The organism is Roseibium aggregatum, from assembly GCF_017309185.1.
Taxonomy (GTDB): domain Bacteria; phylum Pseudomonadota; class Alphaproteobacteria; order Rhizobiales; family Stappiaceae; genus Roseibium; species Roseibium aggregatum_B.
This window is the reverse complement of record NZ_JAEKJZ010000009.1, coordinates 1-55,735: the sequence shown is the minus strand read 5'-3', so window position 1 is coordinate 55,735 and position 55,735 is coordinate 1. Positions and strand designations below refer to the sequence as shown.

Here is a 55,735-nt window from a genome sequence, read left to right as displayed (position 1 = left end):
GTGAATATGGGCGAAGCCGCAGACAAGGGTCGTGCCGTAACGGGCCTTGAATTCGTCGAAGCGCGACCCGTCCACGACACGGGCGATGACTTCGCGGATGTCGTAAGGGGTCTTCAGGTCGGCCGGCACGACGCCGAGGATCTCGTCCGGGTCGTAGAGCGGCTCCTCCGGGCTTTGCAGGGCGACGTCCGGCGTCTTGATGCGGTTCAGGCTGGCGATGGAGCGGCGGGCAAGGGCCAGCGCATGGGCGTCGTCCCGGGCGAGATGATCGGCGACGCCGGAAAGCCGCGTGTGCACGTCGCCGCCGCCGAGGTCTTCCGCGGTGACTTCCTCGCCGGTTGCCGCCTTGACCAGCGGCGGGCCGGCCAGAAAGATCGTGCCCTGGTTCTTGACGATGATGGTCTCGTCCGACATGGCCGGTACGTAAGCACCGCCCGCGGTGCACGATCCCATCACCACGGCGATCTGGGCGATGCCCCTGGCCGACATGTTGGCCTGGTTGAAGAAGATCCGGCCGAAATGGTCCCGGTCCGGAAAGACCTCGTCCTGATTGGGCAGGTTGGCGCCGCCGGAGTCGACCAGATAGATGCAGGGCAGGTTGTTCTGTTCCGCGATCTCCTGGGCGCGCAGGTGTTTCTTCACCGACATCGGATAATAGGTGCCGCCCTTCACCGTCGCATCGTTGGCGAGGATCATAACCTCCTGGCCTTCGACCCGGCCGATCCCGGCGATCATGCCGGCAGAAGGCGCTGCGCCCTCGTAAAGGCCGTGGGCGGCGAGCATGCCGACCTCCAGAAACGGAGAGCCCGGATCGAGCAGGCGCGACACCCGTTCGCGCGGCAGGATCTTGCCCCTGGAGACGTGCCGCTGGCGGGCGGATTCACCGCCTCCGTCCAGGGCGGTCTGCGCCGCGCCCCTTACTGAGTCCATGGCGGCTTCGTGGGCTGCCTTGTTTGTGGCGAACTGAGCGCTCTTCGGCGACAGGCTCGATTTCAGGATGCTCATGTCATCCGGTCTCCCTTTGGGATTGAGTATCGACCGGCGCGACAGCCTTGCGCACCATGGTCAGGTAAAGCGTTTCGATCTCGTCCCCGGTCAGGCGGCCACCTTCGCGGTACCAGGTGGGAAGGCCGGTCAGCATGGCGATGATCGCCCGGGTCGCGACCCGGGGGTTGTCGACGGCATAGCGTCCCGCGGTCGACCCTTCCTCGAGGATGCTTGTCAGGATGGCTTCATAGCGGTTGCGCTGGGCCTCGACGGCCGCGAAATTCTCCGGGTCCAGATTGCGCAGTTCCATATAGGCGATGAAGACTTCGTCTGCGCGTTGCAGGTGATAGCGGATGTGAAACCGCACGAAGCGCTCCAGCGGATCCATAGCGCTCGGGAAACCGGCGTTCTCCCAGGCCGCCAGCAGAGCCGCCATATGGGAGAGCATCAGGTCCTTCAGGATGTCCTGTTTGGTGGGGAAGTGGTTGTAGAGCGCGCCGGGCTGAACGCCGACGGCGGACGCGATCTCGCGCATGGAGACAGCGGCATAGCCTGCCTCCGCAAAGAGTTTGAGCGCTGCCTTGCGGACCCTTTCGGCGGTTTCCCGGCCTTTGGTCCGGCTTTGCGCCGGTGTGGCGTCAAGTGCCATCGTGTCCTCCCGACACAAGAAATAAATGAACGTTCATTCATTTACAAGCGGTTTTGTCACGAAATCCGTCCTGACCTGAATTTGGCCTCTTGAACTGGACGGACTGTCAAAAAAGTTACATGGATAGGCTGTTCACAGTCATCGTCATGGACGTTGCGTCTCACGAATTTTCAAAAGGACCGTTTGATGACCGAAGAAAGCGCGAAGACCTGGGTTGAGGCGGAATGGGCGGACAGCCTCGACGAAGAGCTGGAAATGGAGATCGACGACAATCTGATCGCCAAGGACCTGGCCTTCATATCGGACAAAAAACACAAGTCATCGATCGACCGGAACACTTACTTCCACGAATTGTTGCGCCTGCAGTCCGAGCTGGTGAAGCTGCAGGACTGGGTCCAACACACCGGCGAGAAGATCGTCGTGGTCTTCGAAGGCCGCGATGCCGCCGGCAAGGGCGGCGTCATCAAGCGCATCACCCAGCGTCTCAACCCGCGTGTCTGCCGCGTGGTCGCTCTGCCGGCTCCGACAGAGCGCGAAAAGACCCAGTGGTACTTCCAACGCTATGTGCCGCATCTGCCGGCCGCCGGAGAGATCGTGCTGTTCGACCGGTCCTGGTACAACCGCTCCGGTGTCGAGCGGGTCATGGGGTTCGCGTCAGACGACCAGGTCGAGCAGTTCTTCAACGACGTGCCGGAGTTCGAGCGCATGATCGTGCGCTCCGGTGTCAGGCTGATCAAATACTGGTTCTCCATCACCGACGAGGAGCAGCAGCTCCGCTTCCTGATGCGCATTCACGATCCGCTGAAACAGTGGAAACTGTCGCCGATGGACCTGGAGTCCCGGGTGCGCTGGGAAAACTACACCAAGGCCAAGGAAGATACCTTCGAGCGCACCAATATTCCCGAGGCGCCGTGGTTCATCGTGGAAGGGAACGACAAGAAGCAGGCGCGCCTGAACTGCATCAGCCATCTCCTGTCGATGTTGCCTTACGAGGAAATCCCGCACGATCCGATCGAACTGCCGGAACGCCGCTACAATTCCGACTACGAGCGCAAGGTTCTGCCCGAGCATCTCTACGTGCCGCAGAAATACTGATCGTCCCAGGAATGCCTGATCGGCAAGACATGACCCCGGCCATCCGGCCGGGGTTTTTTGCTTCACCGCAAGGAACGGAATCTGCGGAGCTCAAGGCCGGTCCTGCGAGTTGCCGATGTTGTTGCGGTTCAGCGCCGTGGCGGCGGAGGCTATCTTGACGATCAACGTTCTGAGCCACTTGCTGGCAACGTCGTTCTGAAGACGGCGGTGCCAACTCAGATAGACCGAAAAGCCGGGGATCTGAATCGGCAGAGGTCCGGTGCGCACGCGTTCGGAACCGCCGATGACGAGCCAGTCGGGCACGACGGCGATCATGTCGGTCGCGACGACGATCGGTAGGATGAGCAGAAAGTTGGGAACGTAGGTTCCAATCGACCGGGAGCGGTTTTCGAGCCGGAGAATTTCGTCCACGCGGTCCAGCGGGCCGCTGCCCTCGACGATTGCGACGACATGTTTGCACGCACAGAACTGATCGAGTGTGAGCGTCTCGCCGATGACCGGATGCCCCCTTCGCCAGACAGCGGTAAAGTTTTCGTCCATCAGTTTCCGGGCCGGAAAGTCCTGTGGGGTGTTGTCACCGCTGCTGATCGCGAAGTCGATGTCTCCGCGCTCCATTCTGTCGGCCAGTTGTCCCACGGCGAGGGGAACCGCCTCCAGCGTGACGCCCGGTGCGTGACTGGCCAGATAGGGCGCGAGCGTCGGCATAAGAACCGCATGTGACAGGTCGGTTCCGGCAATCCTGAAGTGCCTCTTGTCCGTTTCCGGGTTGAAGGCGGCCGCCGACGATACGACCGCCCGCAGATCCTCCAGCGCGGTCCTGAGAGGCAGATGCAGGTCCTGTGCCCGGAGTGTTGGCGTCATGCCATGGGCATTTCCGACCAGAAGCTCGTCGCCGAACAATTCGCGCAAACGGGCGAGTTGCGCCGACATCGCGGGTTGGCTGATGCCCAGTCTTTTTGCGGCGCCGGTGACGCTGCGTTCGGTGAGCAGGACGTCGAGGGATGCCAGCAAACCGAGATCTCGTCCGCTTAAATCCATTCAGGTTATTCTAGCTATAGTTTTCATCGATTTGAGTTTTCCTCGAAATCGTTCATCTGTCCAGTGGGAGGTTGCGCATGGAGATCTGAAATGAAACGCATTGCCATCGCCCTGGCCTTTGCCGTCGCACCTTTCGCGGCACAGGCGGACAGTGTCCATCTTCAAAAACCGCTCAGCGGCGCGACGCTCGTCGGTACGCAAGCGGATATGTCGGTCCACTACAGTCTGACCGAGGACAACGCATTTGAAGTCACCGCCGTCTACGTGGGCAAGGACGCTCCCGAGCAGCCGCATAAACTGGTCATGGCTCTTCAAGAGGGCGACGCGGTCAGTTTCTCTTTGCCTGGTTACCGTGGTGAGATTTTCACGTTCGAGCGTGATGGCAACCGCCTCGAAGTGAGCAACGGCGCCGCGACCTGGAAAACCGGCGACAAGTCTTCGAGCTGAGTTGGAAGCGGGGGCGGGTCCGAAATCCACGCCCTCCTGTCTCGTTCAACCACGCGAGACCCGGTGGATCCGCTGTTCAGTTTCCCAGGACGAATACGAAATTCGAGAACTGGTAGAGATTCGACAGGGGATCTCTCGGGTCCCGTTGCGCCCATCCATCGGGAAGCAGCTGATAGACGTCGTAGTCCGGAAGCTTTTCGGCGAAGTCGTTCAGCGTCTTGCTGCGGAACATCTGGTGCCAGTTGAATTCCATCTGAACGAACTTCGGTCTGATCTCGGAAAACACCTGCCGGCCCCCTTCGAACACCTCGGTTTCGAAACCTTCCGTGTCGATCTTTATCAGGTCGATGTCCGTGATCCGGTTGGCGCTGCAGTAGGAATCCAGCGTGACGACCTCAGCAGTCGCCTGTTCCTCGTTGCCGACGTAACTCACCTTCTTTACCTCCTCGGAGAAGGAGGCGAGGACGGAGGCGGACGCGTCGAAGTGGAGCGTGAGTTCGCCATTCACGTTGCCAATGCCCTTGTTCTCGCAGAAAACCCTCTCCCGGTAAGCGAAGGTGTTTTGTACCAGCTCCCTGTGAGACGAAGCCAGCGGCTCGAACGCGATGACTTGAGTCGAGGTGGACTGCAGCAGGTCAAGACTGTACCGGCCGACATTCGCGCCGATATCCAGGCAGAGCTTCGGCGCTGACGGGGCCAGGATTTCCCGGATGAAAAACGTCTCGCCGCTCTCGACATTGTTGTAACCGCGCGCCGACAGGGCGGCGTTCAGCAGGTAGTCGTTCAATTCGGCCAGATCCGGCTTGTGCCGGTTTTCGATATACCAGTCCAGAAATGTATCCGTTATTTCGGATATGGGTGTTTCCTCTTTCATTTTCCCTGTCCCCTTCAGCGAAAACAGCCGGACCGGTCCCGTGCCCGGAAAGATCGTAAACCTCTTTGAACGTGAGGCGAACTTCGATTTTTCCGAGGTTCTGATCAGTATGCGGATGGGCTCGATCGTGACGAAACCCGAGACCGCGCCGGAAGTCTGTCGTGCCACAAGGTGACGGGTTCGAGCGCTTGTCTTTCCCTATCGCTCTTGCGGCAGGTCTGTTTTTCGTGCCATCTGAGGAGCGCACCTCAATGATGGAAGGGTTGGCCGGATGACTGGGAAAGAAGTTCGCTGGGGGATTGTCTCGACCGCGAAGATCGGGCTCGAAAAGGTCATTCCGGGCATTCAGCGCTCGAAGACCGGCGTCGCCGCAGCGATTGCCTCAAGAGGGCAGGACAAGGCCGAAGCGGCCGCGGCCTCGCTCGGCATCGAAAAGGCTTACGGGTCCTATGAGGATCTGCTCGCCGATCCGGAGATCGACGCGATTTACAATCCGCTGCCGAACCACCTGCATGTGCCGGTGACGATCCAGGCGGTTGAGGCCGGCAAGCATGTGCTTTGCGAAAAGCCCATCGCGCTGAGCGCGGGGGAAGCGGAGCAACTGCTCGCGCTGCCGAAGGGCCGGCTTGTCGCGGAGGGCTTCATGGTGCGTGCTCATCCGCAATGGATCCGCGCCCGCGAGATCGTGCGCTCGGGCGCGCTCGGCGAGTTGAAGGCGATCCAGTGCTTCTTCAGCTATTTCAACGACGATCCTGAAAACATCCGCAACATGGCCGGCATCGGCGGTGGCGCGCTCTACGACATCGGCTGTTACACCATGCTGTCGGGCCGCTATTTCTTCGACGCCGAGCCGGAACGTGTGGTGTCCCTGATCGACAAGGATCCTTCTTTCGGCACCGACCGGATGACCAGCGCGATCCTGGATTTCGGTCAGGGCCGGCATTTGAATTTCGTCGTTTCCACCCAGTTGACGCCCTACCAGCGGTTCAACCTCGTCGGCACGAAACAGCGGCTGGAAATCGTCATTCCGGTCAACGCGCCGCAAGGCGAGGCGGTCGAGATCCGCACCGACGACGGTTCGGTGCTGGGCGACGGGGCGATACAGACCGAAACGATTGCGCCCTGCGACCAGTACGCCGAGCTGATCGACGTCTTCGGTCGGGCGGTGACGGGCGAAGCACCTTTGCCCTACGGCGCGGAGGATGCGGTCCAGAACATGAAAATTCTCGACGCGCTGTTCGCCTCGGCGGAAAAGGGCGGCTGGGCGGCGGTCGGCTAACCTCTCAAGGTTCGATTGCCGGTTTTGTTCAAAGAGGGTTGAATCCGTAGCCGGCTGCCCGCTTTTCCAGACGGCAAAGTCCGGTCGCGTTGATGTGGGTCGCGGCGAAAGGGATTTCGTCGGCCGTGAGCCACTCAAAAAGGCGTTTGCGTGTTTCCACCGCCTGCTCCGGGTCCCTGTCGAGCGCATAGGTCACGTCGGGATTGGAAAATTGCAGGGTGTCGGAAACGACCACATCGCCTAGAAGCAGGATTTCCCCGTCGCCGTCGCTCAGGTGGGCGATCTGATGGCCGGGCGTATGGCCTGGCGCGGGCAGGAGCCTGACGCCACCGCCGAGATCGGCCTCGCCCGAGTGCCGCACAATCTGGTCTGTCAACGGTCTCGCAAGCGACTGGATCAGGGCGATCATCGGTTTCCGGTCGTCCGGAGCGGCGGCCAGGAGAGCTTCGTCGGTCCAGAAAGCCCATTCCTTTTCCTGGACGTGGATCCTCGCCTTTGGAAAGAGGCTTCGGTTCTGGGATGCCAGTCCGCCGATATGGTCGGCATGCATATGGGTGACGACGACATCTGTGATGCCGTCGCGGCGTGCGGCAAGTCTGCTGTCCCGCCAGTCGAGCGCGCCGCTTGCCGGGAAACGGTCCTTCAGGCTGGTTCCGGACCCGGCATCGATCAGGATCTTTCGCGTACCCGTCTCGACAAGCCAGGTATTGGCGCCGAAACGGGTGTGCGGTGTGACCTTCTCCTTCTCAGACGCATCGGCATTCGGAAAATACGTGCCGGGGATGAGCAAATGTCCGTCGGAGAGGCAGGTCAGGGTTAGGCCGCCAAGCCTGTAAACGGGAGAGTGCGTCGCTGTTTCAAGCATTCGGAAGCTCCTTGCGTGGTCCGGATGCGTGTAAATTAGCGAGGTCTTTAGGGATGCATGAGTGGCGGATTTGACAAATTATATGCTAAATAAGCCAGGTGATGGAAATGCTTCGCCTTGCCATTCTTGCCTATCCCGGCGCGATGCAATCGGCCGTGCTCGGCCTGCAGGACGTTCTGGGCTTTGCGGCTCAGGCATGCGGTGCCGTGCTCGAAGTGGATGTCCTGACGGATTTTTCGGCCAGGCACGCTGCGTATGACGCGGTCATTCTGCCGCCGTCTTCCGACGAAGTCCGTGTGGATGCCGTGCCGGATCTGCCCGGCTTCCTGAAAGAGCGGCATGCCGCCGGGTCCGTGATCTGCTCGGCCTGCACGGGCCTGACCTTCGTCTGCGCCGCCGGACTGACGGGAGGCCGGGCGGTCACGAGCCACTGGGGGCTGGAGCAGCGGCTGAAGGCGGCCTATCCGGAGGTCGATCTGGATACCGGACAGCTTCTCATTGAATATACGGATCTGATCACGGCGGGCGGGCTGATGGCCTGGGTCGATCTGGCGCTCGCCCTGATCGAGCGCTTCCTGGGCTATTCGGTCGCCGCCGATACGGCGCGTCATTTCATCGTCGAGTTCCGCAGGCGGGACCAGCGCCGGTTCCGTCGTTTCCTGCCGGACTTGCGTCACGGCGATAAAGCCGTTCTGAAGGCGCAGCACTTTCTGGAAAGCGGTTTCGCCGACGCGGTCACGGTGGAGGACATGGCGGTGGCGAGCGGTTTACCGGGCCGGAGTTTCCTGCGCCGGTTCAAGGCCGGGTCCGGGCTGACGCCTAAAGCCTATCTTCAGGAACTGAGAATTGAACGTGCCCGCGACTTGCTGATCGAAACCGAGAAGGGCGTGGCGGAAATCTGCTACGCGGTCGGCTACAACGACCCGCCGTCCTTCGTTCGCCTGTTCACACGGCTCTCGGGCCTCACTCCGGGGGCGTTTCGTGTGCAGTACCGGCACAAGGAACCCGACGTGGCCTCTTAAGACGCACGGGTCACCGGATCGCCCTATCCCTTCTGCGCCGCGTCGATGGCCTCCGCCATGAGTTCCAGGCCCCGATCGATTTCGTCGTCTGTAACGGTGAGCGGCGGTGCGATGCGGAAGACGGCGCCCATCGCGGGCAGCTTGACGATGTTCATGCTGAGGTCGCGTTTCATGGCTTCCGCGCCGATGCGGTCGCCGGTTTCCAGGTCGGGTTCCCGGCCGGCCCGGTCCTTGACGATGTCGATGCCCAGCAGCAGGCCGCGTCCACGGACGTCGCCGACGCATTCGAAACGCTGCTGCAGTGTTTCGAGGCCGCTCTTGAGGCGGGCGCCGGCGGTTCGGGCCCGCTCGATCAGTCCGCTTTTTTCGACAACATCCATGACGGTCACGCCGACGGCGGCGGGCAAAGGGTCGGACACATGGGTGGTCAGGAAGACAAAGCCGAGCTCATGGGCCTTTTCCTCGATTGCGCGGCTGGTCAGGACGGCAGCCAGAGGCAGGCCGGCGCCAAGGGTCTTCGACAGGGTCAGGATATCCGGTGTCACACCGTCGCGCTGGAACGCGAACATGTGGCCCGTGCGGCCGATGCCGGTCTGCGCCTCATCCAGGATCAGGAGCATACCGCGTTCGTCGCATTTCTTGCGCAGCGCGGCGAGGTAGCCCTCCGGCAGTTCGATAATGCCGCCGGAGGAGAGGATCGGTTCGGCAATGAACGCAGCGAGGTTTCCGGTGGACTGGCTGTCGATCAGCGCGAAGGCGTCATCCAGCTCCGTCCGCCAGTCGAGACTGCCGTCGGCGTGGGTGAAACGCGGGCGGTAGGCGTTCGGGGCGGGGATCGCGAAGGAGCCGACATTGGCGGGGCCGTAGCCGCGCCGGGCGTTGCTGTAGGTGGCCGAGGCGGCGGCCCCGGTCATGCCGTGCCAGCTTCTGGAAAATGCAACGATTTCGTGCCGCCCGGTGACCAGCTTGGCGAGACGGATGGCGGCCTCGTTCGATTCCGCGCCTGTCGACAGCAGGAGGACCTTCTCCAGGCCGGGCACAAGCGAGCCGAGACGGCTGCACAGGTCGACAACCGGGCGGGACAGCATGCCGCTGAACAGGTGATCGAGCCGCCCGATCTGCTCGCGGATCGTCCTGACGATTTCCGGATGAGAGTGACCCAGAAGCGCGCTCATCTGGCCGGAGGTGAAATCGAGGATCGGCTGGCCCTGCGTGTCGTAGACATAACTGCCCTCGGCCCGTTCGATCACGCGCCGTTCGAATTTCGGCCCGTAGCGCATGACGTGGTCCGAGACATCGGACCAGAAGGTGTCGTCTTCGGCGCCTGTCGCGGGAGAGAGTGTGTCGGCCATCTTTCAGGTTTCCTGATTTCGCTCGCGCGGACCTCCGGCGGCTTGCTGTTCCTGGAAAGTTAGCAAGGGGATTGTGTTCAGCCAAATTCATAATATAGAAATCCGTTATAAGTTGGGTTGATATCTGCCATGCACGTCCTGGACATTCTTCTCCTGCGCAGTTTCGTCGCCGTGTCGCGGACCGGTTCCGTCAGTGTCGCCGCGCGGCAGGTTGGCAGGACGCAGTCCGCGGTCAGCATGCAGATGCGGCGGCTGGAGGCGATCGCGGGCCAGCCGCTCTTGCGCCGGACGGGCACCGGCGTTGAACTGACGGCCGCAGGAGACCGTCTTCTGATCCACGCCGAGCGCATCCTGAACGCCCATGACGACGCACTGTCCCTGCTGCCGGGATCGGGATTGCGGGGGGCGATCACCTTCGGCTGCCCGGAAGACTATCTGACGGCCTTTTTTCCCGGTCTTCTCCAGGGGTTCGGCGAGCGCCATGCCGATGTCGAGATCGAAGTGGTGTGCGCCCCGACCGTCGAGCTAAAGCCTCTTCTTCAGCGCAGGCGGCTCGATCTGGCGCTCGTGTCGCTGCCGGGCGAGGAGACGGGCGAGCATGTCATCCGGCGGGAAAGCTTCGTCTGGGTCGGGAGCGAGGCCGAACCGGGCATCCTGAACCGCGAGGTGATCCCTCTCGCGCTTTCGGCGCCGGATACGCTGGACCATCTGGCGGCCCGCACGGCCATGGATCAGGCCGGGCGGGCCTACCGGATCGCGTTCGCAAGCAACAGTCTGGCCGGGCTTCTTGCCGTGACGCGTTCCGGCCAGGCCATCAGCGTTGTCACGCGCTCCGCCGTTCCACCGGACCTTTTTGAGCTGGAGGACCCGCTTCCGGCCTTGCCCGAGATCGGGATCAGTCTGGCTTACGCCTCCAACCGCCCCTCCGCGATCGTGCGGGCCTTTGGCGATTTCGTGGAAAACCATCTGAGGAATATATCCGACTGACCACGCCAATGCGTTTATTAATTTGATTTGCAATTCAAATTAATTTGCTTTACGGATCGTCCATGAACGATCTTCCCGTCACGCCCAGATTCCGCTTCGGCATGTGTTTTTCCCAGTTGGCGCGCCGCTGGCGGCAGGTCATCGACCGGCACCTTGCGGCGGCCGGTCTTACCGACGCGACCTGGGTGCCGCTGGTCCATCTGCAGGAAACCGGTGGTGGCCTGACGCAGAAAGATCTGGCGGCGCGCATGGGCATCGATACGTCTAGCCTGGTCCGGCTGCTCGATATCCTGTGCCGGCAGAACCTGGTTGAGCGGCGGGTCGACGAAAAGGACGCGCGGGCGCGGCTGGTCTTTCTGACCCCGTCCGGGGCGGAGCGGGTGAGGGAGATCCGGCGGGAACTCTACCGGGCGGAGGAGGACCTCCTGGCGGACCTGTCTGACGCGGACGTGGAAGACGTCCTGACCAGTTTTGAAAAAATCGATGCGCGGCTCAGGGAGGCGCAGGCGCGGCAATCAAAAGAGGCGACATGACGCGCAAATCGGATACCTGCCCAAATGAGGCCACTGCGGAACTGGCGCTTCGCCGCCGCGATGCGGCGGTTCTTTTTCTTCATCGGCACCGGTTTCTGGAAAGTCTTTCGCTTTCGGCGCAGCCGTTCCTGCGCAACTCTCTGCTGGCCGGGTTTCAGGCCGCGCTAGCGGGAGCAATCGTTCTCCCGATTGTGTATTACCTGACGCCCTGGCCGCATCTGGCAGGGTTCGCTGCTCTTGGCTCGCTGGTCACCCTGTTCGGGCGGTTCGCTCCGGAAGCGGCTCAACGTCGGCGCATCGTGCTCTATAGTGCCGTTGCGCAGGTCCTGGGTGTCTTCGTCATGTCGGCGACCGGATGGCTCGGTCTGCCGTCTGTGCCGCAGCTTCTGCTCCTTGCCCTGGCGAGCGGCGTGTTCTTTTTCATCTCGCTCGCAGGCCGGTTCGGCCCTCCCGGGGCCTTGATCTTCATCTTTGCGGCAGGAGCCGCGATGGGCCCCCTGGACAGCTTCCACACTGTTCTGGAACGGGTGGCGGCAACCGCGGCGGGGGCGGCGCTGGCATGGGCCGTCTGTGCGCTCACGGAGCGGTTCCGCCATACGGGCGATCCCGAATTGCCTCTTCCGGTGGAGCCTCACCAGCCGGTGCGGGCACGTCTTTCGGCGGCGGCAAGGATTGTCCTGGGGGCGGCGCTGGCCGCCTTCGCGGTTCAGACGGCGGGTGCGGGGCATCCGACCTGGGCGGTCATGGGGGCGGTCGTCGTTCTGCAGGGCGCCAATTTGCAGATCAGCATGACCCGGGCCTTGCAGCGTATGGTCGGGTCATTGGTCGGTTCGGCGCTTGTCTGGTTCGTGCTGGCGCAGGAACCGTCCTTCGCGACGGTGATCCTGCTGGTCGCCTTTTTCCAGATTGCCACGGAATTCGTCATCGGGGCGAACTACGGCCTGGGACAGATCTTCGTGACACCGATGGCGCTGTTGATGACCTATCTGGCTGCCAACGGCGCCCATGGCGCGTCAATGGCACCGGAGCGGGTGTTCGACACGATCGTCGGTTCCCTGATCGGCATTGGTCTGGCGGTGGTGTTCTCTTCGCGCGACGACCGGCTTCACCTTGCCCGCCACCACGCGTCTCGTGCGCGGGCCTGACGCGCCGGGCGCGTTTTCAGGCAGTCAGCTTCGCCTTGGTCTTGGGACCGGCGATGCCGTCGGCGGTCAGGAAATTCTGCTTTTGGAACTCGAAGACGCGCGCGCCGGTCTTCTGTCCGAAAATGCCGTCTTCCACCAGTTTGGCTGCTTGTGACTGTCCCTTGTGGTTCAAGACGGATTGCAGCGCCGTCACCTCCTGCCCGCGCGCGCCCGTCCGGAGCATCTGCTTGCTGGCCTTCAGCTGCGCGATATATTTCTTCAGCCACTCGATCAGATAATCCTCGCTCAGCGGGAACAGGATCGGCCGGAATTCGGCTTCGCGGCTCTTGAAGCTCCGGGCCATGTTCAGCCCCTTGATGATTTCGTCGCGATCGTAACCCTGATGGAAAAACTGGAGGTGCTTCTCGCAGTTCAGCCAGCCCTGAATGATCTTGATTCTGTCCGCCTTGCTCAGCGGCGACGGGCCCTTGTAGTAGACGCCGCCATAGGCATAGAGCGCATCCAGCTTGTCGTGCTTGCGGGAATAGTAATTGTGCCTGAGGGCGGCGGAGACCACCTGCACGGACTGATCGTCCGTCAATTTGCCCTGGAGCTTGGTGGCGGTTCCAACCTTGGTTCTCGGCGGAAGGTTGGCCACGTAGTATCCGTTCTGGCGTGCTTGCTGCGTCTCGAACTTGTAAAATTCGGAGGGCTCCACCTGACCGAACCCCCAGGCGGTTCCCTTTTCCTGTTCCTGATTGTTGAACAGGGATTCTTCCCAGCAGATGGCAATCAGCAATTCCCAGCTGAAGACATAGGGAATGCCGTGGTTCTTGCCGATCAGGGCCTTCATTTCATCGTAGGACTTGCCAGGCAGTTTCGGCATGAATGTCTCCGATCCGCTTAGTTGGCTGGATGAGATAATAAAATCAAATGCTCATAATTACCCGCTCCGGTCTGAGCGACGGCGCAATTTCGTTCGATAAAACCATTCGTAGCTCGCGGTAATGTAGCATACCGCTACGTTACTGTGAGCCCGTCTTGTGACCCCGGCTTCAATTCGAAGAGAGGAGGTCGGGCCATACAGCTGCGCTGCGCCTGGAAAAGACCTCGATATGGCCGAGGCTTGCCAGGCCATAGTCCGACGGGCGCAGGTTCCGGTACTCGATGCGCTCCCTGGGAAACACCTCGGCATATCTTCCGACGCTGGCCGGCGGGACCACGACGTCGTCTTCCATCGTGAACATCTTGAGTTCACGACCTTCCTGGCGAAAATCGGGCTCCGGCAGGCTGACGCCGATGTCGGCGTTAAAAAAATCCCTGCTGGTGCACCATTTTCGCCATTGCCAGTAGACGCCGGCCGGCAGGTCCTCCCCAAGAAGGAGGCTTTTGCCGGGCAGATATCCCGCCAACGTCGTGGCGACCGGCCCCACAAGAAACCAGAACGCCAGCACCTTCGGGCGGTAACTCCAGGGATGATCGGTGAAGTGTCCGAACCCCGCTCCGACGGTGATGATCCTTTGGTACCGCGCGTCGAACGGACGAAACGCAAACCCCAGCCCGCCTAGGGAATGACCGATTGTCCAGAGCGGGCCGATTGGCGCGAGCTCGGACAGGGTGCGTTCCGCGGCGGCCTGATCGAGCACCGCCCAGTCGGTAAATGTCGTCGGGCTGTCGCGGAGAGGACGATGAGCGGATTCCCCGAAATCCCGGTAGTCGTAAGTGAGAACGCCGAAGCCGTTGTCGGCGGCCCAGGTCGCGAAGTTGCGGTAGTAGCGCTGGTGGACGCCCGTCGCCCCATGGAGAACCAGATTGGCCCGGACCGTGCCGGAAGGCTCGTAGTAGTAGCCCTGAAGCCGTGCTCCGCGAGCCTGGAATTCCACCGCTCTTACACTTCCGCCGATGTCTTTCAACATAGCCATCCCCTAATAGACCGACTGGTCTAATACACCCTCTAGACCAATCGGTCTAGAGGGTGTAGAGGATTTGAATGTCCGAACCATCGAGCCGAAACCGTCTTCTGAACACCGCCGCCTCCCTGTTCAGGCGGAAGGGGTATGATGGTGTCGGCCTGGCGGAAATCCTCTCGGAAGCCGGGCTGCCCAAAGGGTCGCTCTATCATCACTTTCCGGGTGGCAAGCGTGAGCTGGCCGAGGAAGCGACACTCTGGGTGGGCGGGATTATCGAAAATGTCGTCGCCGAAGCCTTCGTGGAGGCCGGTACTTTCCGGGAAGGGGCCGCCAACACCTGCCGGGCGATCGCCAGACTGGCGACGCAGCAAGAGCGGCTTCTTGCCTGTCCCGTCATGAGCATGCTGCAGGCGGCTTCACAGGATCCCGAGTTGAGACAGGTGGCCTGCACGGTCCTGGACAAATGGAAGCGCCGGCTCGCCGGATATGCGACGCAATTCGGCTGCGCCGACCCCGAGGCAGCGGCGGAGCAGGTTCTCGTCATGGTTCAGGGCGCCTGGATTCTGGCGCTTGCGGACCAAAGTGGCGCGCCGCTCGAACGACTGGCGGAGCGGCTGTTGCGCGATCCGGCCTTTCAATAAAAAACCCCGCCGAAGCGGGGTTTTGAAAGTCTTCTGCAAAGCGCGTGCTTACTTCAGCGGCGCGAGCACCATCACCATCTGACGGCCTTCCAGCTTGGGTGAGGATTCGACCTTGGCGATCTCGGAGGTTTCCTCGCGTACCTTGTTGAGCAGGTTCATGCCCAGGTCCTGGTGTGCCATTTCGCGGCCCCGGAAACGGAGCGTGACCTTCACCTTGTCGCCTTCGTTGAAGAACCGCAGCATGCTCTTCATCTTCACGTCGTAATCGTGCGTGTCGATGTTCGGACGCATCTTGATCTCCTTGATCTCGACGGTCTTCTGCTTTTTCCGGGCTTCTGCGGCTTTCTTCTGGGCCTGGTACTTGTACCGGCCATAATCCAGGATCTTGCAGACAGGCGGATTTGCGTTCGGCTGGATTTCTACGAGATCCAACCCGGCTTCCATCGCGATATCCATCGCTTCTTCTGTCGGGATGACGCCACGGTTGGCGCCTTCGTGATCAATCAACTGGACTTCGCGGACGCGAATTTCCTGGTTTGTGCGCGGGCCTTCCTTCGTGGGTGGCGGGGCGCGGAACGGACGGCGAATGGTCGAGATCTCCTCTATCGTTTCAACGTTTTCTACATGGCGCAGGGACTGGCTCGGTTCATACGCAAAAAGCCTCGGAACTCGGGTGCCAAGGTCAGTATCGCGCGTTTCCAAACGCCATCCCTTAAGTTCCTGCGAAATCGGCAAAAAGTCAACCGAAAACAGCGAATCCGGGGATTTCCGGCCCCGGTTGCGCCAGCCGTTCTCGTGGCTGCGCCCTTGCATTCCCGGGGAGCAGACTTCAAGTAGGGGCAAGGCGTTTTCAGGAAGGACACGGGTTTGGACGGCGGCAAGTTTTTGTTTCAGCTCCTCAAGATCGTATTCGGGTTCATTTGCGGACTGCTGGCCTCCGGCCTGTTTCTTGCGTGGGGCCTCTTCCGGGCAGCCCATCCGGAACAGGACCCGGTTGCCTTCGCCACGATGGTCGGGACGGGGCTGGTCGGCGCCAGCGTCATCGGCGCCGCATCGCTCGTTCCCGCATCGATTCTGATCGGCGTCGCCGAACTTGCCCGTCTGCGCGGCCTGGTGTTTCACGTGGCCGCGGGCGGGGGAATCGCTTTCCTTCTGTGGACACTCGGAGCACCGCAGGAGGCCGGAAATATCCGGCCCGGCAGTGTCGTGGTTCTTGCGGCGGGTTTCTTCGCGGGCGCGGTGTACTGGCTGATCGCGGGAAGAACTTCGGGGTCATGGCGAAACGACGCGCTCCCCGGCCCGGACGGAAATCCGGATTAAGGTCTATGGGGGCTTAGATTTCCCCATCCTTCAGTGCGTCGCGGGCGGCCTGGTAGTGATCCTCGCGCATGTGGCTGCGGATCATAGCGAGAGCGCCCATCAGTACCGTGGCGTCGTCGGCAAAGCCGACGGCAAGGATCAGATCGGGAACCGCGTCGAGCGGCAGCACGAAATAGGCAAGTGCCGCCAGGGCCGTCGCCCGGACCTTGGTCGGGGTTGCCGGGTCCAGCGCGCAATAATAACCAGCTACGACGTCTTCCATGAAGGGGATCTGCCGCGCGGCCTTGCGCGCGGTCGCCAGGAGTTTCTGGCGAACCGACTTTTTCTGGTCCTCCTCGGGACCCAAGATTTCCGGATCGAAACCGAGGTCTTCGAATGTCGTGTTCATCCGGACAGCCTACCGTTAATGACGCTCAAGAGATAGGGTCTTCGGCCCGGTTCTTCAATGATCGATGGCTTCAGAGCGTTGCCGCACTGAACTCGTCCGCCTGGGCGGCCTCGTCGTATCCGAGCCGCTCCAGCGCACGATCGACCTTGCGAAGCAGCTCTCCAGAAGGCTCGGGGCCCGCCATCGGACCTTCGGTCGCGGCGCGTTCCAGTGCCCGGGCATCTTCTCTCAGTCTGATCAGCCCTTCGACACGTTCCTTGCGGCTGCGCGTTTCGTCGTTCAGCAGCGTGGAAATCTGGGATGTGATCCTGTCCTTCATCTGTAGACTCCTTGCTGGTGTCAGTAAAACAAGTGAAAAACCAGCGCGATGAGCGAAAAAAGCATTCCGGTCAAGGCGCAGCCGACCGTGATCGCTTTCCAGTCGATTTCGTGAGCCTTGCTCTCCATTCCGGTGCCCAGGCGTGTGTGTTTGGCATGCTGATAATCGAAGCCGTGATAGACGTTCATCTCGTCCTCGTCTCGTTGACCCTTCGTACCGGTCCGCATTCGTTGCCGGCCGGTTCCTGAGAGGATAACGCTTGGACGGCGCATTCGTTCCAGAAGACGTCGGTCCGCAGCCGGAAACGAAAAAGGAAGGCCTGGTGAAGACCTTCCTCCAAAACGTCGACCGGCTTGTCCGGGCGCGCTCAGCCGCTGGCCAGAACGAGCTTCTCGATCTTGTCGACAGGATGATTCGTCAGGTCCTTGCCGATCTCCGCGATTACCCGTGAGGTGACCTCCTTATGGAGATGCTTTCGGACTTCGCCGAGGACGGAGGGCGCTGCCACGAGAACGATTTCGTCGAATTTTCCCTTGTGGGCGCGCTTGTAGAGCATGTCGGCGAGATCCGAGGCGAAACCCGATTCCGCAAGAGCGTGCCAGTCCGCCTCCGAGACCGCGCTGCGGTGACCGTTCGAGCCGTCGCTCAGTCGACCGGGCCTGTCCGACATCTGTTCCCGGTTGGGAGGGTTGTCCTGGGTTTCCTTCTTGAAGATTTCCAGGTTGGGGAATTTCTCGTCTCCTGCATTGCGCAGGAACAGAGCCTTGGTGCCATCGGCGACGACAACCCAGCCATTGTGTTTCAGACGGATCGGTTCGCTCATTTCGTCCTCCTTCACTGGTGTCACCAAGGAAACGGGTCAGGCGTCGATCCGTTCCCAGGTTTCGCCCAAAGATCATCCTCCCAACCAATTTATGCTTTTCGATGGGGAGTGTAAGTCAGGGGAAATGCGCAGTAAGCCGGGACGGGGGGCCGTCCCGGCTGGACATTCAGGCGTTGCCGCGGGTTTCCAGGAGCCGTCGGGCGATCACCTGGGCCTGGATTTCGGCGGCGCCCTCGAAGATGTTCAGGATACGGGCATCGCACAGAACGCGGGAAATGGCGTATTCCAGAGCGAAACCGTTGCCGCCGTGGATCTGGAGCGCATTGTCGGCGGCCGCCCAGGCTACCCGGGCGCCGAGCAGCTTGGCCATGCCGGCTTCCAGATCGCAGCGCTTGCCGGAATCCTTCTGCCAGGAGGAGAAATAGGTGAGCTGACGCGCGATCATCAGTTCCACGGTCATCATCGCCAGTTTGTCGGACACCCGTGGGAATTCGATCAGGGCCTTGCCAAACTGGATACGCTCTTCCGCATAGCGCAGGCCGAGATCCAGAGCGGACTGGGCAACGCCAAGCGCGCGGGCGGCGGTCTGGATTCGCGCGCCCTCGAACGTCTGCATCAACTGCTTGAAGCCTTCGCCCTCGACCTGACCGAGCAGGTTCTCCGCCTTGACCTCGAAGCCGTCGAAGGCGATTTCATATTCCTTCATGCCCCGGTAGCCGAGCACCTCGATTTCGCCACCGCTCATGCCTTCGGCGGGAAACGGATCGTCATCCGTACCGCGCGGCTTTTCGGCGATGAACATGGACAGGCCCTTGTAGCCCTTCTCGTCCGGATTGGTGCGGGCGAGAAGCGTCATGATGTCGGCGCGCACCGGATGGGTGATCCAGGTCTTGTTGCCCGAGACCTTCCAGACATCGCCGTCCCTGACTGCGCGGGTCTTGAGCGAGGCCAGGTCGGAGCCGGTGTTGGGTTCGGTGAAAACCGCTGTCGGCAGCACTTCGCCGGAGGCGATTTTCGGTAGCCAGTGCTGCTTCTGCTCCTCCGTGCCACCGCACAGGATCAGTTCCGCCGCGATCTCCGAACGGGTGCCGAGCGAGCCGACGCCGATGTAGGCGCGCGACAGCTCCTCGGAGACCACGCACATGGCTTCCTTGCCAAGACCCAGTCCGCCGTAGTCTTCCGGAATGGTCAGGCCGAAAACGCCGAGTTCCGACATCTGGCCGATCACTTCAAGCGGGATGTACTCGTTCTTCAGGTGCCATTCATGGGCATTCGGAACGACGGTGTCTTCCGCGAAGCGCCGCATCTCGTTGCGGATCTGCTCCATGGTGTCGTCGAGGCCGGGGTCGCCGAAGGTCGAGTGGCCCGCCTGGTCACGGATCAGGCGTGTGATCTCGCCGCGGATTTCCGGCGTATTGCCGGCTTCGATCAGCGCGTCGATATCCGCGGTCCGGACAGATTTCGCTTCCTCGGAGGATATGCCGAGGTCGGAAAGACGGACCACCTCACCCTGGTTCATGGGGATGCCGCCGAAAATCTGGGCGAGATACTCGGCAAATCCAAGTTGAACGATCCTGTCTTCCAGGGCGCCGTAACGGCCTTCCCCCTTCAGCCGCTCCGCATAGGCGTTGAGCTGGCGGAGGGATTCGACATAGGTCGCCAGCCAGGCAAGGCCGTGGGCCGCGCGTTGCTCGCGTTCCATGAGCGAAGAGGAAATGCGTCCGTCCGCGGTCACCCGCTCGCGCACGCGCCGGGCGGCGAGGTCCAGCAGGCGGTCGAGCTCCGCGACGGCGGCATCCAGGCGGTCAGTTTGGCTCTCCGGCATTCCTGCCGCCGATACGGCTGCAGAGGTCATGGGCGTTCTCCGTATTCATTTGTTGCGCTCGTGCGCTTTTGTTTGAAGCTATGTTGCGTCGCACACCGGCTTTTGTCGAGTTGGAATTTCTCCATCTTTTGGAGGGGGCGGTTTTGACGCCGAAGCCCGGCCCGGCACTTGACGGACCAGCCGACACCGGGCCAGATCACGGGCATGAGAGCCCGCCAGACCCTGAAATCGATTTATGCCGTTCTGAAGGATGCGATCGGCCATTTCGCCCGCGACGACGGCTTCGCGATGGCGAGCCATGTCGCGCTGTCCGGTCTGCTGGCGGTCTTTCCGCTGCTGATTTTCATCGCCTCGCTTGCGGCCTTTTTCGGTTTCACCGGCGCGGCGGACCGGGCCTCGGAGCTTCTGTTCGATACCTGGCCGGAAAGTGTGGCCGCTCCGGTGGCCAAGGAGATCAAGAATGTCCTGACGGTGCGCCGCGGCGACTTGCTGACCTTCGGCGCGGTTGCTGCCCTGTGGTTTTCGTCAAATGGCGTGGAGGCGCTCAGGACCGCGCTCAACCGGGCCTATCGGCAGCAGGAGCATCGCAATTTCGTTCTGCTGCGGCTGCAATCGATCGGGCTGGTGCTTCTGGGGGCGGGCATCATGCTGGTCTACACGTTTCTCGTGGTTCTGGCGCCGCTGGCACTGGCGACCCTCGAACAGTATGTGCCGAAAATCGAGGCCTTCCTCCTGTCGATCAACGTGGCCCGGTTCACGCTGGCCGGCTCCCTTCTGGTGATCGGCCTGTTCATCACCCATTGGCTGCTGCCGGCGGGCAAGAGAAGGTTTCACGATCTCTGGCCGGGGGTTCTGGCGACGCTGGTCATGTGGATCGTCGCGGGCAGCGTGTTCGGCGCCTATCTGGCCAGCTTCGCCAACTATGTGTCGACCTACGGTGGTCTGGCGGGGATCATGACCACGCTGATCTTTCTCTATATCTGCGCGCTGTTGTTCATCCTGGGCGGCGAGGTCAACGCGTCGATTTCCCGGCAGCGGCAGATCCGGCGGCTGGAGAATGGAATGGGCGGGAAGGCGAGAGGCTCGCAGGCCTGAAGAGCTTCCGGCCTCCCTCTCAGGCCTTGTGCTGGCGGCCCCGGATCGCCAGGACCGCGCCGACGACCAGCGCCATGCCTGCGATCTGACCGACCGACAGCGTTTCTCCGAACAGGAAATAACTCTCCACCGTGGTGGCGACGGGCACGAGGTAGAACAGGCTGGCGACCCTGGAGACTGCCCCTTCCCGGATGAGCAGCATCAGGAGCAGGATCGCGCCGACGGAGAGGACGAGAACCAGCCAGGCCAGGGCAAAAACCAGCTCTCCGGACCACTCGATCCGCCAGCTCTCCAGGAAGCTGAGCGGTGCTGTCACGATCAGGGCGCCGACATATTGCCAGACTGCCGAGGACAACAGATCCAGGCCCTGCGCGAACCGCTTCTGGTAGACGGTTCCGAGGCTGATGGCGAAAACGGCGAGAAGAACCGCCGCGATTGTTGCCGGGGTGATGCCCGTGCCCGAAAGGTCGAAACGGGGAGCGAGGACGAGAGCAAGGCCACTCGCCCCGACCGCCATGCTGAGCCAGTGCTTGCGGGAGACCGTTTCATCCAGCAGCGCAACTGCCGTGACTGCCGTCAGAACGGGCTGAAGCCCGACGATGATGGCCGAGGTTCCGGCCGGCATGCCCTGCTTGATCGCCCAGAAGACGCCTCCGAGATAAATTCCGTGGACCAGCATGCCGACAACGATGCAATGGCCAATCTCGAGACGTCTTGCCGGCCAGGATTTCGCCAGCAGCAAGGCGAGCGGTCCGAGCAGCACCAGTACCGCGGCAAATCTCAAGGTGAGAAACACCATCGGCTCGATATAGGGAGCGCCGAGTTTCGATCCGACGAAACCGGTTGACCACAAAAGAACGAACAACGCCGGGGCGATTTTGGCGAGAGTTTTCAAGGAAGCCTCGGGGATGTGGCCGGAAGGCCGGACTGGCGGTTGCAAACACGGATCGCGAAGCAAGCTCGCGAGCGCCGGGCCCGCAGTCACAAGCTGTGCCGGGACGATGCGCGAGGAGGCCCTTTTATCAGATCGGCAGGTTTCGTCATTCCAAAAAGACATCGGAATTGAAGGTTTTTCGGATCAACCCCGGATCTTGCCTCCATCGCCGGGGCCACTGCAACCAGGGCAACCGGATGGATTTCGCGAACGGGACCGGATCCCGCCGGGTGCCGCCGCTCTTCGTTGAAGGCGGTGCCCAGGCGTCAATTCGCCCTTCTGGCGGCCATGCATTCTTTCTGCTAAGCCTTCCGGGCCTGAGAAAAGCCGAACTTGAAAGAGGCAGGGGAGAATGCAGGAAGAAATCGTCATTGTCGGTGCCGGCCAGGCCGGTGCCCAGGCCGCGCAATCCTTGCGGCAGGGAGGTTTTGAAGGTCCTTTGCGCCTGATCGGCGACGAAGCCCATCCGCCCTATCAGCGCCCTCCGCTGTCTAAGAAGTATCTGGCAGGCGAGATCGGAGCCGAAGCCCTGTGGCTGCGCCCATCCGCCTTTTATGCCACCAACACCATCGACCTGATCCCGCATACCACGGCGGTGGCCGTGGACAGGGACGCAAAGCGGATCGAACTCCAAAACGGCGATACGCTTTCCTACGGCAAACTCATTCTTGCCACCGGCACCAGCGCACGTCGTCTGCTGCTTCCCGGCGCCGACAAGGAAGGCGTTTACACATTGCGGACGATCGCCGATGTCGATCTCATCCGTCAGAGGCTTCTGGAAAGCAACCGGCTCGCGATCATCGGTGCGGGCTATATCGGGCTCGAAGTCGCAGCGGTCGCCAGGACGCTGGGCAAGGAGGTAACCGTTCTGGAAGCCCAGGACCGGCCGATGAAACGTGTCATCAGCCGGACCGTCTCGGATTTCTTTTCCGGGCTGCACCGGGAACATGGCGTGGACCTTCGGTTCGATACGGGTGTCGAGTCCATTGAAGGCAGCGGCTCGGTGACCGGGGTGAAGCTTGCCGGGGGCGACATCCTGCCCACCGATCTGGTGCTGATCGCCGTCGGTGCGGAGCCCAACGACACCCTTGCTTCCGATGCGGGGCTTGAAACCGACAACGGCATTCTTGTCGACGGCGCCTGCCAGACGAGCGATGAGAATATTTACGCCGCCGGCGACTGCACGCGGTTCTACTCCAACCGCTATCAGCGCTCCGTGCGCATGGAAAGCGTCCAGAACGCGATCGACCAGGCCAAGGCGGTCGCGCAGGTGCTCCTCGGCCAGGATGTCGACTACGATCCGCTGCCATGGTTCTGGTCGGATCAATACGACATCAAGCTCCAGATCGCCGGTCTGTCGGAGGGCTATGACGAGACGATCGTGGTCGGGTCTCCGGAAGCGCGCAAATTCTACGTGGCCTATCTCAACGGGGGCAAGCTGATCGCCGTCGACAGCATCAATTCTCCGCGTTCCCACATGATGGCGCGCCGGGTGATCGGCGAGCCCTGGCGAACGGATCTCTTGCCGGAGGCGTGACGGGTTTGCCATTTGCCGAGAGCAAGTTCTTCCGGCGGCGGCTTTCCCGAGACCCTGGCTTTTGAGGTTTCAGGTGTTGCCTGTCCGCGGTCATCCCGGATCGCCGCTTTTCTGCGGCCGGGATGACGAAGGCTGTGTTTGCCAAGGTCTCCGACGCGAGAGACGGACCGGCGGGGAGGCGCGGGTCAGTCACACACCGCATTCTGCAGGATAAGCCGAACGACCTTGTTTGGAATTTCCAGGTGGGGCATGTGGCCGACCCGTTCGAAAATGTGGGTCGCGACGATGCCGGGCAGCTTGTGGGACTGACGGGTCGGCAGAACGCGGTCCTGGGTGCCCCAGATCACCTTGATCGGCATCGGCAGTGCTGCCAGTTCGTTGCGCGGCAGGGTTTTTTGCACCGTACCGTCGATGATCTCCTCGGCGATTGCCTCAAGCGTCGCGACGGCGCCAGGCCGGGCTCGGCCTTCGGCGGCAGTTTTGGCCAGGAATTTAGGCAGCTTGAACTCCCAGCCGAAAAACTGTTCGAGCAACATTTCCATCTCGGGGAGCTCGGTCGCCGCAGCGTAGCGGCGCAGCAGCTTGTGATTGATTTCCGGCCCGAAACCGCCCGGCGCGAGCAGGGTCAGGCTGGCGACCTTGTCGGGGTTTTTCAGAGCGACCAGGGCGGCGATAGCACCGCCCATGGAGTGGCCGACAAGATGCACGCGTTCCAGGCCAAGGGCTTCCAGAGACTGGGCCACCGCCTTGGCCGCGACGCCGGCATTGCCGATCCTGGGCCAGTCGAGGGCATCGCCGTGCCCCGGCAGATCGAAGGCGATGGAGCGCTTCTTCGCCGCCAGTCCTGTCTGGATGTTGATCCAGGTCTGGCGGTCGCCACCGAAACCGTGGAGCAGGATGACAGGCGCGCCGGTGTCCTCACCGGTTGCTTCCTGATCCTTGAAGGGCAGGTGAGTTTTTGCGCTAGGACTGAGATCGCTCATCGTTTTTCGTCTTGTGTTATCGTGTCTGACAGGCGTGGAAAGCCTTCCCCCGGGCGAGAAGTGTTAAAGCAAGGTCAAGGGTTATTCCAGAGCGAAAAGCGGCTGCGGAGCGGAGAAGCCGTCCAGCGCAAAGGCGCCGACCGGCCGCGACCGATGCCCGGCGCGGCGTGCGACGTCCTCGGTCATCAAAACGTCGGTGCCGACGGTTTTCGTCAGGCTCTCGATCCGGGCCGCCGCATGCACGGTCTGGCCGATGACGGAAAAGGTCAGCCTCTGCGGTACGCCGATATTGCCGAACATGACGGAGCCCACAGACAGTGCGACCCCGGCACGCAACGGGTGAGCCGTCGCGGGATTGGCGTTGATCGCCGTCAGTTTCACGCGGGTTTCGTCCGTGGCCGCAAGCGCCTGGACGATGGCGTTTTCCAGGCTTTGCCGGCCGATCGGGAAAACGCCCAGAACGGCATCGCCGATGAAGTCCAGGACCTCGCCGCCCTTGCTCAGGATCGATCCGGCGGTGGCATCGAAATAGGTGTTGAGCCAGGCAAGGTAGGCATCCGGTCCGAGCTTCTCGGCAATCGCGGTCGAATTGCGCATGTCGCTGAAATAGATCACCGCATCGACGGTTTCGCCGTCTCCGTGGCGGATCTGTCCCGCCAGGACCTTGTCGCCGGCGATCTTTCCGAGATAGGTTTCGGCGATGGTCCGGCCGATCTGGCTCTGCAGGGTCGCGCGGGCGGCAAGCGCAAAGCGCCTTTGAATGTAGGTGATGGCGCTCATGGCGTCGTCGCTGAAGCCGTTTTCCGCGCGTGTCGCCCAGCTTATGACAATGCCCGTCGTGCCGACTTCGCCGGGTATGGTGGGGATCTCGAATCGTGTCGGGATCACGATGTAGTCGGAGTAGCCGCGCGAGGAAAGGTCCGCCAGAAGCGGAAATTCCGATGGTGCGTTGGCATTGGCGAGCCGGCGGCGCAACATGGGTTCGCCGCTGATCAGGACCGCGCGCATCGGGCTGTTGAGCCACTCGTCGCTTTCCGCTTCGTGATGGGTGAATTGCGAATGCTGAACCTCGGAGCCCGCTTCCCAGCACACGGTTTCCGCCTCGATGAGGGGATGGAGCGTCGACCATCCCAGAAGCGCACGGTCGATCGGTACGCGGCAGGCGCGCAGGCGCTCGCACATTTCGGCGAACATCGCCGCCAGATTGGGTGAACCGAGAGCCTGGTCTATCAACCAGTCCTCGACGCCGTCGATGTCCGCCATGTCGATCATTGCGTCAAGTTAGTGAGCTTTTGTTCCGGTTTCCAGACAGCGCGGTCAGGCAAAATCCTGTTTGATGCAGGGCAATCGCATTTTGTTCGGGAGCGTTTGCAATCGCCACCAGGTCGCCCCTTCAGGGGGAGAGGGACTTCGGCGATTCCAAATGGAATTGCCATGTTATTCGGCGGGCCGGACGGCGACCTTGCCCGGCGGCACGATAACCCAGTTGACGATTGCCTCGGGAATGTCCGCCGATGACTGATAGGGGACCGTCATCTGTCCGTCCCGGACGGCGTCCGGGTAGAAGGACTGGATCTCCCTGAGCGGCTTTTTCCGGTCGCCGCGCCAGACGATCATCAGGCCCTTGGACTGAACGTCGACAATATCGATCCAGGGGCTCTGATCCAGATCGTGCAGATAGAACATGGAGGGCCGTCCGGGAGCGTAGAGCGTGACATTCGCCGCCGACCACATGTCGCCGGCCACATAGGCGAGATCCGTTCCGGTTTCAGCTTTCCAGACGCGCGCGAGTTCCTCGGCGACGGCCCGGCCCGGATAATGCATCCGGGTCTGTTTCTTTTTCCAGTAAGGTTCGAGGACGGCCTGTCCGAAAAGAACGGTCAGAAAGATCGCCTGGATCGCGATCGCCACGATCAGGGCGCGGCGGGGATGAGGCCAGAGGACAGGCAGCTTCAGGTATCTGACGGCGACGATCCCGGAAAGCACGAACATCGGCGTGCCCCACATGTGCTCGAACTCGTTGCCGGTCGCGGCGGAGGCGAGAACGACGACGGCAAGCGGCAGGAAGGCGAACCACAGCAGGAAGCGGTCGTTCTCCTGGGCGACGGAAGTTTCGGCTTGCGCGTATCGGGCGCGGAAGGACCGCAGACCGCTCCAGCCGAGACCCGCAAGGACCGCGATGAACACTCCGGCATGATTGCCAATCTGGGCAAGCAGGAAGTTGAGAGGATTATAGACGTGATCGAAAAGCGACAGCGCAGGTTTGCTGCGGCCGGCCGCATAGCGGAGCGTCAGGAAGTCCGTCTCGATCAGCCAGGAGAGATGAGGCACGAGCAGGATCGCGCAAACGATCATGGCGAGCCAGGGTCCTGCGGACAGAATGCGTCTGCGTGCGTCGGCGAAGACAAGCGCATAGAGGCCGATGGCTCCGATCGGCAGCAGGACGAAATACTTGGTATAGAGCCCGAAAGCGGACAGGACACCGAGCGCCAGCCAGTCGGGCAGGCGGCCTTTGTCCACTGCCCGGTGAAAAAAGAAGAACATGCCCGCCCAGATCGGGATCTGCAGGATGTTCGGATTGAATTCCGGCAAGGGCAGGGTGAAGTAAAAGGTCACGCCGGTGAGTACGACGGCCCAGAAGGCCTGCCAGCCGGTCAGCCCCAGGCGGCGGGCAAGCGCCCAGATAAAGCCGTAGCCGATTGCCACGGAGAGCGCGCTCAGCCAGTAGGCGCTGAACGTATGGCCTGCGGTCAGCCGGTAACCGGCTTCCAGCAGCCAGGCCTGCATGGGCGGATGCTTGGTGTAGCCGAGTTGCAGCTCCCGGCCCCAGGCGAACCCTTCCACGACATCGAGAGGAGGGCCCGGGAAGAACAGGCTCGGGATCAGTGCGTAGAGCAGGCAGACAAGCCCGGCGTAAATCAATGTCGCGCGCGCGACGCTCATGGTCTGCGAGGTCTTCATGGAACTCAGCTTTCCGCCGGATGATGGGAAAAGGCCCAGAGCCGCGCGGCCATGAAGGTCAGCGCCGGTACGATGGCGATGGAAAACAAGAGCCCCATGAGCTCGGACCAGGGGGTCAGTTTCAGCCAGAGCGACAGGATCGCCGTATTGAGCAGGAAGCCGGAGACGGAGACAATCAGGAAACGGACAATGCTTTTGACGGCGGTGCCTTCCTGGCGCAGGTGAGCGAAGCTCCAGAAGTAATGCCCGCCGAAAGAGACCCAGAAGGCCACCAGATAGCCGCAGAGATTGGCGGCCAGAGGCGGCAAGGCGCCGCTCTCCAAAAGGCCGGCAGCCACCGCGGCGTGGGTCAGGGTTGCCAGCACACCGACCACGGCGAATTTGCCCGCGGAAGCCGTTTCGGTCTTCAGCTTGTGAAACTTCGCCTCAGTCGTCATCGGTCGCCTGGTGCGGTTTGCTGCCGGAGCCGGGTTTCGCGCCTTCGATGGTATCCTGAACGATAAAGACCGGCCGTTGCTTGGCTTCTCCGAAGAGGCGAGAGACATATTCGCCGATCATTCCGATGGAGAGCAGCTGAATACCCGAGAAAAACAGCAGCGCGACCATGAGCGAGGCGTAGCCGGGCCAGTCGACACCGTAAATCATGACACGGATCGTGAGGTAAAAGGCGTAGGCGAAGGCGCCGAATGAGATGATCGCGCCACCATAAAACCAGATCCTGAGCGGCAGGGTGGTAAACCCGGTCAGGCCGTCGAGCGCGAAGTTCCAGAGTTTCCAGTAGTTGAACTTGCCCATGCCCGCCTTCCGCGGCAGCCGTTCGTACGGCACCGCCATGGCCGGAAATCCGACCCAGGCAAACAGGCCCTTCATGAAGCGGTTGCGTTCCGGCAGCCTCAGAAGCGCGTCGATGACGCATCGGTCGATGAGACGGAAGTCGCCGGCGTTGGCAGGCATGTCGATGTTGGCCAGCCGGTTGAACAGCCGGTAGAACATGTCAGCGGTGGAGCGTTTCATCAGGGTGTCGGAGGAGCGGTCCACGCGAAGGCCGTAGACCACGTCGTAGCCCGCGCGCCAGCCGTCCAGCATTTTCACGATGAGGTCCGGCGGGTCCTGGAGATCGACATCCATGATGATGGCGATGTCGCCCCGGACCGCCTCGAGGCCGGCAGACAGGGCCGCTTCCTTGCCGAAGTTGCGCGACAGGCCCAAAAGCCTCCCGGGCAAGCCGTCGCGCAGCCTTGCGCTTATGATGTCTGCGGTCCGGTCCCGGCTGCCATCGTCGATAAAAACATATTCGTAAGCCAGGCCGGTCGCATCGAGGATCGGACGGGTGGCATCGAGAAAGTGTCCGATGACGGCCTCTTCGTTGAAGACCGGGACGATCACGGTAAGCATCGGCAACGGGGGCCGGGACGTCTTTCGCCGGGTCACGTAGATTTCGGAGGAAGTCGTTGGCTGCATGGACAACTGGATTCGATTGATATCCGGCGCAACCTGCCGGAAATCGGTTCGAAAAGCCAGCCCAAGACCATTCAGGTCATGCGAAACCGTTCGAAATTGCCCGGGAAGCGGAGGCGGAGCCTATCCGACAGCGCTTTTCTCAACCTCTTCGGCCGTTTCCCGCTTGCTCCTGCCGATAATCTCTTTCTGCCGTTTGGCTTTCGAGACGGCTTCCTTGGCCGAGGCATTGAGGTTGAAGATTTCCAGGTTTTCTTCTTCGGCGTCCGTCACGGGCTGGATCGCGAAATCGGTGTAGCACGCGCTTGCCGGGTCTTTCTGGATCCGCTTGCGCATCCGGTGGATCTTCCAGCCGTAAAGGCCGAATCCCAGATATTTCACCAGGCTTTCAAGCGCGAAGAGCGGATAATGGACGGCGGCCGGAAGGCGGCGGTAGCCGGGCCTGCGCTGGCGCGGGTCCTTGAAGCGGAAATAGCCGCATTGTTGCGGGTGAATGCCCTCGAAGCGCATGGCGCCATAGATCTGCAGGCACATGCGCCAGACCCGCACGGGCTTGATGCCGTAGGCGACGTTGCGGCGCATCAGCGTTTCGACATGCTCGTCGGTGTAGTACCAGTCCCAGATGTCCCGGTAGGTGTTCTGCCAGACTTCCGGGCTCATGATCGGGTGTTCGCAGGTCGTGTGTTCGAGGTCGTAGCGATTGAGGTCGGGGTCGAGCCAGGTGCCGTTTTCATAAAGCTTCTGGTGATCCTCGGACCCGGGCAGGGGGGTGAGCATCGTGAACTCGAGCATGTCAACGGGCAGCTCCCGCTTGATGATCTCAATGTCCCTGCGGATGCTTTCGGGCGTGTCGTTGGGAAGACCCATAATGAAGCCGGCATAGGTCATGACGCCAGCTTCCTTCCACAACTGGAACATCTTGCGGTATTCGGTGATGCGGTTCTGGCCCTTTTTCATGTGGGCAAGGTTTTCCGGATTGATGCTCTCCAGGCCGATGAACACGTGGCTGCAGCCGGCGCGGGCCGCCTTTTCGATGAAGTTCGGCAGGCGGTGGGCAAGCGTGTCGACCTGGATCAGAAAGTTGATCTTGATGCCGTCTTGCGCCTTCAGCTGAATGATCCGGTCGAAGATCGCTTCCCAGTTCTTGTTGCGGGCGAAGTTGTCGTCGGTGATGAAGAAGGAATGGATACCCTGGGCGTGGTTCGCGCGGATCAGCTTTTCGATATCGTCCGCGTCGCGCCAGCGGGACTTGCGGCCCTGAACGTTGATGATGGTGCAGAAAGAGCATTGGAAGGGGCAGCCGCGCCCGGCGTCGAAGGAAGACAACTTGCCATCATATCGGCGCACGATGGATTCCGGCAGCAGGGGGGGAACCTGATGCTGCAGACCCGGCAGGTCGTTCATGACGTTGTAGACCGGTTTCAGGGTGTCGTTCGCCGCATCGCTTAACAGGCTCTCGAAATGCTCTTCCGCCTCACCGGCGAAGAGAACGACACCCATGTCCAGGGCTTCCTGCAAATCGGCTGGCGTGTCCTTCAGCATCGACAGGCAGCCGGAAACGTGAAACCCGCCCATGATGACGGTGACGTCCTGACTGCGAAGCTGGCGGGCAATGTCGAGGGCGCGGGGAAACTGGTTGGACTGGACCCCGACGAGACAGACGATGCCGCCCTTGTTCCTTGTCTTGCCGGCGATTTCCTCAAGCGGTACGCGCATGGTCATCTCGTCAAAGGCGTTGACCGAAATGTCCGTGTCCGGACCGAGTGTGCTTCTCTGCGCGCAATCCCGGGCGATCGAGTAAAGGCAGGCCATGGAATTCGAGGGGATCCAGGCTTTCCACCACTGCAGGACATACCCGTCGTCGTCGTAGTGAGACGGCTTGATAATCTCGACGTGAAACGTACCCATTCCCATGGCCTCCGCTGCCGCGCTTGCCGCGCGGCCTTCGGGAGATGGCATGACTGCTTGTTGTTCTTGAGCCTTTCCCGAATTCCCAATCCAGGCTTGCCCGCACATGACGCAGGGTAATCCAGGCTTTCACGGCACACAAGAAGCGGCCAGGCGTTTTAGAAGCCCGACGGGCTGACGCCCAGGAAAACCAAAAAGGTCTCGGTTGTGTTAGGTTGAGTAGCCTTCGATGGTTGTGGATGTGTCAGCGCGAGGAGGGGGAAATGTGGTGGGAAGCGAGGGTTGTCAGCGGTTCGATTTACGTTTGGCTCTTTTTTGCCTTTCTGGTTCTGGGCTGCCTCTGGTGGTTCGTCCTGGACAGCAGGGCCTCACAGAAGTGGCCGCTGTTTGGCAGGGATATCTTTGGTGCGGGTTTGTTTTATTTTTTCACATGCATCTTCGTCATTGTCGTGCACGGAGCCAACAATGCCTCCACGCTTTACGATGCGAAGGGTGAATTCGAACCAACCGTGCTGGAGGAAGACTTCACACTTGGCCTTTTCGTGGCCATGAAAGACGTTGGCACGCTTGTCGGCATTGCGCTGGGATTTCTGTCGCTTGCGTGGGGACGTTTCTTCGAGCACACGATGCGGAGTTCAGCGGGAAATGGTGCGGAGGCGGCCACGGTCAAACTGGCCTTGCGGTCCGAAAACGGCGTCGTGAAAGTCAGCGGCCTAACGATTGATATCGAAGACGCTCCGGAAAAAAACCTAAGTTTCTTTGAAATGAAGGGACGGATAGCAGTCAGGTGATGCCGGGTGGCTTTGCCTGCCGCCGTCGGAAGCCGGGCACGATCCAATGCAAAGGATCGTGCCCGGCTGAAGAATGTTGCGCGATGTTTTAAACCAGCGCCCCGTGGCAATGCTTGAATTTCTTGCCGGAGCCACAGGGGCAGGCCTCGTTTCGGCCGACCTTGCCCCAGGTGGAGGGGTCGTTCGGATCGCGCTGCACAGGGGCGCCCAGCTGAGCGTCCGCAGCGGCCATCTCGTCTTCACCGGTGAGCGGGTCGATGTGATGGGCGTGCATTTCCGGTGTCGCCGGCATTTGCGGCGGCTGTTCGGTGACGAGTTCGACACGCTGCAACTGGGCCGTGGTCATCTGGCGCAACTGCGTCAGCATGGATTCGAACAGTGTGAAGGCCTCGGTCTTGTATTCCTGCAGCGGATCGCGCTGGGCGTAGCCGCGGAAACCGATCACGGACCGCAGGTGGTCCAGGTTGGCGAGATGTTCGCGCCACAGGTTGTCCAGGGTCTGAAGCAGGACGGCCTTCTCCACCTGACGCATGATGTCGGGGGAATATTTGGCGACCTTCTGCGCCATCGCCTCGTCGGCGGCCTTGCGCAGGCGTTCCTTCACCTGCTCGTCCGCGATGCCTTCCTCGGCCGCCCAATCCTTCACCGGCAGATCGAGGTTGAGATACTTGCGCACCTCTTCTTCGAGGCCTTCGGTGTCCCATTGCTCGGGATAGGCGCGCTCGGGAATGTGGGCGGAGACCAGGTCTTCGATGACGTCGTGGCGCATGTCCGCCACCGCATCCTGGATCGCGTCGCTGTCCATGAGTTCGATGCGCTGCTCGAAGACCACCTTGCGCTGGTCGTTCATGACGTCGTCGAACTTCAGAAGGTTCTTGCGGATGTCGAAGTTGCGCGCTTCCACCTTCTGCTGGGCCTTTTCCAGGGCCTTGTTGATCCAGGGGTGGATGATCGCCTCGCCTTCCTCGAGACCTAGTTTGCGGAGCATGCTGTCCATGCGCTCGGAGCCGAAGATGCGCATCAGGTCGTCCTGCAGCGACAGGAAGAACTTGGAGTGGCCGGGATCGCCCTGGCGTCCGGAACGGCCGCGAAGCTGATTGTCGATGCGCCGGCTTTCGTGGCGCTCCGTGCCGATCACATAAAGACCGCCGGCTGCCAGCGCCTTTTCCTTCAGTTCGTTGACCTTCGCGCGGATCTGCGCCTCTTTCGCGGTGCGCTCGTCGCCTTCGGGCATGTCGCCCAGTTCCGTGGCGATCTGCATGTCCGCGTTGCCGCCGAGCTGAATGTCGGTGCCGCGGCCGGCCATGTTGGTTGCGATCGTCACCGCTCCGGGAAGGCCCGCCTGCGCGACGATGAAGGCTTCCTGCTCATGGTAACGCGCGTTCAGGACCGCGAAGACTTTCGACTTGCCGTCGTTTTTCGTCTGCGCATCCGCGTAACCGGCAGGGTCGCTCAGGTCGGCCTGCTTGTAGCCGTGTTTCTTCAACAGCTCGGCCAGAAGCTCCGATTTCTCGATGGAAGTCGTGCCGACCAGCACCGGTTGGCCGCGTTCCTTGCAGTCGTCGATGAGCTTGACGATGGCATTGAACTTTTCCTGGAAGGTCCGATAGACCTCGTCGTCGTCGTCGCGTCGCTGGACTTCAACGTTCGTCGGGATCTCGACGACCTCGAGCTTGTAGATGTCGGCGAACTCGTCCGCCTCGGTGGACGCCGTACCCGTCATGCCGGCGAGTTTACCGTACATGCGGAAATAGTTCTGGAACGTGATCGAGGCGAGGGTCTGGTTTTCCGGCTGAATGCGGACCTTCTCCCGGGCTTCCAGCGCCTGGTGCAGGCCTTCGGAAAAGCGCCGGCCCGGCATCATGCGGCCGGTAAACTCGTCGATGATGACCACTTCGTTGTTGCGGACGATGTAGTCCTTGTCGCGCTGAAACAGCTTGTGAGCTTTCAGTGCCTGTTGCAGATGGTGGACAATGGAGACGTTCTCGACGTCGTAAAGGGAATCGCCCTTCAGGAGATCGGCCTCGCTCAACAGGTTCTCAAGCTTTTCGTTGCCCGCCTCGGTGAAGGTCGCCGAGCGCTGCTTCTCGTCCAGCTCGAAGTCTTCTTCCGTCAGATGCGGAATGAAGGCGTCGACCGTGTTGTAGAACTCGGAGCGGTCTTCGAGCGGTCCGGAAATGATCAGCGGCGTACGCGCCTCGTCGATCAGGATCGAGTCGACCTCGTCGACGATGGCGAAGGCATGGCCGCGCTGCACCATCGCCTCGCGCTCGTGCTTCATGTTATCGCGAAGATAGTCGAAGCCGAATTCGTTGTTGGTGCCGTAGGTCACGTCGGCGGCGTAGGCGGCGCGGCGTTCCTCGTCCGAAAGGCCGTGGGTGATGCAGCCGACGCTGAGGCCGAGAAACTTGTAGACCTGGCCCATCCAGTCGCTGTCACGCTGTGCGAGGTAGTCGTTCACGGTCACCACATGGACGCCGTTTCCGGCCAAGGCGTTGAGATAGACCGGGGCGGTTGCCACCAGGGTCTTGCCCTCACCGGTGCGCATCTCGGCGATCTGGCCGGAGTTCAGTACCATGCCGCCGATCAGCTGAACGTCGTAATGACGCTGCCCGAGCGCGCGGCGCGCCGCTTCGCGCACGGTAGCGAAAGCGGGGGCGAGAATGTCCTCCAGGCTTGCGCCGTTCTTCAGCTGCTGCCGAAATTCATCGGTCCTGGCGCGCAACGCCTCGTCCGACAATGCCTGTACTTCCGGCTCAAGGGCATTGATCTCGTCGACCGTCCCTTTAAATACCTTCACCTTCCGGTCGTTCGCCGACCCGAAAATCTTACGTGCTAAAGCGCCAAGGCCAGCCATGTGGCGGTCCTTCCCTGAAGGGCGGCGCCAATTGGCAATTGTGGCGCCTGCCCATGAAATCGTCTCAATTGGTGTCCACGTTGCCCGCGAGCGGAAAACGCCGGCAGGCTCATGCGGCCGAAAAGATGCCATCCCAGCCCGAAAGCAGGGTCGCCCGACAGATAAGAGGGGGCTGAATGCTTGTCAACGCCGCTGGAATAGGCAATGTAGCCACGCCCCCGCGTTCGGGGGATAGAATAATTTCTGTTCCTATACGTAAAGGACCTCTCATGTTCCGAATTTCGATGCGCAGGCCGGCTCAGGCTCTTGCCGTTTCCTTCCTGGCCCTGACGCTCGGATCCGCCAGTCTGTCCGCCGCGGAGCCGGACGATGTGGTCGCCAGGGTCGGCGACGCGGAAGTCACGGAAGCCGATCTTGCTTTTGCCGCGCAGGATCTCGGCCCGCAGCTGCAGCGGTTTCCGCCTGCGCAGTGGCGCGAGCTTCTCCTCGATGCCGTCGTGGACATGGAACTGATGGCCCAGGCCGCACGTAAGGACGGTCTGGACCAGGATCCGGATTTCAAGCGGCAAGTGGAATTTCTGGAGCTGCAGGCCCTGCGCAACGCCTATCTTTCCCAGAAGATCGGCGGGGAAATTTCCGACGAGGAAATCCAGGCCGCCTATGACAAGGAATTCGCGGACTTCGTCGGCGATGAGGAAATCAATGCCCGTCACATCCTGGTGAAGGAAAAGGCGGAAGCCGAAGCCCTGATCGAGGAACTAGACGGCGGCGCCGATTTCGCCGAACTGGCGAAGGAAAAGTCCACGGGACCATCTGGCCCCAACGGCGGCGATCTCGGATATTTCACCCAGGGACAAATGGTCAAGCCGTTCGAAGATGCGGTTTTCGCACTGGAACCGGGCAGCTACACCAAGGAACCGGTTGAAACCCAGTTCGGCTGGCATGTCATCAAGCTGGAAGACAAGCGCCGTCAGGAAAAACCTGCCCTGGAAACCGTCACCGATCAGTTGCGTCAGCAGCTTTTCCGCGAGCGCTACGAGGCCAAAATGGCCGAACTCAAGGACGCGGTCGAGATCGAGATTCTCGATGAGAAACTGGCGAAGGCGGACGACGAGGGCAAGGCGAGCGAAGAGACCGAAAAGGCCGAGTGAGACCCGCCGCTTCTTTCCCATGAGGCCCGGCAGCGCTGCGCTGCCGGGTTTTTTTGTTTTTTGTCTCGCCGGCGCGGCCGTCGCCTGAAAAGGCTTGCGCTTGTCCTGCGCTTGTGAGTAGGGACTGATTATTCGTTTTCTGACCGGAACCGCTTCGATGTCGACGACCGTTTCTCCTCTCGCCCCCAAATCCTATCCGGAAATGCCGGACATCGAGGGGGTTCAATTTGCGACCGCCCAGGCCGGCATCAAATACAAGGGCCGGACGGACGTGCTGCTTGCGAGCGTTTCGGAAGGCACCGCCATTGCCGGTGTCTTCACCCGCTCCAAATGTTCTTCGGCACCGGTCGACTGGTGCAAGAGCCGGCTAAACGGCGGCAAGGCGCGCGCGCTTCTGGTCAATTCCGGAAACGCCAATGCCTTCACCGGAAAAAAGGGAAAGGCGGCTGTGAAGCTGTCCGCGGAAATCGTCTCCGGCGCGCTTGGCTGCCCGGATGCCGAGATCTTTCTGGCATCCACGGGTGTTATCGGCGAACCGTTGCCGGCGGAAAAATTCGCGACCGTCGTCGATGACCTGAAAAGCGGTCTCGGCAGTGCCGGCTGGCTTGACGCGGCCAAGGCGATCATGACCACGGACACATATCCGAAGGTTGCCACCGCCAGCGTCGAGCTGGACGGTGAAACGATCACCGTCAACGGTATTGCGAAAGGCGCCGGCATGATCGCGCCGGATATGGCGACCATGCTGTCGTTCATTTTCACCGACGCGGCGATCGCGCCGGATGTTCTCCAGGCGCTGCTGAGCGGCGAAATCGGCGGCAGTTTCAATGCCATTACCGTGGACAGCGACACGTCGACCTCCGACACGGTTCTCCTGTTCGCGACCGGAGCCGCGGCGCAAAGGGGGATGGAGCCGGTCATGTCAGGCGAGGACCCGCGGGCGGCTGCGATTGCGGTGGCACTGGGCGACGTCATGCTCGACCTTGCGCATCAGGTCGTGCGCGACGGCGAGGGCGCCCGCAAATTCGTCGAAGTGCGGGTCGAAGGGGCCGAAAGCGACGCCTCCGCGAAAAAAATCGCTTTGTCGATCGCCAATTCACCTTTGGTGAAAACGGCTGTCGCCGGCGAGGACGCAAACTGGGGACGTGTGGTCATGGCCGTCGGCAAGGCGGGCGAACCGGCGGACCGCGATCGCCTGGCAATATGGTTCGGAGACGTGCGGGTCGCCGTCGAGGGAGAACGCGATCCGGACTACAGCGAAGCGGTCGCATCCGCCGTCATGAAGCAGGAAGACATCGTCATCCGGGTCGATCTAGGACTGGGCGAGGGCCAGGCCAGCGTATGGACCTGCGATCTCACCAAGGAGTACGTCGCGATTAATGGCGATTACCGCAGCTAGCCTTTCCTGCGTACTTCTGACGCCGGTCAATCGAATCCCTGGTGAACAAAGGGTTTCAAGGCTGCCGCATAACAGGACGCTCCAATATGACTAAAATTGTGCTCGTGGCGGCCTGCGCCCTCGTCGATGCCGACCGACGCATTCTCCTGGCGCAGCGCCCGGAAGGCAAATCGATGGCGGGTTTGTGGGAGTTTCCGGGCGGAAAGGTCGAGGCCGGGGAGCGGCCGGAAGAAACGCTCATCCGCGAACTGCACGAAGAACTGGGGATCGAAGTTAACGAGGCCTGCCTGGCGCCGCTGACCTTCGCCAGCCATTCTTATGAAAATTTTCACCTTCTGATGCCACTTTTCATCTGCCGTCGGTGGGAAGGCAATCCGCACGGCCGTGAAAATCAGGCCCTCAAATGGGTGCGTGCCATGCGGCTGAGAGAATTTCCGATGCCGGCAGCGGACGAGCCCCTGATCCCGCATCTTATCGACGCGGTCTAGGGTCTGGAGGGGCAAACCAGGAGGTTTCGAATTGGACCAGACGCCGAAAGGATTTCAGTCATTCAAGCAGGCGTTTGCCCGCATGTTTCGGGACCGGCGCGGTGCAACGGCTGTCGAATACGGTCTGATTGCCGGTCTGATCGGCATTTCCGTCATGATCACCATCGGCGCTATCGGAACGCAGATGCGAGACGATGTTCTCGGGGTGATCAACACCTCGCTGTCGTCGACCCCGACCGATTAAGGTCCGAAGCCTTCAGTCTTCAAATTTTCGTTCCTCGGCGCCGAGTGCATCGGCCAGGCGTGTTTTCGCACTGCCTGGGCGAAGGGGTTTCTGCTGGCTTTCGTGCGGAGCCCAGCCCAGGAGCGTCGTCAATGCGAAGGTCGCCCGGATCCGGCCGTCCGGATCGGCGTAGTTTTCAGCGTAGAGTTCGGCGGCGCGCAGGAAGATCCGGCGGTTGAGCGGCGCTCGGCTGCGCTCGCTCAGGACGGAGGTTGCGCCCATGGCGCGCAGATCGGCCATGAGCGCGAACATCGTGTCGTAACGCACCGTGACCGTATCGAGGTCGGTGACCGGCAACGCGAAACCGGCGCGCTGCAAGAGCGCTCCGAGGTCACGCGTGTCGGCGAACGGCAAAACCCGGGCCGCCGCGCCACCCGTTATTTCCAGTTCCGCCCGGGTCAGGCTGTCGCGCAACTCGGTCAGTGTTCCGGCCCCGGGCAAAGTCGCCAGGAACAGGCCGTCCGGGGCCAGTGCCCGGCGTATCTGAATCAGAGCTCCCGGAAGATCGTTGACGCAATGCAGGTTCAAGGCCGACACGATGAGATCGACGGAAGCGTCGCGGAATGGCAGCAAGGCATCGTCCAGAACAAGGTCCGGCGGAGGCAGGCTTGGATCCCGACCGAACAGATCCGCTCTCAGAAACCGTTCCGCCTTGCCGCTGTTGGCGATGGCTTTCACAACCGCGCCGGTATGGCCGCCAAGGTCGACCGCAACCGGAAAGGACCGGTTGATCAGGGCGAGACGGTCCCCCAGATCTTCCGCGACCGCCTTCATCAAGAAATCCGCACCGGGTTTCGCGGCCTGCAGGGCACGTAGCCGGCGATGCCGAAACAGCGAACGGTCGAACAATTCGGTTGGTGTGTTCACGTGACTTGGACCCCGGTCGTCATCTGGCGATCACATATGGTATTTGTGGCGCAGGGTCAAAACCCGGGCGCGCAGTGCGGCCGGATGCCCGCCGAGTTGTTGAAGGGATCCCGGCGATGACGGCTGCCGCGCCAAGGTGGATCGAGCTCCCAGTCCGTGCCGGGCGGTTCGCGCTCGATGCGGTGTTGCCGCAGCGGTGCCTGAGCTGCGACCGGAGGGTCGCGCCGGAGGGTGGCCTTTGCGCGCAATGCTGGCAGGAGATCCGGTTTTTTGAAAAACCCTGGTGCTACCGGCTTGGGACGCCGTTTTCCTATGATGTCGGCGAAGAGGCCTGGAGCCCGCAGGCCATCGCTTCCCCTCCGGTGTTCGGCCGCCTGCGGTCGGTTGCTCCCTACGAGGGACCGGCACGGGATCTCGTTCATGCGCTCAAATTCCACGGACGCCGGAATCTCGCCCGGCCGATGGGAAGCTGGATGGCGAGACAGGGCAGTGAGTTTCTCGGTCCCGACAGCCTGATCGTGCCCGTGCCGCTTCATTGGCTCCGGCTGTTGTCCCGGCGGTTCAACCAGTCCGCCGATCTCGCGAGGGCGATCGCCGAGGAGTGCGGCGGCCACTATGAACCGGCGCTGTTGAAACGTCGGAAACGTACGCGGCAACAGGTCGGGCTATCGGCCGAGGCGCGCCGGAAAAACGTCCGCGCGGCGTTCGGACTGGACGAGGCTCGCCCGGGCGATGTCCGGGAGCGGAAGGTGGTCCTGGTCGACGATGTCGTGACCACCGGTTCGACCGTCGCCGCCTGCAGCAGGGTGTTGCTGAATGCCGGCGCGGCGTCCGTCGATGTGCTGGCTTTCGCGTATGCGAGACCGTCGGACGGATAGAGCGCCGGGGTCAGCGACAACTAATTGTGTCGTGGTCGTTAGAACTGCGCTCTTGAGTTTTTTGCGCCTGCACGCATATATCGCCGGACTTCCGGTTGATATGACGAGCCGGATAACCGTTTCACATATTGGACAAAAAAGGATCGGGCCCGATGCCTGAAGTGGTGATCTACACACGCCAGCTTTGCGGATTTTGCACCGCGGCAAAGCGGCTTCTGGACAAGAAGGGTGTCTCCTACACCGAGCACGATGCCTCCTTCGATCCGGCTCTGCGCAAGCGTATGATACAGGAAGCCAACGGCCGGAGCACCTTTCCGCAGATCTTCATCGGCTCAACGCATGTTGGCGGATGCGACGAACTGCATGCTCTGGACCGGGCCGGCAAACTGGACGCGCTGCTCGCGTCCTGATTTATTAGGCTTGAAAGAGCGGGCACGGGGTGTCTGGCAGAAACGAGCGATTGAATGGCATTTTTCAGGGCAGCATGTATCCAGCTTCGCAGCGGGAAAACCGTCTCGGAGAACATCGCCGTCGCGGAAACCCTGATCCGGTCGGCGGCCGGAAAGGGGGCGTCCTATTTGCAGACTCCGGAAATGTCCAACGTGCTTGTCCGCAGCCGGGAAGAGCTTCTGGACCGGATCGCGGATGAGGACGGCGATCCCTTTCTGGCAAGAATGAGGGCGCTGGCGGCCGAACTCGAAGTCTTTATCCATATCGGTTCCATCGCTGTCCTGAGCGATAACGGGAAGGTCGCCAACAGGGCCTTCGTTATCGAGCCGGCCGGGGCGATCCTGGCCCGTTACGACAAGATCCATATGTTCGACGTCGATCTGCCCAATGGCGAAAGCTGGCGCGAGTCGGCGACCTACGAGCCGGGCACGCAAACGGTCATTGCCGACCTCTTTGGCATCAAAGTCGGTATGGCGGTGTGTTACGATATCCGTTTTCCGGCGATCTTCCGCACACAGGCGCGTGCGGGAGCGGAAGTCCTGACGGCTCCGGCGGCCTTCACCAGGCAGACGGGACGGGCGCATTGGCATGTGCTCCAGCGCGCCAGAGCGATCGAGAACGGCGCCTTCGTCATATCGGCCGCGCAGGGCGGCACGCACGAGGACGGGCGGGAAACCTTCGGGCACAGCCTTGTCGTCGATCCCTGGGGGGAAATCCTCGCGGAACTGGATCATGACGAACCGGGTTACGTTCTGGCCGAAATCGACACGGCGATGGCGGTAAAGGCCCGGCAGAGGATCCCGGCGATCGCCAATGAGCGCGATTTCGTCTGCGCCACCGCGGACGGGTTGAAGGAGATGACGGCGTGATCCGATATACGCTCGTTTGCGATTGCGCGCATACCTTCGAAGGCTGGTTCCGGAATTCGCAAGACTTTGAAACGCAATGCAGCCGAGAGCTGGTCGTGTGCCCGGGCTGCGGTTCCACGAATGTGAACAAGGCGCTTATGGCGCCGGCGGTTTCGACCGCGCGAAAAAAGGCGGACCGCGGTTCAGACCCGAAGACGGAGGCCGGTCCGGTCCCGGCCGCACCGGCCGCCTCGGAGGGGACGAACCATGCCGTCGCGCACCGCGGGGTGGCACAAGCGGCCGCGCTGCTGCCCGACGATGTCCGCCAGAAAGAAGTTCTCGAGGCGCTGCGCCTCGTGCGTTCGCATGTCCTTGAAAACTCGGAAAATGTCGGCACCGGTTTTGCCGAGGAAGCGCGCAAGATTCATTATGGCGAGGCGGAGGAACGCAGTATCTGCGGACAGACGTCGCTTCAGGATGCGCAGGACCTGCTGGAAGAAGGCATTCCGGTTCTCGCGCTCCCGGACCTGCCGGAAGATAAAAACTGAAGCGTGCGGGGCCGCCCGCACCGGGCGCGCCCCGGGAGGCAGGTTCCTTTAACGACGGCCAATCCGTATTTGCCGTCATCGTTCTGTACATCACGATGACGGCCCATCGGCCTTCCCAAAGGGGGGCGGTCGTCAGGTCAGGAGGCGGCTTTCGACGGAGACTTGCGGGTCACTGCCTTCTTGACTTCCTTCAGGTTTTCCTCGGCAGCCTTGCTCAGTTCGCCGACGCTTTCCATCGTGGTTTCGTTGAACTCTTCCATAGCGGCGGCATTTTCGGAGAAACTGTCGCGGAAAAGGGCGGCCTGCTTCTCGAAATGCTCCTGATATTCAGTCGCCATTTTTGAATAGAACTCCTGCAGCGTCGCCATCGTTTCCTCCGGCGCGGTGCACTGGCTCAGGGACTTGAAGCATTCAAAGTCCTCGTGAAACCGGTGGCTGACGAAGTTCATGTGATCGTCAAAGGCCTTTTCGGCGTGCGACCAGATGGTCTGACCGATCTTCTGAAAACCGGCGACGGTCTTTGCCTCGATGCGGTCTTCGCGCTCGGCAAAAGCCCAGTTTGAAAAAGACGGAATTTGCCACTCAGGCATCATCGAAGTGAAATCGAATGCACCCGGCTCGCGTTTTGTCGGCATGAATTATCCTCCGCTTGCTAGCGTTTTCTGGTGCGGCGTCTCTGCTCCCACGCTGCAGATGGCTCACCGCTCTTCCACAGATATGCTGGATACCGGTCCCGGTTTTCCGGCTAAGCTTTTGATCTATCCGGCGTGATGACTGCATTCCCCCAATGCGGTCACCGATACCCGATTGCGCCTCACCTGAAGCTTCTGTTTCCTGGAATCTCGCCACCATATCCCGATTTCAAGGCAGTTCCTTGACAGGGATCAAAGTTGCAAGATTTTTTTCTGCATCCGGAAGGAAGTATATCGCATCAGGTGCGGTTCAGGAAACGCCTTAGCACCGAGGTGACTTCATTCGGCGTTTCCAGTGGAGACAGATGTCCGGCCTCCTGGAGAACCTCAAGCTCGCTGCCCGGTATGAGCCGGTGAATTTCTTCCGCGAATTCAGGCGGTGTCAGCCGGTCCCCTTCGCCCACCAAGACGGTCGCCGGACAGGCGATCCGCTGAAGACCGGGGCGCGAGTCGATCCGGTTCATGATGGCGGTCTGCTGGCGGATGAAAGCCTCCGGTCCGGTTTCCATGGCCATCTCTTTCAAGACCGCCTTCAGGTCTTCGTTGTCTTCGTTCCTCTCGTGCACGAACCCCGGAAAAAGAAGGGGCGGCACCTTGTTAAAGCCCTTCTTGCGCGTGAGATCTGCCAGAAACTTTCGTCTTTGAGTCTGTTCCGGCGTGTCCGGCCGGGCGCTGGTATCGATCAGGGCAAGTCTTGCGACCCGCTCCGGCGCCTGTCGGAGAATTTCCATGGCGATGTAGCCTCCCATGGACAGTCCGATCAGCGAAAACCGCCCGGGCGCGCCTTCCAGCACGCTTGCCGCAATCGCCGCGATGCTGTCGTGCTCGCGATGGTTCGCCACCATGATCGGACGGTCGGCGAAGGCCGCGATCTGAGATGCAAACAGAGTTTCGGTGCACAAGAGGCCGGGAACGAAGACGATCGGGTCACTCATTCGATGTCTTTTTCCCGTTCCGCCAGAAGCATGTAGTTCACGTCCATGTCCCGGGACCGGGCCCAGCTGTCGGTCAGCGGATTGTAACTGACGCCGGTTCGGTCGACGATCTTCAGGCCCGCGTTGGCGAGCGGAGCCTCGATTTCCGCGGGCCGCACCAGCTTCTCGTAGTTATGGGTTCCCTTTGGCAGCCAGCGCAGGACGTACTCCGCGCCGACAATGGCCAGAGCATAGGCCTTCATGGTGCGATTGATGGTCGCAACGAACATCAAACCGCCCGGACGGACCATGCCGGCGGTCGTTTCGAGGAACAGCGGCACATCGGCGACGTGTTCCACGACCTCCATGTTGAGCACGACATCGAAGCTTTCCCCGGCCGCCGCGAGCGCTTCGGCGGACTCGGCGCGGTAGTCGATCCGGAGGCCGGAGCCCTGCATGTGAAGGTTGGCGATGCGGATGTTGGTCTCGGACGGATCCGCGCCGACAACCTCGGCCCCCAGCCGGGCCATCGGCTCGCTCAAGAGCCCGCCGCCGCAGCCGATATCGAGAAAGCGCAATCCCTTGAAAGCGTCGGCCGCGTTCGGATCGCGGCCGAACTGGCGGCACACTTCCTGTTTGATGTACGCCAGTCGCACCGGATTGAATTTGTGCAGCGGTTTGAATTTGCCGGTCGGGTCCCACCATTCCTCGGCCATTGCCGAGAAGCGGGCGACCTCGCCGCTATCGATCGTGCCTGTGGTCTGTTCGGCCCTGCCTGTCATGGGACGATCTCCTTGTTGGGCAATATTCATCGCGTTCTCCACTGGGATTTAACGCGCCTGGGTTTCGATCCAAGGTCCAGGCCTATTTGTCAAGGGAGCCAGTTGCAGCAACCGGAGACTGCCTGTATGCATGTGCGCCGATCCATCCGGCGTTTCGAGCGCCTTCAGACACGACAAAAAGATTACGAGTGGTATGGCCCGACTGGTTTTAAAATTTGGCGGGACTTCGGTTGCCGATCTCGATCGCATCCGCAACGTCGCGCGCCATGTCAAACGGGAAGTGGATGCCGGTCATCAGGTTGCGGTCGTGGTCTCGGCCATGGCCGGACAGACCAACAAACTGGTGGAATTCTGCCGCAATGCTTCGCCGCTTCACGATGCCCGCGAATATGACGCCGTCGTTGCGTCCGGCGAGCAGGTCACGTCCGGCCTGCTGGCGATCGTGCTGCAGGACATGGGCGTCAACGCCCGCTCCTGGCAGGGCTGGCAGGTTCCCATCAAGACGGACGAAAATCACGGTGCCGCGCGCATCCGCGAGATCGACGCCGGGTTTCTGACCGAGCGGCTGGATCAGGGGCAGGTCGCGGTTCTGGCCGGTTTTCAGGGCATCGCGCCGGACAATCGGATCGCGACGCTCGGCCGGGGCGGGTCCGATACCAGCGCCGTCGCCGTTGCGGCCGCGATCAAGGCGGACCGCTGCGATATCTATACGGATGTGGACGGCGTCTACACGACCGACCCGCGGATTGTGCCAAAGGCCAGGCGTCTGGACCGCGTGTCGTTCGAGGAGATGCTCGAAATGGCCTCGCTTGGCGCGAAGGTTCTGCAGGTCCGGTCCGTCGAGATGGCGATGGTCCATGGCGTCAGAACGTTCGTGCGCTCCAGTTTCGACGATCCGGACGAAGCGCAGGTCGGCCATAACGGCCTTCCGATTGGTACTCTTATTTGCGACGAGGATGAACTCGTGGAACAGCAGGTTGTCACCGGCATTGCCTATGCCAAGGACGAAGCCCAGATCTCAATCCGTGACGTGGCCGATAAGCCGGGCGTTGCCGAAACCGTGTTCGGACCGCTGGCGGACGCCAATATCAACGTGGACATGATTGTTCAGAACATTTCGCCTGATGGCAAGACTACGGACATCACCTTCACCGTTCCGGAAAGCGACTTCCAGCGCGCCAAGGCGGTGCTAGAAGACAATCGCGAAGAGATCGGTTTCCAGAACCTGGAAGGCGCGACCGATGTGGTCAAAGTCTCGGTCATCGGCATCGGAATGCGCTCCCACGCCGGTATCGCGGCCCAGTGTTTCCGTGGTCTTGCGTCCAAGGGAATCAACATTCGCGCCATCACGACCTCGGAGATCAAAATCTCCGTCCTCATCGATTCCGCTTACGCGGAACTTGCAGTGCGGACTCTCCATTCGCTATACGGGTTAGACGGATAGTCTATCCGGCAAGCGGGTTCCGGTTGAAAAAGACGGACGGAGCTTGTCTGAAAGGCGGGATCGAACGGGGGCGCAATGCGCAGCAACTTAGCCGGACCGCGCCTACTGCTCCGCCGGCTCCGCGAAGTCATGGCGGAGCCGATCACGGCGCAAGAGCGACTCGATAAAATTGTGGTGCTGATCGCCGCGAATGTGGTCGCGGAGGTCTGTTCGGTTTATATCCTGCGCGCCGATGGCGTACTTGAACTTTATGCAACGGAAGGGCTCAAGCGCGAAGCTGTTCACAATGCGTCTCTGAGGGTCGGACAGGGTCTTGTCGGCCTGATCGCCGCCGAGGCCCGCCCGCTCAACCTTCCCAACGCCAGCGCCCATCCGGGCTTCGCCTATCTGCCGGAAACCGGGGAGGAAGCCTATAATTCCTTCCTCGGCGTGCCGATCCTGCGGGCCGGCCGCACCCTCGGGGTGCTCGTGGTGCAGAACCAGTCGCACCGCACCTATCTGGAAGACGAGGTCGAAGCCCTGCAGACCACGGCGATGGTGATCGCCGAAATGGTCGCGGCCGGAGAATTGGAGGCGATCGCCCAAAAGGCCACCGGTCTCGATCTGTCCCGGCCGATTTCCGCGAAGGGCGCCGGTCTCTCCGAAGGGGTCGGGCTTGGACATGTGGTTCTGCACGAGCCGCGGGTCGTCGTCACCAACCTGATCGCCGAGGACAGCGACCGCGAGAAGGCGCGTCTCGAAGCGGCCATCAACCGGCTCAGACTGTCCATCGACGACTTGCTGGCCAGCGGGGAGATCGCGGCGACCGGCGAACACCGGGAGGTGCTCGAGGCCTACAGGATGTTCGCCTATGACCGCGGCTGGATCCGAAAGATCGAGGAAGCGATCAAGAACGGTCTGACCGCCGAGGCCGCCGTCGAGAAGGTGCAGAGCGACACACGGGCGCGGATGTTGCGCCAGACGGACCCGTACCTGCGCGAACGCCTGCACGATCTCGACGATCTGGCGCACCGCCTGATCCGGGAACTGATGGGCCGGGAACACGGGCCGGGGGTCTCCGAATTGCCCCAGGACGCCATCATCGTCGGCCGCAACATGGGGGCGGCGGAGCTTCTGGACTACGGCCGCGACCGGATTCGCGCTCTGGTTCTGGAGGAAGGCGGCCCGACCGGTCATGTCACTATCGTGGCGCGGGCGCTCGGGATTCCGACGGTCGGGCAGGTGGACGAGATTGTCAGTCTCGCCGATGGCGGCGACGCGATTATCGTGGATGGCGATACCGGCGAGGTGCACCTGCGCCCGGCTGCCGATCTGGAGAATGCCTATGCCGAAAAGGTGCGGTTCCGCGCCCGCCGGCAGGCCCAGTACCGGCGCTTGCGCACCAAGCCGTCTGTTACGAAAGACGGCGTGGAATTCACGCTGCAGATGAATGCGGGCCTTCTGGTCGACCTGCCGCACCTGGAAGAGTCCGGCGCCGCTGGCGTCGGCCTGTTCCGCACAGAATTGCAGTTCATGGTGGCCTCGTCTTTCCCGCGTATGCGCGAGCAGCTGTCCCAGTATACCCAGATCCTGGACGCGGCCGGCGAAAGACCCGTGACCTTCCGCTCGCTCGATATCGGCGGCGACAAGGTTCTTCCCTATCTGCGGGCGATCCAGGAAGAAAACCCGGCGATGGGCTGGCGCGCGCTCCGGCTTGGTCTCGACCGGCCCGGACTGCTGCGCACCCAGATCCGCGCGCTTTTGCATGCGGCGGCGGGACGGGATCTGAAACTGATGTTTCCCATGGTGGCGGAAGTCAGGGAATTCCTGCAGGCCAAGGCCCTGGTCGACAAGGAAATCAAGCATCTGCGCCGTCATGGGCACGCGATCCCGGAAAACATCCGGCTGGGTCTCATGATCGAGGTTCCCTCTCTGCTGTTCCAGCTTGAGGAACTGATGGAGCATGTGGACTTCGTGTCGGTCGGTTCGAACGATCTGTTTCAGTTCTTTTGTGCGGTGGACCGGGGGAATACCCGTGTCGCCGACCGTTTCGATCCGTTGAGCGTCGGCTTTCTCAGGGCCTTGAAATCCATCGTCGACGCCGCAAATAAGATGCATGTGCCGGTGACCCTGTGCGGCGAACTGGCCGGGCGTCCTTTGGAGGCCATGGCGCTGGTGGGTCTCGGTTTCAGGGATCTTTCCATGGCGCCTGCGGCTCTGGGACCGGTCAAGGCCATGTTGCGCACACTCGACGCGGGGCGGCTTTCCGCCCGTCTCCTGCCCCGGCTCGAACTCGGGCACGACGACCGCAATATTCGCGACGTTCTCAAGCGGTTCGCCGAAGAGACAGACGTTGCGCTTTAGCCCTCTTGGGCTCAACCACCCCGAAAAAGGGCTACTTGGGAGTATCAGCGCGTATGCTGGCGCGTCACAAACTGGATAATCTGCTGGACCGGTTTTCCGAGATCGAACACATGATGTCGGCCAATCCCGATCCGGACGCTTACGTAAAACTTTCGCGCGAATATGCCGGCCTGGAGCCTTTGGTTGCGAACATCCGCGCGCTGCTGAAGGCCGAGGGTGACCTCGCCGGTGCGCAGGCGCTGATCGACGATCCGGAGATCGACGCGGAAATGCGCGAACTGGCGGAAATGGAGCGCGACGAACTCGCCGGCCGCGTCGAGGTGCTGACCCAAGACGTGCAGATCGGTCTCCTGCCGAAGGACGAGGCGGATTCCAACGATGCCATTCTGGAAGTGCGCGCCGGGACCGGAGGCGACGAGGCGGCGCTGTTTGCCGGAGATCTCTTCCGCATGTACCAGCGCTTTGCCGAACTGCAGCGCTGGAAGGTCGAAATCCTGTCGGCGAGCGAGGGCGAGGTCGGAGGCTACAAGGAAGTGATCGCCACGGTCTCCGGAGACAATGTGTTCGCCAAACTGAAATTCGAGTCCGGGGTTCACAGGGTGCAACGCGTGCCGGCAACGGAATCGGGCGGACGCATTCACACCTCCGCCGCGACCGTCGCGGTTCTGCCTCAGGCGGAAGATGTCGATGTCGATGTTCAGGACAGCGATCTGCGTATCGATACGTTCCGGGCGTCCGGCGCCGGCGGGCAGCATGTCAACACGACCGATTCCGCGGTTCGCATCACCCACATCCCGACCGGGATCGTGGTGGCCGTGCAGGACGAGCGCTCCCAGCACAAGAACAAGGCGCGCGCCATGCAGCTTTTGCGCGCCCGCATCTACGACGAGGAACGGGAACGGGCGGCGAGCGAGCGGACGGAGGCCCGCCGGCTTCAGGTCGGATCCGGCGACCGTTCCGAGCGCATCCGAACCTATAATTACCCGCAGGGCCGGGTCACCGATCATCGCATCGGGCTGACGCTCTACAAGCTGGAGCAGATCGTCGCGGGCGAAGCCCTGGGCGAGGTGATCGACGCGCTGACCATGGACCATCAGGCAAATCTGCTGGCTTCGGAAGACGCTTGAGCATGCGTACCGGAGAGCTCTACAGGCTGATCCGGGACCGCTTTCGTTCCCATGGCCTGCCGACGGCGGATCTGGATGCCAGATTGCTGGTCGGTGCGGCTTTGGACATCTCGTTGTCCGATCTGGTCCTGAGAGACAAGGACGCCGTCGCCGCCGAAGGGGTATCCAGGGCGGAGAGCTACGCCGCGTGCCGTCTGAAGGGAATGCCCGTGGGGCGCATCCTCGGAGAGCGGGAGTTCTTCGGCCGCCGTTTTCTGCTCAACGCGGCGACCCTGGAGCCGCGGCCGGATACCGAAATTCTCGTTGAGGCGGTTCTGGAGCGATCAGCCGCGGACGGGCCCGGTCTTGTCTGCGATATCGGAACCGGCACGGGCGCGATTGCCGTTTCGCTTCTGGCGGAGCGTCCGAACTGCCACGCGGTTGCGGTCGATCTGTCTCCGCAGGCGCTGTGCTGCGCCCGGCAAAACGCCGAACTCAACGGTGTCGAGACGCGGTTTTTTCCCTTGTGCGCGGATTACGCAAGCGCCCTTGCTCCCGGTTTCGACTGGGTCGTCAGCAACCCGCCCTATATTCGGAGCGCGACGCTGGCGGAGCTTTCGCCGGAGGTGATCCGGCACGATCCGGCGCTGGCGCTTGACGGTGGGGAAGGGGGGCTTGAGGCGTATCTCAAGATCGTTCCGGATGCGGTGAGGATCCTGCGTCCGGGAGGGCGAATCGGCCTTGAGATCGGCTTCGATCAAGCTGCCGAAGTGAAAATACTGCTGCACCAGCATGGGTTTGGCGAGATTGAAATCATTAAGGATCTTGCCGGAAAGGACCGTGTTGTCACCGCGCGGGGCCAATAATGGTGCGGATTTAATCCTAAGGTGAAAAAGCACTTGGAAATCGGAACGGAAACGGGTAGGTTCAACTCGCCGAGACCGGAGATGTTAGCAGGTTCAGTGGGGCATATGCATCCGGCAGCATGGGGCCAGTCACGTTTTCCGTGACATGGACACCGTCGCAAATCGGAGTTTCCGGTGTTTCGGACTGTCGAGGAAAAAGACAAGAGCGTTGGCCGACGGCCGTTATCGCGCTGCGTGTGTTTTCAATGACAGCCGCGAACCAGCATTGTTGGTTTCGGCAGGTATTTCGTGTCGGTTTTAGGCAATTCCGATGTTGGGTCAGCACTAGGCTGACCGCCGTTCCGCAAGAGAAAACGGCAGGATGAGACCAGGAAATCAAAGCAATAAACGCATGCGCGGAAGGGGCCGGAAGGGTCCTAACCCGTTAACCCGGACTTACGAATCGAACGGTCCTGATGTGAAAATCCGTGGCACGGCCATGCATATCGCGGAGAAGTATCAGCAGCTTGCACGCGATGCCCAGGCATCCGGCGACCGGGTGATGTTCGAAAACTACAATCAGCACGCCGAACACTATCTTCGTATCGTGGCCGCGGCGCAGCCGCAGCAACAGCCTGCCGTGCAGCCGTCCGCGCGCAGCGATGCGGAAGAGAGCTATGAAAACGGCGCCGTCAACGGGTCCGGTTCCACAAACGGGGCCGAACGCCCGGTACCGGAAGCGGCGTCCTCCGAGGCCGATGTCGTCGATGCCGACAGCCCGCAGCCCTTTATCGAGGACATGCCGGTGATCGACCAGGAAGGCCAGGTGAACGGGTCGGGGAAAAAGGCCGAGAGCGATGACGCGGAGGCGGACGACAAGCCGCGCCGCCGTGCCCGGACAACCCGGTCGAGAACCCCGCGGCGGGCAGCCGCGGATGCCTCATCGGAGGGGGCGGCGGAAGGCAGCGAGGCCTCGCCGGAAAGCGCGGACGATTCCGACGAGGAGCAAAAGCCGAAACCCCGCCGCAGGACCGCACGTCCCCGCCGGACGAAATCCGCCGAGGAAACGGCTGCGGAAGCGGCGCCGGCGAGCGAATAGTCAGCTTCAATCAAGTTGAAAATGGCAAAACGGCGTCCTTTCGGGCGCCGTTTTTCATTGTGTGGCGCTTTTGTTGCGGAGGGGCTTTTGTTGTGAATTTGCAACACTATATTAGACATGCGGCTTCGGGACGCTGTCTTGAAAGCCTGCGCGGATGCCCATCTCAGGGGTCCGAATCCAAAAACGTTCCCCACGCTTCGGGTGGTGCGAACGGGTAGGAGGTAACTTATGAACTTTGAAAAATATACCGAGCGTGCCCGAGGATTTATCCAGTCAGCTCAAACCTTTGCGTTGGGGCGGGGCCACCAGCAGTTCACGCCCGAACATATCCTGAAAGTGCTTCTGGACGATCCGGAAGGGATGGCGAGCGGCCTGATCGAGCGGGCCGGCGGTCAGGTGAAGGCTCTTCAGGGTGACCTTGAAGGCGTTCTCGACAAGATGCCGAAGGTATCCGGGGGTGCCGGCCAGCTTTATATGCATCAAGCGACAGCGCGCCTGTTCGAGCAGGCCGAGAAAATCGCGGACAAGGCGGGCGACAGTTTCGTTACCGTCGAGCGTCTGCTGCTTGCGCTCGCCATGGACGGCGACTGCGAAGCAGGCAAGCTCTTGAAGCGCCACGGCGTAACCCCCAACGCTCTCAATGAGGCGATCAATCAGTTGCGTCAGGGACGGACGGCGGACAGTGCGACCGCTGAAAACCAGTATGACGCCTTGAAGAAATATGCCCGGGATCTGACCCAGGTCGCGCGGGACGGCAAGCTCGATCCCGTTATCGGGCGCGAAGAGGAGATCCGCCGGACGATTCAGGTGTTGTCGCGCCGGACGAAGAACAATCCGGTGCTGATCGGCGAGCCCGGGGTCGGCAAGACCGCGATCGCGGAAGGCCTGGCGCTCAGGATCGTCAATGGCGACGTTCCGGAGTCGCTCAAGGACAAGCAGCTTCTCGCGCTCGACATGGGCGCCCTCATAGCGGGCGCCAAGTACCGCGGTGAATTCGAGGAGCGCCTGAAGGCCATTCTTTCGGAGGTCGAAGCGGCGGCGGGAAAGATCATCCTGTTCATCGACGAGATGCACACGCTTGTGGGTGCTGGCAAGGCGGATGGGGCCATGGATGCCTCCAACCTCTTGAAACCGGCACTGGCCAGAGGCGAGCTTCACTGTGTCGGCGCAACGACCCTCGATGAGTACCGCAAGCACGTGGAAAAGGACGCCGCGCTCGCCCGGCGGTTCCAGCCGGTGTTCGTCAGCGAGCCGACGGTTGAGGACACGGTTTCGATCCTGCGCGGGATCAAGGAAAAATACGAGCTCCATCACGGTGTCCGGATCACGGATTCGGCCATTGTTTCGGCGGCATCGCTGTCCAACCGTTACATCACCGACCGGTTTCTGCCGGACAAGGCGATCGACCTCATGGACGAGGCGGCCAGCCGTTTGCGGATGCAGGTGGACTCCAAGCCGGAAGAGCTGGACGAACTGGACCGGCGCATCATCCAGCTCAAGATCGAGCGGGAAGCGTTGAACGCGGAAAGCGACGAAGCCTCCAGGGACCGTCTGGTCAAGCTCGAAAAGGAGCTGACGGACCTTGAAGAAAAATCGCAGGCTCTGACCAGCCGCTGGCTCGGTGAAAAGGAAAAGCTGAACCTGGAACAGAAGATCAAGGAACAGCTGGAACAGGCGCGGATCGATCTGGAGATCGCACAGCGCCGCGGCGACCTCGCCAAGGCCGGCGAACTCGCCTATGGCGTGGTGCCCGATCTGGAACGGAAGTTGAGCGAAGCGGAAGCCTCCGAAGACAAGGACGCCATGGTGGATGAGGCGGTAACACCGTCCCATATCGCCCAGGTCGTCTCGAAATGGACAGGCATTCCCGTCGACAAGATGCTGGAAGGCGAGCGGGAAAAACTGCTCAGGATGGAAGATGTTCTGGCTGATCGCGTTGTCGGGCAGGCAGAGGCTATTCATGCGGTCGCGACCGCCGTCCGCCGGGCCCGTGCCGGGCTTCAGGATCCGAACAGGCCGATCGGCTCGTTCATGTTCTTGGGACCGACAGGGGTCGGCAAGACGGAACTGACCAAGGCGCTCGCCAGCTTCCTGTTCGACGACGACAGCGCGATGGTGCGCATCGACATGTCGGAGTTCATGGAGAAGCACTCCGTGGCCCGTCTGATCGGCGCACCTCCGGGCTATGTCGGTTACGAGGAAGGTGGAGCGCTGACGGAAGCGGTTCGCCGGCGGCCCTACCAGGTGGTCCTGTTCGACGAGATCGAAAAGGCGCATGGCGACGTCTTCAACGTGCTCCTGCAGGTGCTCGATGACGGCCGGCTGACCGACGGTCAGGGCCGGACGGTCGATTTCCGCAACACGCTGATCATCATGACCTCGAACCTCGGTGCCGAATTCCTGGTCAACCAGCCGGAAGGACAGGATTCGGACGCGGTCAGGGACGAGGTGATGGCGGTGGTGCGCGGTCACTTCCGGCCGGAGTTCCTCAACAGGCTCGACGAGATCGTGCTGTTCCATCGCCTGCAGCGCGAGCAGATGTCCGATATCGTCAAGATCCAGCTGGAACGTCTGCGGTCTTTGCTTGCCGACCGTAAGATCACGCTCACCCTGGACGACAGCGCACTCGGATGGCTGGCGCAAAAGGGCTACGAGCCCGCCTATGGCGCGCGTCCGCTCAAACGGGTGATCCAGAAGGATCTGCAGGATCCCCTGGCCGAAAAACTGCTCGCCGGCGACATTCTGGACGGTCAGACCGTCAATGTTTCGGCGGGGGGCGACCGGCTGGCGTTCCAGGTCGCCGGAACGGAAAGTGCCGCGGCCTGAGGCAGGTCTCTTTCCTTATAATGAAAAAAGCCTGCGGGGATCCTTCCCCGCAGGCTTCTTGATTTCGGGACCGGATCCTCCGGATGACTGTCCGTCAGTTGACGGCGGCGAGACGCGAAGGCTTGCGTGCCCGGTCGAGCAGTGCGTCCACGCGGTAGCGCTCCGCTTCGAAAGAGGCGCGCATCTCCCCTTCGAGCGTGCGCCCCTTGGGCAGCTTGATCCGCATCGGATCGACGTAGCGACCATTGACGAGGACTTCGTAGTGAAGGTGCGGACCGGTCGACAGGCCTGTCGATCCGATATAGCCGATGACCTGGCCCTGAGACACCCGCACGCCTTCCTTCATGCCCTTTGCGAAGCCTGACATGTGATTGTAGGTGGTGGTGTAGCCGTTGGTGTGGCGCAATTCGATGCGGCGGCCGTAACCGGAAGACCAGCCCGCCTTGGCGATCGTGCCGTTGCCCGCCGCCAGGATCGGCGTGCCGCGTGCCGCCGCCCAGTCCACGCCCCGGTGGAACTTGGTGTATTTGTAGATCGGATGACGGCGCATGCCGAACCCGGAGCGGAATTTGCCACCGTTCACGGGTTTGCGGATCAGGAACTTCTTCGCGCTCTGGCCGGAGGCGTCGTAGAAGTCGGTGACCCCGTCGTCGGGGGTCCGGTAGCGATAGAACTCGCGCTTGGTGCTGCCCGTGTTCAGCGCCGCATAAAGGATCTTCGGCGCATTGTCGTCGTCTCCCTCGGTGAAGAAGAGGTCGAGCGAATCGCCGGGTTGGACGCGCGCGTTGAAATCGACGTCGAAGGAGAACATGCGCACCAGGTCGTCGATGATCTCTTCAGGCATGTCCTGCTCGAGGGCGGTCTGGTACAGGCTGTCGTAGATTGCCGGGGTCGGTCCGCCGTAAGAGACGCGGTCGGCTTCCGCGAAAGCGTCGGCAAGGAAGTTGCTCGGCTCCTCCGCGGCAATATAGTCGCCGTTGTCGGAGCGGGCGACGGTCGCCTCGTGACTGGTGTTGGTGTAGAGACTGATGCGTTCGGGACGCATCCGGTCCAGATCGTCGGGCGAGGGAGCGTAAGCGATCCGAAGCCGCTGTCCGTCAGACAGGCCGGTCACGCCGAAAACGGTCTCGAACGCGGAGGCAATCGACTGGGCTTCGGTCTCCGTCGCCTCATAGTCCAGCAGGACATTGACGAGATCCTGGTCTTCCGTGACCGGAACGATGCTTTCGTCCATTCCGGCAAATCGGATTTCCTCGTCCCGCTTGGAGACAAAGGAGACGTTTTCGGGCGTGATGCGAACCGCATAGCGCTCAAGATCCGGCTGCAGGGCGAGATTGAAGTCGAACCGGCCCGGATCGACCAGGTTCTTGGCGGCGGTCTCGACCGTGTCCAGGGACAGGGTTCTTGCGATTTCGCGCACCTTCAATTCAACCGCGGCTTCCGACGGTGTCTGATCCGGATCGATTTCGGAGCTGAATTCCGGAAAGGGCGCGAGACTGATGCTGACTTCGTTTTCCAGCTTCGCCCCGTAAAGCGAATCGGCAATCAGTGAGGTCTGGACATCGTCGGTGCCCGGCGCAAAATCCTCGTCCTGGTTGTCGGCGAACATGTTCATGGGATTGAAGGCCGGAATACGGTCTGCGAGCTCCGGGTCCTTTCGCGTCGCGAGGGTCGCGCTGACGAAGATGTGAGGGCGGACGCCGATATACTCCTTGCCGCCTTCGCGCGTCACGACATTGACGTCGATGACATGCTTGCTGGAATATTCGGCCGTGGTCTTGAGGATCCGGTCGCCCTTGCGACCGCTGCCACCGGAAGATCCGAAGTCATTCAGGTAGGCGTCGGAGGACGGGGCGGCTTCGACGCTGTACTGACCGTCGAGCGCGGCCATCAGAGCGCCGCCCATGAGCACCAGCGATGTGACGCCGGTCAAAACGGTTCCCGTCAGCCAGCGCAGAGAGACCTGTCGCCGCTCCGACAAACCGCTGCGTCCCTCATAGCCGCGAAGCGGCGGTTCATCGCCGAGCTCGACGCGAATGGTTTGAGAGCTATGGAAAGGGCCAAAATGCATTTGTCCTGTCCGGTTCCCCATGTCGCTTGCGGGCCGTCTATTCCTGCTTGCGCATGACACAAGAGGAAACCGAAGGACGGCGTCCGTCTAAAACAGAACCTGCTAAATGCAGTGTTTGATTAAAAAGGTCAATTGTTTCCAACCGGCTGCCCACCGGTCTCGACCAAAGGCCAAAGCCCGATTTTTTGCGTAAATTCGAAATTTGTCCGTTCTATGGTCATGCGCGGTCTCTTTCATGCGGCATTTCCGCGGTGAGGATATGTCATTTTTCGAGGCCCTGTTGTCAGTCTTATCAGTCTGCCGCTTTTTGTCCGCTCAAAACGCAGGGAACGCCTATAACCACCTGATAGCGCGAGCGGATTCCCGCAGCATTTCGTTCTGTGAATCTTTTTTGACAAAGTCTGTTGACTCCGGATCGGGCCCTGCGTATAACGCCCTCCATCGACGGCGTCGCCGCCATCGCGGCGTTGCATTCTGTCGGTCCTACCAGACAAATTCTTCCATGAGATCCGGAAACGGATTGAGGTTTGACGTCTTTGGTTGAAGGCCTCTTAACGGCCGCATTCGTGACTTGCGAATGGTTCTTTGACAATTTGGTATTGAAGGAAGGGAAGCGTAGGCGGCGTTGGCCTTGCGGACTAATGGAGCCTTTTGGGGTTTTGTTGGTTTAAGTAAGGGTTACGCAGGTACGCTGATCTT

General features: G+C 61.5%; 53 protein-coding genes (1 of these 53 cut by a window edge). 26 read left to right on the top strand and 27 right to left on the bottom strand.

Translation table 11 applies throughout. The features are described from left to right. Positions 1 to 1,005 carry the 5' portion of a carboxyl transferase domain-containing protein gene (locus JF539_RS26740; protein ID WP_207144285.1) on the bottom strand. Its footprint begins 603 nt before the window's first position, so the window shows 1,005 of its 1,608 coding nt (coding positions 1-1,005); it begins with the start codon at positions 1,003 to 1,005; its stop codon lies beyond the left edge, outside the window. Position 1,006: 1 nt separating this feature from the next. Beyond that, positions 1,007 to 1,636 carry a TetR/AcrR family transcriptional regulator gene (locus JF539_RS26735; RefSeq protein WP_207144284.1) on the bottom strand — a complete coding sequence of 210 codons (630 nt, stop codon included), beginning with the start codon at positions 1,634 to 1,636 and terminating at the stop codon, positions 1,007 to 1,009. 186 nt (positions 1,637 to 1,822) lie between these two features. Here JF539_RS26735 and ppk2 point away from each other — a divergent pair, with 186 nt between their 5' ends. Continuing rightward, the gene (gene ppk2 / locus JF539_RS26730) at positions 1,823 to 2,731 is read left to right on the top strand and encodes a polyphosphate kinase 2 (RefSeq protein ID WP_207144283.1); all 909 of its coding nucleotides are present in this window, start codon (positions 1,823 to 1,825) and stop codon (positions 2,729 to 2,731) included. A 90-nt stretch (positions 2,732 to 2,821) separates the two neighbouring features. On the opposite strand, the gene JF539_RS26725 is transcribed toward ppk2, so the two are convergent. Then, positions 2,822 to 3,769 (bottom strand): LysR family transcriptional regulator, encoded by a 948-nt coding sequence (locus JF539_RS26725; protein WP_207144282.1) that lies wholly within the window; start codon positions 3,767 to 3,769, stop codon positions 2,822 to 2,824. Positions 3,770 to 3,859: 90 nt separating this feature from the next. On the opposite strand from JF539_RS26725, the gene JF539_RS26720 reads away from it, so the two are divergent. Then, the gene (locus JF539_RS26720; RefSeq protein WP_207144281.1) at positions 3,860 to 4,216 is read left to right on the top strand and encodes a hypothetical protein; all 357 of its coding nucleotides are present in this window, start codon (positions 3,860 to 3,862) and stop codon (positions 4,214 to 4,216) included. A gap of 76 nt (positions 4,217 to 4,292) precedes the next feature. Here JF539_RS26720 and JF539_RS26715 read toward each other — a convergent pair whose 3' ends face one another. Next, complete coding sequence (locus tag JF539_RS26715; protein ID WP_207144280.1) at positions 4,293 to 5,090, bottom strand: FkbM family methyltransferase; 798 nt, start codon at positions 5,088 to 5,090, stop codon at positions 4,293 to 4,295. Between the two features lie 271 nt (positions 5,091 to 5,361). Here JF539_RS26715 and JF539_RS26710 point away from each other — a divergent pair, with 271 nt between their 5' ends. Then, the gene (locus tag JF539_RS26710; RefSeq protein WP_207144279.1) at positions 5,362 to 6,369 is read left to right on the top strand and encodes a Gfo/Idh/MocA family protein; all 1,008 of its coding nucleotides are present in this window, start codon (positions 5,362 to 5,364) and stop codon (positions 6,367 to 6,369) included. A 28-nt stretch (positions 6,370 to 6,397) separates the two neighbouring features. Here JF539_RS26710 and JF539_RS26705 read toward each other — a convergent pair whose 3' ends face one another. Beyond that, positions 6,398 to 7,234 (bottom strand): MBL fold metallo-hydrolase, encoded by an 837-nt coding sequence (locus JF539_RS26705; protein ID WP_207144278.1) that lies wholly within the window; start codon positions 7,232 to 7,234, stop codon positions 6,398 to 6,400. 107 nt (positions 7,235 to 7,341) lie between these two features. Between JF539_RS26705 and JF539_RS26700 the strand changes: the two genes are divergently transcribed. After that, on the top strand, positions 7,342 to 8,256 hold the full coding sequence (locus tag JF539_RS26700) for a GlxA family transcriptional regulator (RefSeq protein WP_209017626.1): 915 nt from the start codon (positions 7,342 to 7,344) through the stop codon (positions 8,254 to 8,256). 23 nt (positions 8,257 to 8,279) lie between these two features. On the opposite strand, the gene JF539_RS26695 is transcribed toward JF539_RS26700, so the two are convergent. Next, on the bottom strand, positions 8,280 to 9,608 hold the full coding sequence (locus JF539_RS26695; protein WP_209017625.1) for an aspartate aminotransferase family protein: 1,329 nt from the start codon (positions 9,606 to 9,608) through the stop codon (positions 8,280 to 8,282). 129 nt (positions 9,609 to 9,737) lie between these two features. On the opposite strand from JF539_RS26695, the gene JF539_RS26690 reads away from it, so the two are divergent. From JF539_RS26690 to JF539_RS26680, 3 genes are all read left to right on the top strand, one after another. Further along, positions 9,738 to 10,595, top strand: a complete 858-nt coding sequence (locus tag JF539_RS26690) for a LysR family transcriptional regulator (RefSeq protein ID WP_207144276.1) — start codon at positions 9,738 to 9,740, stop codon at positions 10,593 to 10,595. Between the two features lie 62 nt (positions 10,596 to 10,657). Further along, entirely contained in the window at positions 10,658 to 11,128 is a 471-nt protein-coding gene (locus tag JF539_RS26685; protein WP_207144275.1) for a MarR family winged helix-turn-helix transcriptional regulator, read from the top strand. Next, complete coding sequence (locus JF539_RS26680) at positions 11,125 to 12,273, top strand: FUSC family protein (protein ID WP_207144274.1); 1,149 nt, start codon at positions 11,125 to 11,127, stop codon at positions 12,271 to 12,273. The genes JF539_RS26685 and JF539_RS26680 overlap by 4 nt, the downstream gene beginning before the upstream one ends. Before the next feature lie 16 nt (positions 12,274 to 12,289). Here the strand turns inward: JF539_RS26680 and JF539_RS28085 are convergent, their stop codons facing one another. Further along, positions 12,290 to 13,138, bottom strand: coding sequence for a peptidoglycan-binding domain-containing protein (locus tag JF539_RS28085; RefSeq protein WP_328809327.1), 849 nt, complete (start codon positions 13,136 to 13,138; stop codon positions 12,290 to 12,292). Positions 13,139 to 13,307: 169 nt separating this feature from the next. Beyond that, entirely contained in the window at positions 13,308 to 14,168 is an 861-nt protein-coding gene (locus JF539_RS26670; protein WP_207144273.1) for an alpha/beta fold hydrolase, read from the bottom strand. Between the two features lie 74 nt (positions 14,169 to 14,242). Between JF539_RS26670 and JF539_RS26665 the strand changes: the two genes are divergently transcribed. Next, complete coding sequence (locus JF539_RS26665; RefSeq protein WP_207144272.1) at positions 14,243 to 14,803, top strand: TetR/AcrR family transcriptional regulator; 561 nt, start codon at positions 14,243 to 14,245, stop codon at positions 14,801 to 14,803. 48 nt (positions 14,804 to 14,851) lie between these two features. Here JF539_RS26665 and infC read toward each other — a convergent pair whose 3' ends face one another. Beyond that, a complete protein-coding gene (gene infC, locus JF539_RS26660; RefSeq protein WP_207144407.1) occupies positions 14,852 to 15,391 on the bottom strand; it encodes a translation initiation factor IF-3 in 540 nt (179 codons plus the stop codon). Between the two features lie 279 nt (positions 15,392 to 15,670). Here infC and JF539_RS26655 point away from each other — a divergent pair, with 279 nt between their 5' ends. Then, positions 15,671 to 16,123, top strand: a complete 453-nt coding sequence (locus tag JF539_RS26655; protein ID WP_209017624.1) for a hypothetical protein — start codon at positions 15,671 to 15,673, stop codon at positions 16,121 to 16,123. Positions 16,124 to 16,136: 13 nt separating this feature from the next. On the opposite strand, the gene JF539_RS26650 is transcribed toward JF539_RS26655, so the two are convergent. From JF539_RS26650 to JF539_RS26630, 5 genes are all read right to left on the bottom strand, one after another. Continuing rightward, positions 16,137 to 16,511, bottom strand: coding sequence for a YkvA family protein (locus tag JF539_RS26650; RefSeq protein WP_207144271.1), 375 nt, complete (start codon positions 16,509 to 16,511; stop codon positions 16,137 to 16,139). Positions 16,512 to 16,581: 70 nt separating this feature from the next. Further along, positions 16,582 to 16,830 carry a hypothetical protein gene (locus JF539_RS26645; RefSeq protein ID WP_207144270.1) on the bottom strand — a complete coding sequence of 83 codons (249 nt, stop codon included), beginning with the start codon at positions 16,828 to 16,830 and terminating at the stop codon, positions 16,582 to 16,584. Positions 16,831 to 16,850: 20 nt separating this feature from the next. Beyond that, complete coding sequence (locus tag JF539_RS26640; protein ID WP_207144269.1) at positions 16,851 to 17,057, bottom strand: hypothetical protein; 207 nt, start codon at positions 17,055 to 17,057, stop codon at positions 16,851 to 16,853. A 140-nt stretch (positions 17,058 to 17,197) separates the two neighbouring features. Further along, complete coding sequence (locus JF539_RS26635) at positions 17,198 to 17,653, bottom strand: host attachment family protein (protein WP_207144268.1); 456 nt, start codon at positions 17,651 to 17,653, stop codon at positions 17,198 to 17,200. A 166-nt stretch (positions 17,654 to 17,819) separates the two neighbouring features. Continuing rightward, positions 17,820 to 19,508, bottom strand: a complete 1,689-nt coding sequence (locus JF539_RS26630) for an acyl-CoA dehydrogenase family protein (RefSeq protein ID WP_207144267.1) — start codon at positions 19,506 to 19,508, stop codon at positions 17,820 to 17,822. A 174-nt stretch (positions 19,509 to 19,682) separates the two neighbouring features. On the opposite strand from JF539_RS26630, the gene JF539_RS26625 reads away from it, so the two are divergent. After that, positions 19,683 to 20,573, top strand: coding sequence for a YihY/virulence factor BrkB family protein (locus JF539_RS26625; RefSeq protein WP_207144405.1), 891 nt, complete (start codon positions 19,683 to 19,685; stop codon positions 20,571 to 20,573). Between the two features lie 19 nt (positions 20,574 to 20,592). Here the strand turns inward: JF539_RS26625 and JF539_RS26620 are convergent, their stop codons facing one another. Next, on the bottom strand, positions 20,593 to 21,468 hold the full coding sequence (locus tag JF539_RS26620; protein WP_207144266.1) for a DMT family transporter: 876 nt from the start codon (positions 21,466 to 21,468) through the stop codon (positions 20,593 to 20,595). Positions 21,469 to 21,859: 391 nt separating this feature from the next. Between JF539_RS26620 and JF539_RS26615 the strand changes: the two genes are divergently transcribed. Then, a complete protein-coding gene (locus JF539_RS26615; RefSeq protein WP_207144265.1) occupies positions 21,860 to 23,044 on the top strand; it encodes an NAD(P)/FAD-dependent oxidoreductase in 1,185 nt (394 codons plus the stop codon). Between the two features lie 185 nt (positions 23,045 to 23,229). Here JF539_RS26615 and JF539_RS26610 read toward each other — a convergent pair whose 3' ends face one another. From JF539_RS26610 to JF539_RS26585, 6 genes are all read right to left on the bottom strand, one after another. After that, the gene (locus tag JF539_RS26610) at positions 23,230 to 24,027 is read right to left on the bottom strand and encodes an alpha/beta fold hydrolase (RefSeq protein WP_207144264.1); all 798 of its coding nucleotides are present in this window, start codon (positions 24,025 to 24,027) and stop codon (positions 23,230 to 23,232) included. 81 nt (positions 24,028 to 24,108) lie between these two features. Continuing rightward, complete coding sequence (locus JF539_RS26605; protein WP_209017622.1) at positions 24,109 to 25,290, bottom strand: adenylate/guanylate cyclase domain-containing protein; 1,182 nt, start codon at positions 25,288 to 25,290, stop codon at positions 24,109 to 24,111. Between the two features lie 174 nt (positions 25,291 to 25,464). Continuing rightward, entirely contained in the window at positions 25,465 to 26,988 is a 1,524-nt protein-coding gene (locus tag JF539_RS26600; protein ID WP_209017621.1) for a glycosyltransferase family 39 protein, read from the bottom strand. A gap of 5 nt (positions 26,989 to 26,993) precedes the next feature. After that, entirely contained in the window at positions 26,994 to 27,425 is a 432-nt protein-coding gene (locus JF539_RS26595) for a GtrA family protein (RefSeq protein ID WP_207144262.1), read from the bottom strand. Then, positions 27,415 to 28,449, bottom strand: a complete 1,035-nt coding sequence (locus JF539_RS26590) for a glycosyltransferase family 2 protein (RefSeq protein WP_207144261.1) — start codon at positions 28,447 to 28,449, stop codon at positions 27,415 to 27,417. The genes JF539_RS26595 and JF539_RS26590 overlap by 11 nt, the downstream gene beginning before the upstream one ends. 120 nt (positions 28,450 to 28,569) lie before the next feature. Next, positions 28,570 to 30,405 (bottom strand): B12-binding domain-containing radical SAM protein, encoded by a 1,836-nt coding sequence (locus JF539_RS26585; RefSeq protein ID WP_236042687.1) that lies wholly within the window; start codon positions 30,403 to 30,405, stop codon positions 28,570 to 28,572. Positions 30,406 to 30,617: 212 nt separating this feature from the next. On the opposite strand from JF539_RS26585, the gene JF539_RS26580 reads away from it, so the two are divergent. Further along, entirely contained in the window at positions 30,618 to 31,145 is a 528-nt protein-coding gene (locus JF539_RS26580) for a hypothetical protein (protein WP_207144260.1), read from the top strand. 88 nt (positions 31,146 to 31,233) lie between these two features. Here JF539_RS26580 and secA read toward each other — a convergent pair whose 3' ends face one another. Beyond that, positions 31,234 to 34,002 carry a preprotein translocase subunit SecA gene (gene secA / locus JF539_RS26575; protein WP_207144259.1) on the bottom strand — a complete coding sequence of 923 codons (2,769 nt, stop codon included), beginning with the start codon at positions 34,000 to 34,002 and terminating at the stop codon, positions 31,234 to 31,236. A gap of 269 nt (positions 34,003 to 34,271) precedes the next feature. Between secA and JF539_RS26570 the strand changes: the two genes are divergently transcribed. From JF539_RS26570 to JF539_RS26555, 4 genes are all read left to right on the top strand, one after another. Then, a complete protein-coding gene (locus tag JF539_RS26570) occupies positions 34,272 to 35,153 on the top strand; it encodes a peptidylprolyl isomerase (RefSeq protein ID WP_236042686.1) in 882 nt (293 codons plus the stop codon). Positions 35,154 to 35,310: 157 nt separating this feature from the next. Further along, positions 35,311 to 36,552, top strand: coding sequence for a bifunctional glutamate N-acetyltransferase/amino-acid acetyltransferase ArgJ (gene argJ / locus JF539_RS26565; RefSeq protein ID WP_207144258.1), 1,242 nt, complete (start codon positions 35,311 to 35,313; stop codon positions 36,550 to 36,552). Between the two features lie 86 nt (positions 36,553 to 36,638). Further along, positions 36,639 to 37,040, top strand: coding sequence for an 8-oxo-dGTP diphosphatase MutT (gene mutT / locus JF539_RS26560; protein WP_207144257.1), 402 nt, complete (start codon positions 36,639 to 36,641; stop codon positions 37,038 to 37,040). Positions 37,041 to 37,071: 31 nt separating this feature from the next. After that, positions 37,072 to 37,284 carry a Flp family type IVb pilin gene (locus JF539_RS26555; RefSeq protein WP_268957611.1) on the top strand — a complete coding sequence of 71 codons (213 nt, stop codon included), beginning with the start codon at positions 37,072 to 37,074 and terminating at the stop codon, positions 37,282 to 37,284. 12 nt (positions 37,285 to 37,296) lie between these two features. Here the strand turns inward: JF539_RS26555 and JF539_RS26550 are convergent, their stop codons facing one another. Further along, on the bottom strand, positions 37,297 to 38,190 hold the full coding sequence (locus tag JF539_RS26550) for a methyltransferase domain-containing protein (protein ID WP_328809325.1): 894 nt from the start codon (positions 38,188 to 38,190) through the stop codon (positions 37,297 to 37,299). Positions 38,191 to 38,306: 116 nt separating this feature from the next. On the opposite strand from JF539_RS26550, the gene JF539_RS26545 reads away from it, so the two are divergent. The 4 genes from JF539_RS26545 (at position 38,307) to JF539_RS26530 (ending at position 40,914) form a co-directional block, all read left to right on the top strand. After that, positions 38,307 to 39,068, top strand: a complete 762-nt coding sequence (locus tag JF539_RS26545; protein ID WP_207144256.1) for a ComF family protein — start codon at positions 38,307 to 38,309, stop codon at positions 39,066 to 39,068. A gap of 152 nt (positions 39,069 to 39,220) precedes the next feature. Then, on the top strand, positions 39,221 to 39,478 hold the full coding sequence (gene grxC, locus JF539_RS26540) for a glutaredoxin 3 (protein ID WP_207144255.1): 258 nt from the start codon (positions 39,221 to 39,223) through the stop codon (positions 39,476 to 39,478). Between the two features lie 54 nt (positions 39,479 to 39,532). Further along, positions 39,533 to 40,387, top strand: a complete 855-nt coding sequence (locus JF539_RS26535) for a carbon-nitrogen hydrolase family protein (protein ID WP_207144254.1) — start codon at positions 39,533 to 39,535, stop codon at positions 40,385 to 40,387. After that, entirely contained in the window at positions 40,384 to 40,914 is a 531-nt protein-coding gene (locus tag JF539_RS26530) for a DUF1178 family protein (protein ID WP_207144253.1), read from the top strand. Before JF539_RS26535 ends, JF539_RS26530 begins: the two co-directional genes overlap by 4 nt. 137 nt (positions 40,915 to 41,051) lie before the next feature. Here JF539_RS26530 and JF539_RS26525 read toward each other — a convergent pair whose 3' ends face one another. The 3 genes from JF539_RS26525 to ubiG form a co-directional block, all read right to left on the bottom strand. Next, entirely contained in the window at positions 41,052 to 41,549 is a 498-nt protein-coding gene (locus JF539_RS26525; RefSeq protein ID WP_207144252.1) for a hypothetical protein, read from the bottom strand. 296 nt (positions 41,550 to 41,845) lie between these two features. Beyond that, positions 41,846 to 42,541, bottom strand: coding sequence for an alpha/beta fold hydrolase (locus JF539_RS26520; protein WP_207144251.1), 696 nt, complete (start codon positions 42,539 to 42,541; stop codon positions 41,846 to 41,848). After that, positions 42,538 to 43,302 carry a bifunctional 2-polyprenyl-6-hydroxyphenol methylase/3-demethylubiquinol 3-O-methyltransferase UbiG gene (gene ubiG, locus JF539_RS26515; protein ID WP_207144250.1) on the bottom strand — a complete coding sequence of 255 codons (765 nt, stop codon included), beginning with the start codon at positions 43,300 to 43,302 and terminating at the stop codon, positions 42,538 to 42,540. Before ubiG ends, JF539_RS26520 begins: the two co-directional genes overlap by 4 nt. Before the next feature lie 193 nt (positions 43,303 to 43,495). Here ubiG and JF539_RS26510 point away from each other — a divergent pair, with 193 nt between their 5' ends. The 6 genes from JF539_RS26510 to clpB all read left to right on the top strand — a co-directional run bounded on the left by JF539_RS26510 (position 43,496) and on the right by clpB (position 52,965). After that, complete coding sequence (locus JF539_RS26510) at positions 43,496 to 44,746, top strand: aspartate kinase (RefSeq protein WP_207144249.1); 1,251 nt, start codon at positions 43,496 to 43,498, stop codon at positions 44,744 to 44,746. Between the two features lie 75 nt (positions 44,747 to 44,821). Next, positions 44,822 to 47,089: a phosphoenolpyruvate--protein phosphotransferase gene (ptsP, locus tag JF539_RS26505; protein WP_207144248.1), complete on the top strand. Its 2,268-nt coding sequence runs from the start codon at positions 44,822 to 44,824 to the stop codon at positions 47,087 to 47,089. 53 nt (positions 47,090 to 47,142) lie between these two features. Further along, the gene (gene prfA, locus JF539_RS26500; RefSeq protein WP_207144247.1) at positions 47,143 to 48,216 is read left to right on the top strand and encodes a peptide chain release factor 1; all 1,074 of its coding nucleotides are present in this window, start codon (positions 47,143 to 47,145) and stop codon (positions 48,214 to 48,216) included. A gap of 2 nt (positions 48,217 to 48,218) precedes the next feature. Continuing rightward, positions 48,219 to 49,061, top strand: coding sequence for a peptide chain release factor N(5)-glutamine methyltransferase (prmC, locus tag JF539_RS26495; protein ID WP_207144399.1), 843 nt, complete (start codon positions 48,219 to 48,221; stop codon positions 49,059 to 49,061). Between the two features lie 361 nt (positions 49,062 to 49,422). After that, positions 49,423 to 50,139, top strand: a complete 717-nt coding sequence (locus tag JF539_RS26490; RefSeq protein ID WP_209017619.1) for a DUF4167 domain-containing protein — start codon at positions 49,423 to 49,425, stop codon at positions 50,137 to 50,139. Between the two features lie 228 nt (positions 50,140 to 50,367). Continuing rightward, positions 50,368 to 52,965 carry an ATP-dependent chaperone ClpB gene (gene clpB / locus JF539_RS26485; protein ID WP_207144245.1) on the top strand — a complete coding sequence of 866 codons (2,598 nt, stop codon included), beginning with the start codon at positions 50,368 to 50,370 and terminating at the stop codon, positions 52,963 to 52,965. 94 nt (positions 52,966 to 53,059) lie between these two features. Here clpB and JF539_RS26480 read toward each other — a convergent pair whose 3' ends face one another. Next, a complete protein-coding gene (locus JF539_RS26480) occupies positions 53,060 to 55,036 on the bottom strand; it encodes a M23 family metallopeptidase (protein WP_207144244.1) in 1,977 nt (658 codons plus the stop codon). Between the last annotated feature and the right edge of the window lie 699 nt (positions 55,037 to 55,735).

Coding starts and splice junctions, on each gene's coding strand:
- JF539_RS26735 (WP_207144284.1), bottom strand. CDS start 1,636: ATGGCACTTGACGCCACACCGGCGCAAAGCCGGACCAAAGGCCGGGAA.
- ppk2 (WP_207144283.1), top strand. CDS start 1,823: ATGACCGAAGAAAGCGCGAAGACCTGGGTTGAGGCGGAATGGGCGGAC.
- JF539_RS26725 (WP_207144282.1), bottom strand. CDS start 3,769: ATGGATTTAAGCGGACGAGATCTCGGTTTGCTGGCATCCCTCGACGTC.
- JF539_RS26720 (WP_207144281.1), top strand. CDS start 3,860: ATGAAACGCATTGCCATCGCCCTGGCCTTTGCCGTCGCACCTTTCGCG.
- JF539_RS26715 (WP_207144280.1), bottom strand. CDS start 5,090: ATGAAAGAGGAAACACCCATATCCGAAATAACGGATACATTTCTGGAC.
- JF539_RS26710 (WP_207144279.1), top strand. CDS start 5,362: ATGACTGGGAAAGAAGTTCGCTGGGGGATTGTCTCGACCGCGAAGATC.
- JF539_RS26705 (WP_207144278.1), bottom strand. CDS start 7,234: ATGCTTGAAACAGCGACGCACTCTCCCGTTTACAGGCTTGGCGGCCTA.
- JF539_RS26700 (WP_209017626.1), top strand. CDS start 7,342: ATGCTTCGCCTTGCCATTCTTGCCTATCCCGGCGCGATGCAATCGGCC.
- JF539_RS26695 (WP_209017625.1), bottom strand. CDS start 9,608: ATGGCCGACACACTCTCTCCCGCGACAGGCGCCGAAGACGACACCTTC.
- JF539_RS26690 (WP_207144276.1), top strand. CDS start 9,738: ATGCACGTCCTGGACATTCTTCTCCTGCGCAGTTTCGTCGCCGTGTCG.
- JF539_RS26685 (WP_207144275.1), top strand. CDS start 10,658: ATGAACGATCTTCCCGTCACGCCCAGATTCCGCTTCGGCATGTGTTTT.
- JF539_RS26680 (WP_207144274.1), top strand. CDS start 11,125: ATGACGCGCAAATCGGATACCTGCCCAAATGAGGCCACTGCGGAACTG.
- JF539_RS28085 (WP_328809327.1), bottom strand. CDS start 13,138: ATGCCGAAACTGCCTGGCAAGTCCTACGATGAAATGAAGGCCCTGATC.
- JF539_RS26670 (WP_207144273.1), bottom strand. CDS start 14,168: ATGTTGAAAGACATCGGCGGAAGTGTAAGAGCGGTGGAATTCCAGGCT.
- JF539_RS26665 (WP_207144272.1), top strand. CDS start 14,243: ATGTCCGAACCATCGAGCCGAAACCGTCTTCTGAACACCGCCGCCTCC.
- JF539_RS26650 (WP_207144271.1), bottom strand. CDS start 16,511: ATGAACACGACATTCGAAGACCTCGGTTTCGATCCGGAAATCTTGGGT.
- JF539_RS26645 (WP_207144270.1), bottom strand. CDS start 16,830: ATGAAGGACAGGATCACATCCCAGATTTCCACGCTGCTGAACGACGAA.
- JF539_RS26640 (WP_207144269.1), bottom strand. CDS start 17,057: ATGCGGACCGGTACGAAGGGTCAACGAGACGAGGACGAGATGAACGTC.
- JF539_RS26635 (WP_207144268.1), bottom strand. CDS start 17,653: ATGAGCGAACCGATCCGTCTGAAACACAATGGCTGGGTTGTCGTCGCC.
- JF539_RS26630 (WP_207144267.1), bottom strand. CDS start 19,508: ATGACCTCTGCAGCCGTATCGGCGGCAGGAATGCCGGAGAGCCAAACT.
- JF539_RS26625 (WP_207144405.1), top strand. CDS start 19,683: ATGAGAGCCCGCCAGACCCTGAAATCGATTTATGCCGTTCTGAAGGAT.
- JF539_RS26615 (WP_207144265.1), top strand. CDS start 21,860: ATGCAGGAAGAAATCGTCATTGTCGGTGCCGGCCAGGCCGGTGCCCAG.
- JF539_RS26610 (WP_207144264.1), bottom strand. CDS start 24,027: ATGAGCGATCTCAGTCCTAGCGCAAAAACTCACCTGCCCTTCAAGGAT.
- JF539_RS26605 (WP_209017622.1), bottom strand. CDS start 25,290: ATGGCGGACATCGACGGCGTCGAGGACTGGTTGATAGACCAGGCTCTC.
- JF539_RS26600 (WP_209017621.1), bottom strand. CDS start 26,988: ATGAAGACCTCGCAGACCATGAGCGTCGCGCGCGCGACATTGATTTAC.
- JF539_RS26595 (WP_207144262.1), bottom strand. CDS start 27,425: ATGACGACTGAGGCGAAGTTTCACAAGCTGAAGACCGAAACGGCTTCC.
- JF539_RS26590 (WP_207144261.1), bottom strand. CDS start 28,449: ATGCAGCCAACGACTTCCTCCGAAATCTACGTGACCCGGCGAAAGACG.
- JF539_RS26585 (WP_236042687.1), bottom strand. CDS start 30,405: ATGCCATCTCCCGAAGGCCGCGCGGCAAGCGCGGCAGCGGAGGCCATG.
- JF539_RS26580 (WP_207144260.1), top strand. CDS start 30,618: ATGTGGTGGGAAGCGAGGGTTGTCAGCGGTTCGATTTACGTTTGGCTC.
- secA (WP_207144259.1), bottom strand. CDS start 34,002: ATGGCTGGCCTTGGCGCTTTAGCACGTAAGATTTTCGGGTCGGCGAAC.
- JF539_RS26570 (WP_236042686.1), top strand. CDS start 34,272: ATGTTCCGAATTTCGATGCGCAGGCCGGCTCAGGCTCTTGCCGTTTCC.
- argJ (WP_207144258.1), top strand. CDS start 35,311: ATGTCGACGACCGTTTCTCCTCTCGCCCCCAAATCCTATCCGGAAATG.
- mutT (WP_207144257.1), top strand. CDS start 36,639: ATGACTAAAATTGTGCTCGTGGCGGCCTGCGCCCTCGTCGATGCCGAC.
- JF539_RS26545 (WP_207144256.1), top strand. CDS start 38,307: ATGACGGCTGCCGCGCCAAGGTGGATCGAGCTCCCAGTCCGTGCCGGG.
- grxC (WP_207144255.1), top strand. CDS start 39,221: ATGCCTGAAGTGGTGATCTACACACGCCAGCTTTGCGGATTTTGCACC.
- JF539_RS26535 (WP_207144254.1), top strand. CDS start 39,533: ATGGCATTTTTCAGGGCAGCATGTATCCAGCTTCGCAGCGGGAAAACC.
- JF539_RS26525 (WP_207144252.1), bottom strand. CDS start 41,549: ATGCCGACAAAACGCGAGCCGGGTGCATTCGATTTCACTTCGATGATG.
- JF539_RS26520 (WP_207144251.1), bottom strand. CDS start 42,541: ATGAGTGACCCGATCGTCTTCGTTCCCGGCCTCTTGTGCACCGAAACT.
- ubiG (WP_207144250.1), bottom strand. CDS start 43,302: ATGACAGGCAGGGCCGAACAGACCACAGGCACGATCGATAGCGGCGAG.
- JF539_RS26510 (WP_207144249.1), top strand. CDS start 43,496: ATGGCCCGACTGGTTTTAAAATTTGGCGGGACTTCGGTTGCCGATCTC.
- ptsP (WP_207144248.1), top strand. CDS start 44,822: ATGCGCAGCAACTTAGCCGGACCGCGCCTACTGCTCCGCCGGCTCCGC.
- prfA (WP_207144247.1), top strand. CDS start 47,143: ATGCTGGCGCGTCACAAACTGGATAATCTGCTGGACCGGTTTTCCGAG.
- prmC (WP_207144399.1), top strand. CDS start 48,219: ATGCGTACCGGAGAGCTCTACAGGCTGATCCGGGACCGCTTTCGTTCC.
- JF539_RS26490 (WP_209017619.1), top strand. CDS start 49,423: ATGAGACCAGGAAATCAAAGCAATAAACGCATGCGCGGAAGGGGCCGG.
- clpB (WP_207144245.1), top strand. CDS start 50,368: ATGAACTTTGAAAAATATACCGAGCGTGCCCGAGGATTTATCCAGTCA.
- JF539_RS26480 (WP_207144244.1), bottom strand. CDS start 55,036: ATGCATTTTGGCCCTTTCCATAGCTCTCAAACCATTCGCGTCGAGCTC.